A 51,908-nucleotide genomic window follows, 5' to 3' on the forward strand; every position below is an offset into this window, starting at 1 on the left:
CTTGTGCTCTGCATGGGGTTCATACTGACTGCCGTGCTTGCGCCAGCACTCTTGGCGGTTCCTTTGAGCAGCAAGGGCACGTTGACCAGCGGTCTGCTGTGCGCAACCGGTCTGATCCTGTTGTCGTGGCTCCTGACGGGCGCCTACATCCATATCGCCAACACCCAGTTCGACAAGATGTGCGAACGCCTGATCTCAATGGTGCGCACATGAACACGGAAGCCATCCTGATTTTCGGCGGCTTCGTCGCCGTCACGCTCGGCATAACGTACTGGGCGTCGCACAAGACACGATCGACTTCGGACTTCTACACCGCCGGTGGCGGTATCACCGGGACGCAGAATGGGCTGGCCATTGTGGGCGACTACATGTCTGCCGCAACGCTGCTGGGGATATCCAGCCTGGCCTTTTCCAACGGGTTCGACTCGCTGATCTATGCGGTGTGCGCATTCATGGGCTGGCCCATCATCATGTTCCTGGTCGCCGAGCGCCTGAGAAACCTGGGCCGCTACACCTTGAGCGACATCGTTTCCTTCCGTCTCGACGAACGCAGCACGCGGATCTTCAGTGCCATCAGTTCGTTGACCGTGGTGCTGTTCTATCTCATTGTCCAAATGGTCGGCGCGGGTCAACTAGTGCAGTTGCTGTTCGGAATCGACTACACCTATGCCGTTATCAGCGTTGGCATCCTGATGATGGTCTATGTCGTCGTCGGGGGCATGGTTGCCACGACCTGGGTGCAGATCATCAAGGCCATCCTGATGCTCGGCAACGGCGTCCTCCTGACGGCGCTGGCGCTGAACTACTTCGACTTCGACTTCTCCGCGCTTGTCGCAACTGCGGCGAATAACCACCAGGCCGGCGAGGCGATAAAGGGTCCCTGGAAGCTGATGGGCAATCCGGTCTCCGGCCTGTCGCTGGCGCTCTCCCTGGTCTTCGGGATCGCCGGGCTGCCCCACATCATGATGCGCTTCTTCACTGTGCCGGACGCGCGTGCCGCCCGCAAGTCGGTATTCGTGGCCACGGGATTGATGGGGGTGTTCTTTGTCATCATCTGTTTCCTCGGCCTGACCGCCATGGCGATCCTGCCGAACTATCCGTCGTTCTATATCGATGGCAAGGTCGGTGGCCCGGTGCTGGGCGGCTCAAACATGCCGATCATGCACCTGGCCACGGCGCTAGGAGGCAATCTTCTGTTCGGACTGCTCGCCGCCGTGTCGTTCGCCACCATTCTCGCCGTGGTCAGTGGCCTGACGCTGGCGGGAGCGTCCGCCATAGCACACGACCTGTACGCCAAAGTGCTGCGCTGCGATGATGTTTCACCATCCGAGGCGATGCGGGTGAACCGTATGGCGTCGATAGGCATCGGCGTCGTCGCCATCGTCCTGGGCCTGCTCTTTCGCGATCAGAACGTTGCATTCCTGGTGGCCTTGGCCTTCAGTATCGCAGCATCCGCCAACTTCCCCGTATTGCTCATGTCGATGTACTGGCGCGGCCTGACCACCCGGGGGGCGCTGGCCGGAGGCATCGTTGGCCTGGGCGTGGCCTTGACCCTGGTTGTGCTGTCGCCGGCGGTGTGGGTGCGCATCTTCGGGTTCGCCACGCCGCTTTTCCCATATGACTATCCCACGCTGTTCTCGATGCCGCTGGCTTTCCTGATGATCGTTGTCGTGTCCCTGACGGATCGCACCAGGCGGGCCTCACTTGACCGAGCAGGATTCCCGGCGCAAGAGGTGCGCGCCGAGACGGCGGTGGGGATTTCGGCAGTGTCCCACTAAACCCGGCATCGGCGACTGCCCACCTTGCTGAGGCACACCAGGATGTGCCTCCTTCCTGCCCACGGGTCAGGCGCCGACCATGATGCCCGAGATCGCGCCTGTTCCCTTGTGTGGACGCGCCAAGGCGCAGGGCCTGCCCAATTCAAGGATTTATTCTTTCTCCAGCGAGAACTTCATCATGACAGAGACCAGAAACAACAGCGAAATCACCCATTACATCGGAGGCGCGCTCACTGCGGGTGGTGGCACCCGGACTCAACCCATCTACAATCCCGCGACCGGCGCTGTCAGTCGTCACGTGCGCCTTGGCAATCAGCAGGATTTGGAGGCTGCAGTTGCTTCCGCCCGGATGGCATTTCCATCTTGGGCAGATACCCCGCCAATTCGGCGCACCCGGGTGCTGTTCAAGTTTCTGGAACTGCTGGGCCGAAACAAAGATGCACTTGCTGCACTCATCACGGCCGAGCATGGAAAGGTCTTCACCGATGCCCAGGGTGAAGTGGCGCGTGGTATCGACATTGTCGAGTTCTCGTGCGGCATCCCCCAGCTTCTCAAGGGAGATTTCACCGATCAGGTCAGCACCGGCATSGACAACTGGACGTTTCGACAACCGTTGGGTGTCGTCGCCGGGGTTACGCCATTCAACTTTCCGGTCATGGTGCCAATGTGGATGTTCCCAGTAGCCATCGCGGCGGGCAACTGCTTCGTGCTCAAGCCCAGCCCCATCGACCCCAGCCCGAGTCTGTTCATCGCAGATTTGTTGAAGCAGGCCGGCCTGCCTGACGGCGTGTTCAATGTGGTGCAGGGGGACAAGGAGGTCGTGGATGCGCTACTGGTGCACCCGGATGTGAAGGCGGTGTCTTTCGTCGGCTCTACGCCGATCGCGAATTACATCTACGAGACGGGCGCACGCCACGGCAAGCGGGTACAGGCGCTCGGCGGGGCCAAGAACCATATGGTGGTGATGCCCGATGCCGATGTCGATCAGGCGGTGGATGCCCTGATCGGAGCGGGCTATGGTTCAGCCGGCGAGCGTTGCATGGCGATTTCGGTGGCGGTACTCGTGGGGGATGTGGCTGACAAGATCATGCCGAAGCTGGTGGAGCGCACCAAAGCACTGAAGGTGCTCGACGGTACCAACCTGGAAGCTGAAATGGGGCCCATCGTGACCCCCGCGGCGCATGCGCGCATCACTGGCTACATTGAGCAAGGAGTCAAGGAGGGAGCGCAGTTGCTGGCCGATGGCCGGACGTTCAAATACTCGACCGCCGGCATGGGCTGCGATGGGGGGTTCTGGCTTGGAGGAACCCTCTTCGATCATGTCACGCCCGAAATGAGCATCTACCGGGAAGAGATCTTCGGTCCGGTGTTGTCGTGCGTTCGCGTGACCGATCTTGCTGCTGCAGTGCAACTCATCAACGACCATGAGTTTGGCAACGGCGTTGCGTGCTTTACCCGTGATGGCAATGTGGCCCGCGAATTTTCTCGGCGCATTCAAGTCGGGATGGTGGGCATCAACGTGCCTATTCCAGTGCCGATGGCCTGGCACGGGTTCGGTGGGTGGAAGAAGAGCCTGTTTGGCGATATGCACGCCTACGGCGAGGAAGGGGTTCGTTTCTACACCAAGCAGAAGTCCATCATGCAACGCTGGCCCGAAAGTATTAGCAAAGGCGCAGAGTTTGTCATGCCGACATCCAAGTAGGTTGAACCCTCTTTTCCGCTCTTTTTGCCCGCCGACGAGGCGCCCCATGCGGCCTGGTACACCTTGACGGCTCGCTTCGCATCGCGCCGGGGTGTGGCCCGTCCTTGGGGGCGCGCCACACGGCTGCATCGAGTCGTGATCTGGCGCCATCGCTCTTCTTTGCTCCGGCTGCCTGCCTACCCCAACAGCAGCACTGCGCCGCAGCCCGTCAGCGCCAGCGTCCATACGCGGTCGAGGTTGATCCATCCCGTGCGCAGGAAGGCTATGCCGACGCGGTCGTAGACCAGCAACGCTACGGTGCCGATAGCGAGGAGCATGGTCAGCGTATGCAATCCCAGCGCCAGCAGCGCCGGCATCAGCGGGCCACTGGCGGCCGGCCCGCCGGCCACGGCGCTGCACACCGGCAGCAGCGCCGGCACCAGCATCAAGCCCGCCCCATGCGTGCCGGCCATCAGGAATGACCACAGCGCCAGCCCGGCCATGCCGGCCTGCATGCCCACGCGCGGATGCTGGCGGTGGCCGCGCAGGGCGTGCCAGCCGGCCCAGGCGATCAGCACCGCGCCACCGGCGCGCGCCAGCCATTGGGGATCGAGCAGGCTGCCGAGCGTGAGCGTGGCGGCCAGTACCAGGGCTACCGCCAGCGCATGGCCAAGCGCGATCGGCAGCAGTGCCAGCAGCACTACCTTGCGCCGTCCGCGATGCAGCCCGAGCGCTACCGCGAACAGCCAGCCCATCGCGGGATTGATGCCGTGGAACAGACCCAGCGCGGCGATGGCCAGCCAGGGCCACCAGAGTGGCCACAGCGTGGCGAAGTGCGTGCCCAGCGGCACGCCCGAGGTGGCGGGCATGGCGGGGCCGCTATGGGTAGCAGTACGAATCCGACGAGCAGTCGCCGCCTTGCAGCCTGACCTGGTGCGGACGATGGCCCGCCGGCCAGCGCAGGAAGAAGCGCGGGTCGAACGCGATGCCGCCTTCGGGCGCGGCGTCCAGCTTGACCATCCAGCCGTCGATCCCCTCCGGGTAGAACTGCGGATCGACCGCGCCGTAGAGCGAGTTGGTGAAGTAGACGCGGCGCCCGTCGCGGCTGACTTCCACCATCTGCGGGCCGCCGTTGAGCGCGGCGCCGCCGGCGCCGGGATGCGTGGCGCGCGAGACGATACCGCCAATGCGCACACGCCCCCTCTGCTTCGGTGCGAACGGGTCGGAGACGTCGTACTGCAGCAGGTCGCCGGTGCCCCAGCACGCGACATAGAGGAAGCGGTCGTCCATCGACAGGTCGATGTCGCTGACCAGCGGCGGCACCGCCTTGAAGCCCTTGAGGATGGGCGGCAGCAGATCCGGGTCCGCCGGCTCGGCGGGAATATCGATCACCTTGCGCACTGCCCACTTGCCGCTGTCCCGGTACCAGACCCAGATCGATGAAGACAGGTCCTTCAGGCTGATCACGCAATTGACGAAGCCGTACGCCTTGGTGGGGTCGTGCGCGGGGCGCAGCTCGAACACGAGCTGGTACTCCTCGCCGAAGTCGATCTCCTGCAAGTGCTTGCGTCTGGTGAGATCCCAGAAATGCAGGCGGCGGCCGTAGCGCGAGCCAAGCAGGATCTCGGGCACCAGGCCGTCCTCGATCATGTCGGGCGTGCCCCATTCGCTGGTGACCAGCGTGTCGTAGCCGAGGTGCCACCAGCCGTCATAGGCAAAATACTGCGGGCCGCGTTCCACCTCCCACCGCCCGAGCGGCTCGAAGCCCTGCTGGTCCAGCAGCAGGATGCCGCCCGGCCCCTTGCCCTCGGCATTGCCCAGCGCCGTCACGTAGATACCGGCGGGGCCGCAGTGCACGGTGTGCGGGCGCGTATAGCCGGTGCGTTCGGCCAGATCGGCGGGCTCGATGATCTTGGCGATGGCCGGCCGCCGCGGGTCGGGCTGGGTGTCGATGATGTAAATGCGCGACGAACGCAGGCCCGGCACCACGAGGTAGCGCCGTTCCATATGCGGGTGCGGGGCATTCGGGCAGAGGCAGGAAGAGCAGGCGTTCCAGCCGAAGTGATGCAATTCGTCGCCCGCATACGGCATGGGCAACTGCCCGACGATGGTGGCATAGGTCCCGGATGCGGGATCGACGTCGACCACGGCAATGCCGTCGGGCTGGGTACGCGTGGGATCGAACATCGCCACATAGGCGAGTGCCTCGGGCGGCGCCTTTGCTGCCAGGCGGGGCGATGGGTAAAAGCTGGGGTCGGGCTTCCAGGTTGCCATGATGCGCCTCCTCGTACCTAGCCGTGAACCTTGCTGGATAACACTGGCTTAGAACTATAGGACACATCGCGGCAGGCTGAGCCACGCCAGGCACGGGGGATGGACGCCGCCGGTGCAGCGTCAATAAAAAAAGCCAGGCGACGGGCCTGGCTCGGAGTCCAACGGTATCCATGCGCAGCGCCTTAGCGCTCTCGCGATGCAGCGCTCGAAGGCGGTATCGAATTCCCGATCCTTGCTCCGCAAGCGCCCCGAGCCTCGATGGTAGACGTGGTACGAATCGGCGGAAGACTTTTGCGCCGGTACCTCTCCCTCGTCGGTCCGCTGCATCGCGCGGATCTCCATCATCCCGATAATGACGGTAAAGCCCTTGGAAATGGCCATGGCACCTCCGGGAGAACGCCCGATGGCGTTCAAATTGCTGGGCGGGAGAGGGGAGTCGGGCGGCTGTCCGACGCAGCCGTCTTATTGAACCCAGCATGTGCCATGGCCGCAGGAGGAGCAAGCTCCTCATGTTATCTGGCGCACATATGACGGCCAATGCCGGAACGGATGGGCATGGAAGCGATTGCCGTGCCAGGTCAGAAGGCCGGAATCAGCGATCCCTTGAACTCGGTCTCGATAAACCTGCGTACTTCATCGGACTGGTAGGCCTTCACCAGTTTCTTCACCCACGGTTTGTCCTTGTCCTCCACGCGGGTAGCGATCAGGTTGGCGTAAGGCCCGCGCGCGTCTTCCACGGCGATGGTGTCGCGCTGCAGCGAAAGGCCGGCACGGTAGGCGTAGTCGTTGTTGATCGACGCGGCGGCGAGGTCGTCCAGGGCGCGCGGCAACTGGGCCGCGTCGAGCTCGATGAGCCTGAGCTTCTTCGGGTTCTCCACCACGTCCAGCGGGGTGGCGTTGACGCCGTTCTCGCCCACGCCGGGCTTGAGCTTGATCAGCCCGGCCTTTTGCAACAGCAGCAGCGCGCGGTTGCCGTTGGAGGGATCGTTCTGGATGCCAATGCGGGCGCCTTGCGGCAACTGGTCGGGCGACCCGAACTTCCTGGAGTAGATGCCGAGCGGGGCGGTCAGGGTCAGGCCCACCGGCACGATCTTGTAGCCGCGCGCCTTGATCTGGCTGTCCAGGAAAGGCTTGTGCTGGAAGGCGTTGGCATCCAGGTCGCCCGCGGCCAGCGCCTCATTGGGCTGCAGGTAGTCGCTGAAGGTGATCAACTGGATTTCCAGCCCGTCGCGCGCCGCCACTTTCCGCACCACTTCGAAGGTCTGCTCGGCATTGCCCACCGACACGCCGACCTTGATCCTGCTTTTTTCCTGCGCGTGGCCAACGCCGGCGCCCGTTACCATCAGTAGCGCCGCCATCGCGGCGGCTTGCCATCGCTTCATTCTCTGCTTCCTCGCTAGGTTGGGAGGCCGCGTGGCGGCCGACCGCCGAGTATAGAAAGCGCGCGCTGCGCCGCGAACTGATGGTTTCGTCTTAGCTTAGAAGGCGGGTGCGCAAGGCAGGGACGCTAGGACTGCCTCTCGGCCGTGGCCGGGTTCGGCCCAGTGCCGGCGGCCGGCGCCGTCTGCGTGGACCGGTAGCTGTACGCGAGCGCCAGCAGGATGACGATGGGTACCGCCAGGCACCAGAAGGATGCAAACACGTAGGCATAGGCCCCGGACACGGCCCCGGCGGCGAACGCGCCGATGGCGGGGACCATCTTGCGCAGCCGGTTCTTCGCGGGCGCGATCTTGTCGGCCGGACCGCGGGCCAGTTCTACCAGGTCGATGATGACCTGCGTGCTGTTGCCCGTCATGATGGTGGTCGGCACATGGTCGGTCAGCACGATGCGCGACTGCGCGTTCTGGACCGCCATCGCGGCCACGCCCAGCATGCCGGTCGCGATGGCGGATGGCATGTCGGGTGAGGTGACGGGCGAAGCCAGGCAGCCGGCCAGCATGAAACAGGCCAGCAGCACCCCTTGCGCGACCAGCAGCGGCGGAAGCGGCGGCTTGCCGCGCGCCTGCATGGCATCGATCGCGATCTTGGTAGCCGCCACCGACAGGGCGAACACGGGCAACGCCAGCATCTTGGCCGCCACGCCGGTGGTCGAGTGCGCCAGCTCCACGCCGACCATGACAAAGTTGCCGGTCACGTGCGCGGTGAACAGCCCGAACAGCGCGATAAAGCCGACCACGTCGACATAGCCCGCCACCAGGCTAAGCCAGGCGGCCTTGAGCACGTTGCCGGCGGTTGCCTGGGTTTGCGACGGCGATTGCGGCGTGGTTTGCATGGCGGGATCATGTTTGTGAAGTGGCGGGCGCTTGCCTGTACTACAGCATAGAACGGAACCATGGGTGCGAGAGTCTCAATGCCTGCATCGCTCCCTCCGGACAGGAGCCGCACCCGCCGCTCAGGGCAGCGTGGTGCCTTGATCCGCCTGCCAGATCGCATTGCAAATTCCCTTGATTTTTTCAAAAGCTGGCCCATAATCCGGATGTCATGCAAACGTTTGCAAAACAAAAGTAGCGAGAGAGAGGCATATGGAGACGATACTTGCCCCGAGGCATGGCCAGGGCCTTGCCGTGGTGGACGATGAACACACGCTCAGCCAGCTGGTGAAGCGGGCCATGCACGATACCGCCGACCCGCGCCTGCGCCAGGTCGTCGACGCGCTGGTCGATCATTTGCATGCCTTCCTGAGGGAGGTACGCCCGAGTGACGAGGAGTTCGAGTCCGGGCTGCGCTACCTCGCAGCGCTTGGCCACGCCACCAACGCCACCAACAATGAGGTAGTGCTGGCGGCGGATGTGCTGGGGTTGTCGACGCTGGTCACGCTGATGAACAACGGCACCACCGGCGGCCGCACGCCGGGCGCGCTGCTCGGGCCGTTCTATCGCGGCGGCGCGCCGTCCTACGACTGCGGGGATTGCGTGGTGCTAGGCGAGACGCCGGGCCTGCCGCTGTTCGTGACGGGGCAGGTGCGCAACACCGCGGGCGAGCCGCTGGCTGGCGCGCTGGTGGAGGCCTGGCAGGCATCGCCGGTCGGTCTCTACGACAACCAGGATCCGTCGCAGCCCGACAAGAACCTGCGCGGTGCCTTTCGCACCGATGCGAACGGCCGTTTCCATTTCCGTTCCGTGCGCCCGGCAGGCTATCCCGTGCCCACCGATGGTCCCGTCGGCAAGCTGCTGGCCGAACAGAACCGCCATCCGTACCGCCCCGCGCATATTCATTTCATCGCGGCCGCGCCAGGCTATCGCACGCTGGTGACGCAGGTGTTCGCGGATGACTCCGAACACCTGGAATCGGACGTGACCTTCGGCGTGCACCGCGAACTGGTCGGGCACTTCCGCCGCGTGGACGACGGCGCCAGCCCGTGGGGCGGATTCTCCGCGCCGTTCTACACGCTCGACTTCAACTTCGTGCTGGAGCCCGGCGAGCAGACCTTCCCGACGCCTCCCATCGACTGATTACCTACGACAGAAGAACTCAATATGGCAATTTCAGATCAAGCGGTGATGCCGCAGCTTGCCGGCAAGGTCGCCGTCATCCTTGGCGGTACGGGCGGCATCGGCATGGCCACGGCGCACAAGCTGGCAAGCCTCGGTGCCAGTGTCGTGCTGGTCAGCCGCAAGCCGGAGACCGCCGCGCACGCCGTGGCCGGACTGCCGGCGGGCAATCACCATGCTGGCGTGGCGGAGGTCAGCGACACGGCCTCGCTCACGCGCCTTGCCGATGAAGTCCAGCGCAAGTACGGCCGCATCGACATGCTGGTCAACAGCGCCGGCTTCACCAGGGCGATCCCGCACGGTGACCTGGACATGCTGGACGACGCGCTCATCGACCAGATGTTCGCCGTCAACTGGCGCGGGCAGTTCGCCGCGATCCGCGCGATGGCCCCGCACCTGAAGGCCACCGGGGAAGGGCTGGTGGTCAACGTGGGATCGATCGCCGGGCGCACCGGCATGGGCAGCAATGTCGCGTACTGCGCCGTGAAGGCGGGGCTCGACATGATGGCCGTCTCGCTGGGCCGCGCGCTGGCGCCGGAGATCCGCGTGCTCAACGTATCGCCCGGCGTGGTGGATACGGATTTCGTGCCGGGGCGCGACAGCGCCTTCAACGAGCGGGCGGCGAAGACCACGCCGCTCAAGCGCATCGGCAGGCCGGACGATGTGGCCGATGCCATTGTTGCCTGCGCGACTTCGCTGCGATTTGCCACCGGCACCACCATCGTGGTCGACGGCGGGCGCCAGCTTGGGTGATTCGGCTGCGCTCGCCCGCACCGAAGCGCAAAGAACCCGTTTTCGAGACATCAACCCGTCCGCCATGCACAGCAGAAATACCATCATCACCTGCGCCGTCACCGGCAACATCGTCACCCCCGAGCAACATCCCGGCTTACCCGTGACGCCCGCGCAGATCGCCACCGCGGCACTGGAAGCAGCCGAGGCCGGCGCCGCCGTCGCCCATATCCATGTACGCGATCCCGCGACCGGCCGGCCATCGATGGCGCTCGAGTACTACGCCGAGGTCATCGAAGAGATCCGCAAGCGCAACAAGGCGCTGATCATCAACCTCACCACCGGCCCTGGCGGACGCTTCGTACCGGACGACGACGAGCCTCGCCGGGCCGCCGCCGGCACCACGCTGGTTCGTCCGGAGGTGCGCGTGGCGCATATTGCCGCGTTGCGCCCCGACGTGTGTTCGCTGGACCTCAACACCATGAACTCCGGCCCCGACGTGGTCATCAACACGCCGAAGAACGTACGCAAGATGGCGGCCGTCATCCGCAGCGCGGGGGTCATGCCTGAGCTTGAGATCTTCGACTCCGGCGACCTCCACATGGCGCGCGACTTCATCAAGGACGGCGTGCTGGACGGTCCCGGCCTCTGGACCTTCGTGCTCGGCGTGAAATACGGTTTCGCGGCCACGCCGGAAACCCTGTTCTATGCCCGCAACATGCTGCCGCCGGGCGCGCACTGGTCGGCCTTCGGCATCGGGCGCGCGGAGTTTCCGATCGTGGCGCAGTCGTGGCTGGCGGGAGGGCATGTCCGGGTCGGCCTGGAAGACAACATCTACCTGGAGAAGGGCGTGCTCGCGCCGGACAACGCCGCGCTGGTCGCCAAGGCGCGGGACATCATCGCGTCGCTGGGCGGCGCAATCGCGTCGCCGCGCGAGGCCCGGGCCACGCTCGGCCTGCGGGCGGCATGAGCGCGAAGGCAATCCTGCCAGCGGCGCTCCTTCATATTGACAACACAACTACCTACAAACGTAACCAGGTGCACGACAAGATGAACACTATCCGCGTTTCCCGCAAGGCCGCGAACATCGACGAGCTGCGGCTCGAATTCGTCGGCATTCCCAAGCCAGCCGCCGCTGCCGGCCAGTGCGTCATCGAGGTGGCCAGTGCCGGCGTCAACCCGAGCGACGTCAAGGCCACGCTGGGACTGATGCCGCACGCCGTGTGGCCGCGCGTGCCTGGCCGCGACTACGCCGGCGTGGTGGTGGACGGTCCCGCGCACCTGCTGGGCAAGGAAGTCTGGGGCAGCGGCGGCGAGCTTGGCATTCGCCGCGACGGCACGCATAGCCGTTACCTGACGCTGGACGCCGCCGCGGTGCGCGAGAAGCCTGCCAACGTCACGCTGCGGGAAGCCGGCGCGGTCGGCGTCCCGTTCGTGACCGCCTACGAAGGCCTGCGGCGCGCCGGCTTGCCGAAGGCGGGCAGCGTGGTGCTGGTCTGCGGCGGCAACGGCAAGGTTGGCCAGGCCACCATCCAGATTGCCACCGCGCTGGGCGCTCATGTATTCGCCGTGGAGCGAGAGGCCGGCCCGTATCGTGGCCACGCAAGCAGCACGGTGCGCATAATGGATGCCAGCCGCGACAACATCGCCGAGCTGGTGCGGGAAGAAACCGACGGCCACGGGGCCGATATCGTCTACAACACGGTCGGCAGCCCATACTTCGAGCAGGCCAACAAGGCCATGGCGACCGGCGCCGCGCAGATCTTCATCTCGACCATCGACCGCGCCGTGCCGTTCGACATCTTTGCCTTCTACCGCGGCCAGCATACCTATGTGGGCATCGATACGCTGGCGATGGACAGCATCGCATGCGCGGCGGTCTTCGATCAGCTCGCCCCGATGTTCGCGGAAGAGCAGCTCAAGCCCTTCCCGGTGCGCGCCGACTACACCTTTCCGCTGGCCAGTGCTGCCGACGCGTATCGCGCCGTGTTGCAGGGCGCCCGGGAACGCGTGGTGCTGACGCCGTGAACACGACGCGTTTCGCCACGGCGCCGGCGTATTTTCCGCCCCGGCATGAGGGCATGCGCTGCCTGCGCCTGCAGGGCCACGAGGCAGGGCCGTCCGAGTCGCTCTGGTTAGGCGTCTCGGTCATCCTGCCGGGCGGCCATACCGGGCTGGATGCTTCGCCCCTGGAAAAACACTACGTGGTGCTGGAGGGAGAGGTGACCATCAGCAGCGGGACGGAGGTTGTGCGACTGGCGCAATACGACTCGGTGCGGCTTGCGCCGGGCGAAGCCCGCAAGGTGGAGAATCCGGGCAACCGTCCTGCCATGCTGCTGCTGGCCATGCCCTGTCCGCCATGATCCCGCAGATTTTTTAGTTTGAATGCAAACGTTTGCACATGCTTCAAATTGACGTGGTGAATCGAGCGTTGCGATCCCGTACCAAGGGGAGGGAACATGGAAGAAGCCTGGAGGCGTGGGTGGGAGGATGCAGGCAAGGGTTGTGGCACAGGCGCTGCCGGGCACCGGTGGCTGGCGCTGGTTGCGGTGGCATGCGCTCCGGTGTACGCGCAATCCTCGGTGACGATCTATGGGCGTCTGAATACCAGCATCGAGTATTCGCGTGCCAGCACCGCTATGGACGGTACTTCGCTGGGCGGCGTGGGACGGCTGACCAATAACCGGTCGGTCTTCGGCCTGCGGGGAGAGGAAGGACTCGGCGGAACACTAAAGGCAATCTGGCAGATCGAAAGCAACCTGTCGCTTGACAACGGGACCGGGCAGATTGCGGGACGGAACTCGCGCATTGGCCTGACCGGCAGCTACGGGACCTTCTTCATGGGGCACTGGACCACGCCGTACACCGAAGCCACCATGGAATACGATCCCTATTACCCGACCACGGCCGGGTATATGGCCCTGATCAGCAACGGCGCGGCATCGACCACGAACAACATCCAGAACACCAGCTCCTTCGACCGCCGGCAGCAGAACATCGTGCAGTACCGCAGCGCCGAATGGAACGGCTTGCGCGGAGGGGTGGGCTGGGGCGTGCCCGAGGAAAAGCTCACGACGCCGCGTAACCCGGCGCTGTATTCGTTCGCCGCGACCTATGACCGCGGGCCGCTCAATGTGGCGCTGGCCTACGAACTGCACCAGCATTACCAGACTGCCGGCCGCAACGACGACGCCATCAAGGTCGGGGTGTCGTACCAGTTCCCGACCACCAGGATCGCGGCGGTCTACGAACGGCTGCACTACCGCACCGCCACGGGCGACCTGACGCGCAACGGCTACTACACCTCGGTGGTGCAAAAGCTCGGGCCGGGCAGCATAAGACTGGGCTTCACCTTGGCAAGCAACGGTGCTGGCAACGCCACCGAGACGGTGGGGTCCATCAGCAGCGGCGCGGATACCGGCGCAACACAGATCACGATCGGCTACGACTATCCGCTGTCCAAACGCACCGCGCTCTTTACCTACTACAGCCGCATCAATAACAAGAAAAACGCCATCTACGATTTCGCCATCAACGGTCTAGGGGTGTCCGCGGGGGCCGATCCGCAAACTTTCGCGCTTGGCATGCGCCATTACTTCTAACCCTCGAACCTGACCATCGCACCGCCCAACCGCGGCCGGATTGCGATCCGGCCGGCCAAGAGGCGGTGGAGGAGACAAACGTGATTCGAAAGAGCTTGATACGCGCCGCCGCCGCGGCCGGCGTGGCGGGTGCGTTCGCCCTGCCGGGCGCTTCCGGGCAGGCACATGCCCAGCCGGCCAGGTACCCCACCAAACCCATCCGGCTGGTGGTGCCATTCTCATCGGGCAGCGCCACCGATATCCTCGCCCGCATCGTCAGCACCAGGCTGGGCGAATCCGGCGGTTACCAGATGATTGTGGAGAACCGGCCCGGTGCCGGCGGCACGCTTGGCGCCGCGCTGGTCGCCAAGGCGGCGCCCGATGGCTACACCCTGATCCTGGTGTCGGTCGGGCATGCCATCAACGCCACGCTGTATCCCAGGCTGCCCTACGACACCGTCAAGGACTTCGCCCCGGTGACGCTGGTGGCGACGGTGCCCAACGTGCTGGTGGTCAACGGCGCCAGCAAGCTGGGCTCGGTCAAGGACGTGGTGGCGGCCGCCAAGGCGAAGCCGGGCGCCATGAACTTCGACTCGGCCGGCTCCGGCAGTTCGACCCACCTGAGCGGCGAGCTGTTCAAGATGGAGGCTGGTGTGGACATCGCGCACATCCCTTACAAGGGCACGGGCGAGGCGCTGACCGATGTCATGGCGGGCCGCGTCGACCTGATGTTCGCGCCCACGGTCTCGGCGATGCCGTTCGTGCGCCAGGGCAAGCTCAAGGCGCTGGCGGTCACCACGCCCCGGCGGGCAACCTCGCTGCCGGACATCCCGACCGTGGCGGAGTCGGGCCTGCCCGGCTATGCATTCGAGTCCTGGTTCGGCGTGCTGGCGCCTGCCGGTACGCCGAAGGAAATCGTCACGGCGCTGAATGGCGAAATCGCGAAAGCGCTAGGCACGCCGGCGGTGCGCGAGCGCCTGCTGGTGCAAGGGGCGGAGCCGCGTACGTCCACGCCGCAGGAGTTCGAGCGCTACATCAAGGCGGAGATCGCCAAGCTGGCGCCGGTGGTCAGGCAGTCGGGCGTGCAGGCTGGCCAGTAGGGCGCCGGCAAGCTGAGGTGGCCACGCGCAAGCGCGCGTGGCCACGGCGGCCTGGGATGGAGGGCGGTTCGGCCGTCTTCGCATAAAATGGCATGTTCTCATTCACCGCACCCCCCAGCCTGCCGTCATGGACCAGCGTAAGCGCATTACCCTCAAGGACCTGGCGGCGAAGGCGGATGTCCATTACTCCACTGTCTCCCGGGTGATGAATGCGTCCACCCGGCACCTGGTCGCGGACGAGGTGGCGGAGCGCATCCTGCGCATGGCGGATGAGCTTGGCTTCCGGCCGAACCGCATCGCCGCCGGCTTGCGCACCAAGCGCTCCGGACTGATCGGCGTGGTGCTGCCGGATATTGCCAATCCGGTATTTCCGCCCATCCTCGCCGGGCTCGAAGGCGTGCTGGCCTCCCAAGGCTATGTGCCCATCGTGGTCAATGTCGGCGCCGACAAGGCGCGGCAGCGCTTCGTCATCGACCAGATGCTCGGGCGCCAGGTCGATGGCCTGATCCTCGCCACCGCCGAGCGCGAGGATCCCGTCCTGGATTACTGCGTCAAGCAGAACATCCCCGTAGTCATGGTCAATCGCGGGGAGGATCTCGGCAGGGTGCCCTGCGTGGTCAGCGACAACATGGTGGGGATGCGGCTGGCGGTGGATCACCTCCTTGCGCTGGGCCATCGCCGTATCGGCCATATCGCCGGTCCGGACTCGTTGTCCACCGGGCACCAGCGCAAGCTGGGCTTTATCGAAGCGGTGCGCAAGCACAAGCTGCGCAAGAGCGAATGGATGATCGTGGAAGCGGCGAACTACGGCCGCGAAGCGGGCCGCGAGGCATGCCAGGCGCTGCTCGCGCAGTTTCCCGCCCTGACTGCGATCGCCGCCGGCAACGACCTGGTGGCGCTGGGATGCTACGACTATTTCCGCGAAGCGGGGATCGCCTGCCCTGGCCGGGTCTCGGTGGTTGGCCACAACGATATGCCGTTCGTGGATGCACTCACGCCGCCGCTCACCACGATCCGCATCGCGGTGCACGAAATGGGGGCGAAGGCTGCCACCTTGCTGCTGGCGCGCATCAAAGGCGCAGGCGCCGAGGCGGCCAGCGTGGTGCTGTGCCCGGAGCTGATCGTTCGCGGCTCGACGGCGCCGCCGGCGGCCTGACCGCAGTCAGTCAGGTTTACTCGCCCAGCGGCGCCATGGCAACCTGCCAGCGTGGCCGGCAATCAGGGCGTCAGCGCGGCCACCCGTTGCCCGACGTAACCACCGATGGCCAGCGATGCGCTCAGCCCCGGCGACTCGATGCCAAACAGGTTGAGCAGGCCCGGAATGCCATGCTCGCGCTCGTCTTGCACGATGAAGTCGGTGGCGCTGTTGTGCATTGACGACCCCGGGCCGGCCAGGCGGGGGCGGATGCCCGTATAGCCGGGTTGCAGGTCGCCATCGCGCAGGCCGGGGTAGTAGCGGCGCACGGCGTGGTAGAACGCGGCTTCGCGCGAGGCGTCGAAGCGGTAGTCCACGCCGTCGCGCCAGTCCAGGTCCGGGCCGAATTTGCACTGCCCGCCCAGGTCCAGCGTTACGTGCGCGCGCAGCGCGCCTGCGCGGCCGGCGGGATAGACCAGGCGCTGGAAGGGCGATGGGCGGCCCAGCGTGAAGTAGTGGCCGATGGCGTGATAGAGCGGCGGGATCTTGTCGGCCGGCATGCCCGCGATGGCCGTTGCCACTCGCTGCGCGCCAAGGCCAGCCGCGTTGATGACGGTGCCGCACAGCAATTCCGTTGGTTCGGCGCCGCCCACCTTCAGAACGATGCCATCCGGGGTTGGCTGTCCTGCCAGCACCGGACTACTCAGTGCCAGCGCAGCGCCATGGCGTTCTGCGTCGCCCAGGTAGGCCAGCATCAGGCCGTGGCTGTCGACGATGCCGGTCGACGGTGACAGCAAGGCCCCCGCGCAAGCCACTTCCGGCTCCAGGGCGCGCGCCTCGGCGGCGCCGATGATGCGCAGGTCGGTGACACCCTGGGCCGCGCCTAGCTCCACGTAGTTGTGCAGTTCGGGAAGGTCGGCTTCCTGTACCGCGACGATCAGCTTGCCAATGCGCTGGTAACCGATCCCGCGCTCGGCGCAGTAGTCGTACAGCGCCGCCTTGCCGGCCACGCAAAGCCTGCCCTTGAGCGAGCCCGGCGCATACGAGATGCCCGCATGAATGACTTCCGAATTGCGCGCGCTGGTGTGGGTGCCGAAGGCGTTCTCCGCCTCCAGGATGACCACTTCGCGGCCGGCGGCGGACAGGGTGCGGGCGATGGCGAGTCCCACCACGCCAGCGCCGATGACGGCGCAGTCAACGCTTTCCATTTTGCAGAAACTCCGGTTGAAGAAGGTTGGGCTTGCTTTCCGTCTGGCGTCTCAGGTCAGCCTGATCTGCGCTTCGCGGATCAGCGCGCCCCATTTGGCGTGCTCGGCACGAATGTGCGCGGCGAACTGCGCCGCGGTCTGCGGCGTCGGCACGCTGCCTTCCTGCGCCAGCTTCTGTTGCACGTCCGGGCGCGCCAGCACCCTGATGGTCGCCGCGCCCAGCCGCTCGGTGACATTGGCGGGCAAGCCGGCGGGGCCGACCAGGCCCAGCCACGTGGTGGCCTCGAAGCCTGCGAATCCTTGTTCGGCCACCGTCGGCACTGCGGGCAGGGAAGGCAGGCGCTTCGCCGAGGTCACAGCCAGCGCGCGGATCTTGCCGGCCGACAACTGCGGCATCACGGAAACGGTGTTGCCAAAGTAAGTGTCCACCTGGCCGCCGAGCAGGTCGGTCATGGCCGGGCCGGCGCCCTTGTACGGCACCTGCAGCACACGCACGCCGGCGCGCCGCGCCAGCATCTCGCCGGCCAGGTGGCCCACGGTGCCGTTGCCGGCCTGGGCGATGCCCATATCGCCGTTGCGCGCCCTGGCCGCCTTGACGAAGTCGGCCAGCGTGCGCAGCGGCGAGTCTTGGCGCACCACCAGCACCACGGGCTGTTCCGCCACGCCGGCGACCGGCGTGAAATCCTTCAGGGGATCGAACGGCATCTTCGGGTACAGCGCGGGGTTGATCGCCAGGTTGGCGGCCTGGCCCATGCCAATGGTGTAGCCGTCCGGCGCCGATCTGGCCACCGCGTCCAGGCCGATATTGCCGCCCGCGCCGGGTTTGTTGTCCACCACCAGCGTCCAGTGGTCGGTCAGGGTCAGCTTCTCGGCGACCAGCCGCGAGGTGGTGTCGGTGCCGCCGCCGGGCGGGAACGGCACCACCAGCCGGATGGGTTTCTGTGGCCACGTGCCTTGCGCACGGGCGATGCCGGCGGTGGCCAGCGCCATGGCGGCGGTGGCCTGGAGGAAATGGCGTCGTTGCATGTTTTGTCTCCTGTTTTTCTTGGCACCCGCGCGGGCGGTGCCGCGCCGGATTCAGACCGGCAGTCCCTTGGCGCGCAGCGCCGCGTCGAACCGTTCGGGGTCCGAGGTGCCGGCGGCGTTGTCGGCGCGAATCCGCGCTTCCTTCTGCAGGTGGGCGCCGGTGCGCTGCAGGATCTCGGCGGCCTCCGCGGCGGGCACGGCGATCACGCCGTCCGCGTCGCCCACGATCAGGTCGCCCGGCAGCACGGCCATGCCCGCGCACGAGACCGGCACGTTGATCTCGCCGGGGCCGTCCTTGCTCGGGCCGCGGTGGGTGTTGCCGCGCGCGAAGATGGGCATGCCGTCTTCCGCCCATTCGAGTACGTCGCGCACCGCGCCATCGATCACCAGCCCGCCGAGCTGTCTGGCCAGGCAAGTGGTGCGCATCAGGCCGCCGACCAGCGCCTGTGTGACGTCGCCTCCGCCGTCGATCACCAGCACATCGCCGGGGCGGACCATCATCAGCGCCTTGTGGATCATCAGGTTGTCGCCGGGGCGCACGCGCACGGTGACGGCCGGCCCGCACAGGACGGTGTCCGGCCGGCTGTGATAGGGGCGCAGGCCGATGGTGCCGATATTGCGGCTCATGGCATCGCCGATCGCCGCCACCGGCATTTCGCGGAAGGCGGCGACGAGATCCGGCGCGGGGCCGGCGGCGCAGGGGTTGATGCGGTAGCCCGCGGGCCATGCCTTGTTGCCGGCTTCGGTGCTGCTTGCTTCGTTGCTCATCCAGGTCTCCTTCGTGTCTTGCTGTCGGTTGGGGGCGCGCTGTCACGCGCTGAGGGCATCCGGGGCGCCGTCCAGCACCTGCGGATTGACGCAGGCGGTGGCCGCGGGCGGCGTGCCCTGCAGGAAGCCGAGCACATTGCGCGCGGCGCCGCTTGCCATCGCGGCCAGGGCGGCCGGCGTGGAGCCGCCCACATGGGGCGTGAGGACGATGTTGTCCAGGCCGCGCAACGGGCTGTCGGCGGGCAGGGGCTCGACCGCCATGGTGTCCAGTCCGGCTGCGTAGAGCTGGCCGCTTTGCAGCGCCTGCACCAGCGCCGGCTCGTCGACCACTTCGCCGCGCGCCGTATTGAGCAGGATGGCGCCGTGCCGCATGCGCGCGAACTGCGGCGCGCCGATCATGTTGCGGGTGTGGCTGTTCAGCGGTACGTGCAGGCTCAGCACGTCGCTGGCTTCGAGGAGCGCATCGAGCGTGCCGACAAGGGCCACGCCCTCCACGGGGCTGGCGTGCCCGGCCAGGGCCGGGTCGAAGGCAAGCACCGGCATGCCGAGCGCCAGGCATACGCCGGCGACCCGTTGCGCGACCTGCCCGAAGCCGACCAGGCCCAGCGTGCGGCCATGCAGCTCGATGCCGTCCTGCGCGCGCGACCACCGGCCGGCCTGGATCTCCCGGTCCATCCACGCCACGCGCCGCGCCGCCGCGAACATCAGGCCGAGCGTGAGTTCGGCCACCGACGGGGCATTGGCACCGGGCGTGACGTAGACGGGAATGCCGCGCGCGGTTGCGGCTTCCACATCGATGTTGCTGACGCCTACGCCGTGCTTGGAGATCACCTTCAGCGTGGGGCATGCCGCGATGGCCGCACCGCTCAGTGCGACGGTGCGGGAGATGACGGCGTCCACCGGTTCGGTGGCGAGGATGCGCGCCACCTCGCCAGCGTCATCCGCATTGGCAAGATAGAGAATCCGCGAACCGGCCGCTTGCAGCAGGCGGGCGCCGGCCGGGGCCAGGCGAGGAGCGGTGACGAAAACGGTATATGGCATGGAGATGGTCAGCTGGCGATTGGACAATCGGCGTGCGGCCGATGCGGTGCTGAATTCTTGTCCTCACGACAGATTCCGTCCAGCTTATAATTTTTGGAATTCGTTAAATATTAGTAATCAATCAAGGCTGCCCCCGGCAGCGCACTCCACAGACCCCACAGACTCCAGGCACTCCATGGACCTCCGCGATCTCAAGTACTTCCTTGCCGTGGCCAGCGCGGGTAACTTCCGGCGCGCGGCAGAACTGGTGCACCGCAGCCAGCCGACGCTCACCAAGGCCATCGACCGGCTGGAGGCGTCGCTCGGCGCCGGGTTGTTCGAGCGCGATGGCAGGGGACAGAAGCTCAGCGCGGCCGGTATCGCGCTGCGGGCGCGCGCAACCTTGCTGCTGCAGGAAGCCGACCTGTTGCGCGACGAGGTAAGCGCGATAGCGCGCGGGGTAGCCGGCACGGTACGGCTGGGCAGCGGCCCGCTTGGGGCGGAATACCTGCTGCCCCGCATCTGCAGCATGCTGCTGCGGCAGGCCGCCGACGTGATGCTGCAGCTCACGATCCGCAACAACTACGAACTACGCGACGAATTGCGCGAGGGGCGTCTGGACGTTGTGCTGGGCTTCGTGCCGGAAGAGGAGGAGGAATTCCGCTGCGAGACGCTGCTCAAGGACACCGTGGTCGTCGCGGCAGCGAAGGGCCATCCGATCCTCAAGACGCGGCGCGCCACGCTGGAGTCGCTCGCGGCTTGCCAATGGGCCCTGCCCAACCGCGCGGTGGCAAGCCGGACCTGGCTGGACCATGCCTTCGAGTCGCGCGACCTGCCCCGGCCCGTGGTGCAGATCGAGACCAATTCGATCCCGCTGATTCCCCGCGTGGTGGCGGACACAGAATTGCTGACCTTCGTCTCGCGGCGCACCTTGCGCGCAAGCGGCGGACAACTGCAAGAGGTGCCCCTGGCGGCGGCCACGCTGGTGCGCAATTTTGGTGTGACGTATCGCAAGGACGTGCCGCTATCGCCGGTGGCGGATCGCCTGATCGGCTTGCTGCATGACCATGGGAGCAGCTTGTTCAACAAGGTGGATTAGAACGGCGGCGCGGGCGCGGGAGGAAAGTGGAACATACTGCGGCTTTCGCCCGGCTGCGCTATCCGGACCATTATTTCCCGCGCATCGCGCATCGCGGCGAGCGATGTCCGATGCGCGGCTGGAATTCCGAGGGAGAGGTTGTGAGCGATCAGCCCTTGTCGTCCTGGCAGTACATGCCGGGCCCGCCCCTTGCGCGCTTGCGCTCCTGGGGCTGCACGCTGTCCGGTTTCAGCGAAGACCTGGGGCGAACCGTGCGGCGCGTGGAAGTGGTCAGTCCGCGCATCAAAGTGGTGATCGGCTTTGGCGCCGGTTACCTGCTTGGCGCGGGAAAGAACCAGCGCCGCCACCAGGCGTTCGTTGTCGGCAACCCAGCCGGGCCCACCACGGTGGAGCACGATGACGCGCAGTCCTGCGTCGAAGTCGAGTTGCCGCCGTGGGCGGCTTACAGCCTGTTTGACGGCGCGTCGGATGTCCTTGCCGGCGGAGTTGTCGATCTCGCGGACATCTGGGGCAGCGAGGCGGGCCTGCTGGCCGAGGCGCTGCATGGGGCGCCCGCATGGGAACGGCGTTTCGAGATCGTCGAGCAGGTCCTGGCGCGGCGCCTGGGGGCGCCCCGCAGGGCCGTGCCCGCGGCGCTTCGCTGGGCATGGGAAGAACTCGAGCGCGAGCAAGGGAGCGTCCCGGTCCGGCAACTGTGCGACAGGATCGGATGGAGCGGACGACACTTCGCGGCATGCTTCAAGTGGCACCTGGGCGTGGGTCCGAAGGCCGCGGCGCGGTGCATTCGTTTTGGCAGCGCCCACGGCCTGATGTCCTCGGCGCCGGGCATGGCGCTTAGCCAGGTTGCCGCGGCATGCGGCTATAGCGACCAGAGTCATTTCACCAGGGAATTCCAGGCGTTTGCCGGATGCTCGCCAGCCGCTTATGCGCAGGCCGGGTTCCCGGATGCGCCGGGGAAGCCCGCATCATTGCTGGATGCATAGATAGTCCATGCGGACGCAGGTCATTTTTATTCAAGACCGCATCCGCCGCCAGGCCAGATACTCCGGATTCAACTTCAGCGATCAAGGAGTGCCATATGACTGGCAGCGTGTCTTATCTTGAGATCGGCGGGCAGGATGCCCGCGTCTCGCAGGACTTTTTTCGCCAATTATTCGATTGGCCCTTCCAGCCCACCGAGCTTGCCGGTGAAGGCTGGTTTCGGGCACCGTCGATCCGCGTCGGCTTGCATGGCAATGATCCGGAGCCACAGGTGCTGGTCTTTTTCCGGGTGACGGACATGCTTGCCGCTGTGTCCAGGGTGAAAGCCCTGGGCGGTCACGCCGATGACGCCGGGCCCGGTGAACCCGGGTTCGGTCTGTTCCGCATGTGCCGCGATCCGCAAGGGGTGAAATTCGGCTTGCACCAGTCCGTGGCCGCGTAGGAGCGCGCGGCTGGCGCACCTGGATTTGCATGCGGCGCAGCTACGGGACCGGAACGTCAGGTGCCGGCTGCCGTTTGCCGCCCGCTCGCGCTTGCGCGGCGCTGAACCACGGCCCCGGCCGACGCCTCGTTCTGGAAAAATGGCGGCAGCGTTCGATATCCCGGCTGCCGGGTTGTTCATTCTTTTGGCTGAGGGGCGTGCATACATCGACCTCCTATAATCCCCTGGCGCAATCGCCGCGGAAATGATAGACGAAGTATGTGGTTCAACCATCAGACGTTCTACACAGCCTATGAGCAGGCGTTCGCGCCGCTCTCCGCGCCGAAGCTGTCGGGCCTGGACAGGCTCCTCGGTTTCGTGCAGCTCGATCCGGACGTCGTGGACGTTCGCTGGGTCGCCTACATGCTGGCAACCGTGAAGCACGAGTGCGCGGATAGCTGGCAGCCCATCACGGAGTTCGGAAAGGACTCGTATTTTCTCCAGTACGAGCGTCCGCCGAAGGCCGGACCACTTGGAAATACGCAGGCCGGCGACGGATTGCGGTTCAAGGGCCGCGGTTACGTGCAAATCACCGGGCGCGGGAACTACGGAAAGCTGAGCAAGCGTCTGGGACTGGGCACCTCGCTTGTCGATGACCCGGAGCGGGTCCTGGATCCTCTGACTGCCTATCGGATCATGTCCATCGGGATGCGCGAAGGTGTATTCACCGGGAAAACGCTATCCGCCTACCTCACGGGTGACAAGACGGACTACGTGAATGCGCGGCGGATCATCAACAGGCTCGATCAGGCCGACAAGATCGCTGGCCATGCGGAGCGCTTGCAGGATTGCCTGGAGGGAGCGCTTCAGAGTTGACACGAGTTAAGGCCGGCAAGGCTTGGCAGGTATCGGCAGGAAGCGGGCGTGCCGTCTGGATGGGGGCGGATTGGCAAAATCGCATAGAATCCGCCGGAACCTGTTACCGGATGCCTGCAATGCGCCATCGTCCTGCCGCAAGACTTCTCGTCCTCAGCCCGGCGCGAAGACTGCTGCTGTTTCGTTTCACCCACCGGCAGGGGGCGCTGGCTGGCCAGGACTATTGGGCTACGCCCGGAGGAGGCCTGGAAGCCGGCGAGACTTTCGAAGCGGCGGCGATTCGCGAACTGCGCGAAGAGACGGGGATCCGGGTCGACGCGGTCGATGCGCCGGTGAGCACGCGTGAGGTCTCGCTGCAATTGCCTGACGGAGAACATGTCCTGGCGGTCGAGCGGTATTTTGTCGTGGCGGCAAATGGCGAGGCGCTGTCGCGTGACGACTGGACCGACAATGAAAGGAGCGTGATCGCGGACCACAAGTGGTGGTCGCAGGCGGAGTTGGCCTCGACCACCGAGACCGTATGGCCGGAAGGGCTGGTTGGCATCCTGAAGGCCGCGGGAAGGTTCTAGCCGCCATGCGTATCGGGGGTGCGGCAGCGGCGYCCCCCGATACCTCTTCTTCCCTCAGAACAAGGTATAGCCACCATCGATGACCAGCGTATCGCCCGTGTGATAGCGGGATGCCGCGCTCATCAGATAGATGGCGATCCCGCCGAAGTCGGCCGGCTCCCCCCAGCGGCGCATCGGCACGCGCTTGCCTACCATTTCCTGGAACGCCGGATCCGCCTGCCCCCTGGCGGTCATGTCGGTGGCGATCCAGCCCGGCAGGATGGAATGCGCGCGGATGCCGTGGCGCGCGTACTCCACGGCCAGCGCACGCATCATCGATATCAACCCGCCCTTGGTGGCGGCATAGTGCTGGTTGCGCGCGGCCCCTTCGATGGCCGCCACCGACGCGGTGCCAACCAGCACGCCGCCGTCGCCTTGTTCCAGCATGTGCCGCGCGGCGGCGCGCAGTGTAAAGAAGGCCCCGTCGAGGTTGACCCGCAGCACGCGATGCCAGTCTTCCGTGCCGAGCGTCTCGAAGCGGGCGCCGCGCGCGCCGATTCCCGCGTTGGCAAAGCAGCCGTCTACGCGGCCCAGGGTCGCGACCGTTTCGGCGAAGGCGGCTTGCACCGCGGCCTCGTCGCCCACATCGCAAACTGCCGTGTGCACCCTGCGGCCGTGCGCGGCCAGGCGCGCGGCCGCGTCGGCATTTTTCCGGGCGTTGGTGCCCCAGATCGAGATATCGGCACCGGCCGCCGCCATGGCATCGGCCATGCCGAGTCCGATTCCACTATTGCCGCCCGTGACGAGGGCAACCTTTCCGGTCAGGTCAAAAGCTGTGTAGGTCACGACGCTTCCTTAGCCAGGATCAGGGTTCCTCCCTGCGGCGATCCGGCAGGGAACCTGCAGCAGTGTCGCGAGCGCGGTGCGCCCGTGCGTCGTCCAAAGAGACGAATCTGCGCGCCGGGCGCCTTTCCACGGCTTTACCGACATCGAGGGCTGCCGGCCTGACGCCTGGCGCAATAAAAAAAGCCATTCCGAAGAATGGCCTTTTACACCCCGCGACATCCACACCTCGTAGATCCTGCCCCGTTGGCTCTCTGGCCTGTGTAGGCATGCCGGATCACGCTGCGAAGATCGGCAAACAAGTCGTTCCAGGCGGCAATACCGCTCATGGTCCAGTTGTCAGATCTATTAACTTATGCACTGCGACTTGTCACGCGACGGATCATACGTATTCTTGTTGATACAACGTATAGAGAATAGCCCCCATTTTTCCTCTCTGTTCTCGGGTTCGTCCTCGTTCGCTTGTGCCTTGCCCCCTCCGGGGCAGCGCGGCAGATGCATGGCGTTAGCCAAAGATGCGCGTGTCGGCCGCTGCGTCGTCCCGCTTTGGCAGGCGCTCGCGGAGTAGCCGTTCCAGGTCGCAGATGCGGTGATCGACGCGGGTCTGTTTCCGGGCACGCCGGATCGCGAGTGCTGTACAGAGCACGGCGGCAAAGGTGCAGCATAGCGCGGCGAGGCAGATTGTCTTGCATAGGGATACTCGGACTTCTGTGGGCGCCATGGCGCTGTCGGGCGCGGGCAGCGCCAACATGCGGCGTGGCGCAGCCCGCCGCTCAGGGAATAACGGCAGCGGCACGCAAATTTTTAGTTCGGTGGCGGCGCATCTCCGGGTCTGTTTTGCCTATGATTTTTCCATAAGCGTTGCGCAGGCCATGCATCCGGAGCGGCCACAAAGCCGTGCGCACGCGGGTCTGGCGTTGCTTCGTGGCAACGAGCCCGCGCCCGCCGGCTTGCGCCGCCGCCCCCGATAGCCAGCTTGCCGGCCGTGCGGGCAAGGCCATTGCCATCCTCAGTGACATCGCCGCAGCAATGCCTGGTGCGCTAGCCCACGTTCTATTCGCACGGCCGCGGGTAGGCTCCATACGTCGCGGGCAGGTCTGACCCACCTGTTCGCGCTTTGCGCCTCGCCTATCCCCCGGTGGGCGAGGCGTCTTTCTGCACCGGCAGCGTCGCGCCGACAGCTTTCGGGCTTGTTCCGCGGCGGAACAGCATGTTGCCTGTCGATTTCGGAGCCGATCCCAATGCTCGTCGGAAAGGATTTTTTCTTCGTGGTGCGCCATGCACCGCTGGTCTCGATCGACCTGCTCGTCACCGATGCGCACGGCCGTGTGCTGCTTGGCCGGCGCCGTAACCGGCCGGCGCAAGGTGTGTGGTTCGTGCCGGGCGGGCGCATCCGCAAGGACGAAGGCCTGGACGCCGCCTTCCGCCGCATCGTGGCGGACGAACTGGGCGTCGCCGGGGCCAGGCGTGGCGATGCAGTCCCGCGCGGCGTGTTCGAACATCACTATGCGGACAACTTTGCCGGCGAACCCGGCGTTACCACGCACTATGTGGTGCTTGCCTATGCCTGGACCCTGCCGGGTGGCGAGCCGGACGGGAAGCCGCCAGGGCAGCCCGATCAGCACAGCGCGTACTGCTGGATGGCGCCGGCCGAGCTGCTTGCCCGCGACGATGTGCACGAATATACCAAGGCCTATTTCCGCTGACAGGCCCGGCAAGCGGCGTGGCCGGGGAGAACCGTCCTACCAGGTACAGATGCCCCAGTCCGTGAAAAGCGGCATCTCCAGTCCGAGCGCCGCATCGGTCACCGCATGGACCTGCACGAAGGGCCGCTCGGATTCCACCTTGCCGAAAATCGCCGCGAAAGGAATCTCTCCCGCGTCCCGGCCCGTGCCGATGCGCAGCAGGCCGGTGGGAATGGACGTGCCGGAGGGATCGGCCAGGTACCATCTTCCCGACAGGAAGACTTCGACAAAGGCATGGAAATCCGGCGGCCCGAGAGCGGGATCGGCGCCGTAGTCCAGGCTGCTGGAAATGCGCGCGGGAATGCTCAGGGCCCGGCAGATCGCAATCATCAGGTGCGCAAAGTCCCGGCACACACCGGTGCGTTCGACAATCGTATCCACGGCCGAGGTGCGCTCGTTGGTGGACTTTGACAGGAAACGCACGTGGTTGCGCACCCATTCCCGGATCGCGACGATACGGGTGTATCCCCACGGAATGGCGCCGAACTCCCGCAGGGCAAATTCCATCAGCCGGTCGGATTCGCAGTATCGGCTCGGCGCCAGGTAAGGCAGCACCTCGAACGGCAGTAGCGCGACCGGGACCTCCGACAAGGTCGATGGCTCGTCGAGGCGATGGTCGATATCGACCACGGCTTCATAGTGAATGGCCAGATGTCCCTTCGGCGCGCGCAGCCGGATCAGCCGGTTGCATAGCATCGGGTCGTTGTAGTGATCCATGCGCAGCACGGGCGGTAGCGTCAGGCGCTCGGAAACGACCGTCTGGCGGGCGGTACGGGCGGCTTCGATGTTGAAGAGGAAGTCCGCCTCGGCATCCAGGACTTCGTAGGACAGGTCGACCGAGTATCGAAGACGGTTCATTTGATGTCCCTCCTTTTTTTCCGCGCTTTCCGCGCGGCACAACCGGCGCTTGGCTTGAAGAATAGTTTGTGACAAGTTCAACGGATCGCCACTTCCTGCCGTTAAGCGGTGTATCGTGCCCGACCATGGTCACCGGCACTCAGGGGAAAGTCCAGTGAATCCGTTGAAAGCGCTTTGGTGGTGTCCGCTGTCCTTGCTGAGCACCATCACGGTGCCGTCTCCCGAGCCGGGGTTCGAGATGCATGCGGCGGCGGCCGCGTCGGCGGAGCCGAAGGACCGGTTGGACCGGAACCGCGGTGCCGACGGTGCCGACGGTGCCGACGGTGGCGCGGCGCTTCGCGTCCCGGCGAACTAGCCCGGGCGTCGCGTTCGCCACCGGGCAGGGCTTCGAGGCGTTCGCGCGCGTTTGGAGGCGGGGTATCGGCGGGGCAGGGCGCTCGCCTGCATCATTGCGCGCCGTTATTCCCGGGTTGTGGCGTTCAGGCGGCGCGCGTGGTGCTGCCCGAGCAGGCCGATGGAAGCGGCGTAGTTATAGAGTTCCAGGTCGCCACGTAGCCCGAGCCGGCGCATGGCCGACATTTTTTGCGTACTGATGGTCTTGATGCTGCGCCCGAGGCTGACCGCGATCTGGCTGACGGACATGCCGGACAGGTAAAGCCGGATCACCTCGACCTCGCGCGGGCTGAGCGGCCCGAACCGGGCTCGCAGGTCAGCGGGCGGGCCGATGCTGTCCAGCAGCCGCTGTATCGCCGGCGACAGGTAGCGCACGCCGGCGAGCAGGTGTGCCAGCGCCTTCGGGATATGGGATGCGTCGTCGAGCTTGCTGACCACGGACAAGTGGTCGAAGCCGACCAGCTCGCTGATCTGCTCGGGGTTGTGCAGCATGGTGAATACCAGGATCGCCAGTTCCGGGTAGCGGCGGCGCACGAACTCGATCATGTGCAGGCCATCGCCATGGGCGCCGCCTGGCATCGCATAGTCGGTCAGCAGGATCTCGCAGGGCTGCCGGCTGAGCAACGCGAGGATCTCGGTGGAGTTCCGGGCAATGCCGGCGATTTCGACGCTTTCAAACTGCGCGAGCAAGCCGCGCAGGCCCACCAGCATGACGGGATGATCGTCGGCGATGACGATGCGGGATTTGGAGAGCGAGACGTCGGCCAGCATGGGCTCATATCCATGAGTACGTCGGACGGGATGGCTTGCGCCGCGCGAGCCGTTCCAGCTGCGCGGGTGGCTCCGGCGCCCCGGTTGCGCAAATTGGGGTGATATCGCTCATGGCTTGCTTCCGTGTTCTCCCGCCCAGGCCGCGTTACGCCAATGGCAGTGCGGCTGACGGTGGTCAATGGCGGCGCGGGGCGCCGGCGAAAGTACTGTTTTGTGACTGCAGACTGTATCGCCGACGGCACGGTGCTGGTTTGCGAAATTTCCGCATTTTGCGTCCCGCCATGTCAGTGATCCATGTCATTGGTCGCTTTCAGGCGTGCCGCTGCGGAATATGCCGTGGCGGTCGGCCTCGGGCGACGGTCAAGGGGATAGTGGGGATATTGTGTCTTTTGCGGAATTTTCAGCAGCTTGATTCGGAGCATTCGGCGGTCCGGGCAAGACCCGGGTTTCGTGCCGACCACGCAAAAGCGGGACCGGGCTCCGGGGTGCTCGTGGAGAAGAGGGGGAGTGACCAAGGAAAGCAGAACATACTTCGACGATGGACTCAGCGCGGAAGTAGTCGGCGAGATCCTTTTTGGCATCGCGGTCTGCCTGCGTCCAGCGCAGGATTTTCTCTCCTTAAACGCAATTCACGATTCATTTTTATCAGTGAACGTCCAGCCTGAGCCCTGGCTGTGAAGGCGCGATTCGAGGTTGCGGGAGCCCTTCTTTAGGAAATTTCCGATAACTTGCTCGGAAATTTCTGGCCGGCTGTAGCGTAAATTCGCCACATAATCCGCGCTCCACCTTTTGATTATCGGTGTGTCCCGGCGCAGGTGAGTTCCTTGTTGGCTTTTTTTGGGGAGAATGCGAGTGGCAACTATCTTGGTCGTCGACGATCACCCGGCACTCCGCCTGGTGATCAAGGCCCAGTTGTCGCAAGTGCTGGGGGTCAGCCATATTCTGGAAGCGGACAATGGCCAGGCTGCAATCGAAGCCGCCAGGCAGTTCCAGCCGGATCTCGCCGTCCTGGACCTGGATATTCCCCGGATCAGCGGCCTTGACGTGATTCCACGCCTGAAGCTGATCTACCCGCCGATCCGTATCCTGGTGATTTCCGGACAAGACCAGGCCACGTTCGCTCCTCGGGTGAGGCACGCTGGTGCCCAGGGCTTCGTCAGCAAGATGCAGGACATGAAGGAAATCGTGCGCTGCGTCGAAGCGGTGATGGCCGGCTATACGGTGTTTCCGGAGATGCGCTACGAGCGCGAACTGCCGAAGGTTGCACAGCTGGCGGACGAAGAGCGGCTCGCTCGGCTGTCGGACAAGGAAATCGTCATCCTGCAGTTGCTGGCCAGGGGCTTTTCCAATAAAGCAATAGGCGAACTGCTATTTATCAGCAACAAGACGGTGAGCAGCCACAAGACCCGCATCATGGGCAAGCTGCAGGTCAGCTCGCTGGTGGACCTGGTCGATTTCGCCCGGCGATATCGCCTCACACCGGCGCAATGACGCCAGCTTGTGGCCACTTGCTGACAGTGGCTCAACAAAATGCAAATGTTCCCGAAGGTAATTTCATGATCCGCGCGCTATTACTCAGCACTACCGAGAGTGGCGTGCAAGCGTTGCAAATCAGCGGACTCGCGACCGTGCTCGCGGGCCTGGGGTTTTCCGTCGAGCACAGGGATGCGGCCGAGCCGGATGCCGGTCCCGCGCAAACCGAGCGTATCCGGCTGGCGCTTGTCTGGCTTGCGCATGACCATGAGGGCGAACCGGCTCGCAGTGACTTCGGCCTGTCGCCGGATAGCCTGCTGTTTGCGGTGGTGCCGGCCGATGCCGGCAAGCGCGTAACCCATGCGGCCCACGGCGCGGCCTTCGATGCCACGCTCACCGCGCCGGTCAATGCCAGTTCACTGGCGCGCGCGCTGGCTGAACACGGGTTTGTCGCGGTGTCGCCGGACGAATGCGCGGCCGTCGGCGCCTTGCTCGATACCCTGGCCGGCGGCGACGCGGATATCGTCAGGGATCTGGTGGACAGCCTGGTCGACACCAACCGCATCGATCTCGCCATGATGCACGCCGCGCTGACGGACGGCGCGTGGCAGCGGTTCGACAGTGGTGCTCATCGGATCAAAGGCTCGGCCCGGATTCTGGAGTGCGCGGCGCTGGTGACACTATGCGGACGGCTGGAAGCCGTTGCGCAGTTCGGTGATCTGGCCGCGGCGCGGGCGTTGTTGCCGATTCTCGCCGCGACGGTGGAGCATCTTGAGGCTTCGCTGCTGGCAATGCGGCCGCCGCCCCGGGCGGCGTGAGGGTTTGGGTGTAGGGGTTGGAGTCAACTTCGACGTCAACTTCAACCCCAACTTCAACCCCAACTTCAACCCCAACTTCAACTTCAAGGTGCGCTTCCGGCGCGCAATCAGGCCGGTGTGGCATCGCCTTGCCCGGCACCATGGCTTGCGCGCAGATGGCGGCGCAGGGCGCGTTCCAGTGCGACCAGCCCCATTGGCTTGACCAGTACCTCGCTCATTCCCGCCGCCAGCGCATGCTGATGATCTTCGCTCTGGGCACTGGCTGTGCACCCGATGATCGGTATCTTGCCCAGGGAGTCCTTGCGCGCGCGAATTGCACGGGCCAGGCTGAAGCCGTCCATCACCGGCATCATGCAGTCGCAGATGATCAGGTCTGGCGGGTGGCGCAACAGGGCTTCCAGGGCAAGGGCGCCGTTTTCCGCCGTATCTACCGCAATGCCTAGCCGCTCCAACTGACGCTCCAGCAACAGCCGGTTAGGCGCATGGTCATCCACGATCAGCACGCGCATGCCGGCGGGGAACACGGAGATGTCGGGCGTGCCGGCAATCGAAGCGCTTTCCTGGGGCGGGGATGCCGAAACTTCGAGGTTCAGGCGCACCACCACCTTCGTGCCGAGGCCGGGCTCGCTCTCAAGCGAGATCTCGCCTCCCATCCTTCGCACCAGGTTTTGCGCGATCGAGAGGCCCAGGCCGGTGCCGCCGGTATTCGCGCGCTCGGGCGATTCCACCTGGGAGAAGGGGCGGAACAGTTTGCCGATTGCTCCGGGGGGAATGCCGATGCCGGTGTCCTGGATGACGATGTGGAGCGCTTGCCAGGCGTCTCGCACAGTGGATCCGTCGAGCCGGATATCCACGCTGCCCTGCTCGGTAAAGCGGATGCTGTTGGAGACAAAGTTGCTGATGACCTGCTTGATGCGCAGGATATCCACCTTGTGCGCTTGCGCCACCGTATCGCCAACGCTGATGCTCAGGGCCAGGCCTTTCTGCGAGGCTACCGGCCCGAACATCCGGGCGAGCTCGTGCAGGGCCTGGCGCAGGCTGGCGGCGCGCGGCTGCAGCGTGAACTTGCCGGCTTCCATCTTGGAGAGGTCCAGGATGTCATCCAGCAGCGACAGCAGCGACGTGGCCGCGCCGTGCGCGGCGCCCAACTGCTCCCGATCCGCGTGCGAGGCATGCTGGCGCGCCAGCACCAGCTCCAGCATCCCCAGGATGGCGTTCATGGGGGTGCGTATCTCGTGGCTGATCGAGGCGAGGAAGGTGGACTTGGCGCGGTTGGCCGCTTCGGCGCGGTTCTTGGCCGCGGCCAGTTCGGCCAGCATCTGCTGGCGCTCCGTCACATCGATCCAGCCACCGACGATGCCGGCCGTGCCGCCATTGGCGCGGCGCAGCGGCACGACCCAGCTGATGACGCTGCGTTGCTCGTTGCCAATGGTCAGGCGGCGGTCGGCACTGGACGGCAGGCCGGTCTGCAGTACGTCCCGGTAGACGTCCATCAGCTCGTCGTGGCGGATGTCGGGACTGATGGCGGCGGTGGCGAACGCCAGCTCCGTGCCGGCCAGCGCGCGCCGCGTCGTGCCAAGTACCGCTTCGTAAGCGGTATTGCAGGTGATCATGCGCAACTGGCTGTCGCGCAGGTAGATCGGCTGCGGAATCCCGTCGAGCACCGCGGTCTGGAATGCCACCTGGTCCTGCAAGGCGTGTTCGGCCGCGGTGCGTTGCGTCACCTGGCGCCGCAGCGAGGTCACCCACGCCAGAAAGAGCAGGCTGACCAGCAGCAGGGCAGCCGCGGCCCCCATCAGCCACGGCAGGAACTGGCGCCAGGCAAGGGGCGAAGGCCTGACTTCCGTCCAGTGCGCGCGCATGGCGCCGAGCTCGTGGGGGGGAATGCTCAGGATGGCCTTGTTGATGATGCCGAGCAATTCAGGATGCCGGTTGCTGACGCCCAGACCGACTTCCAGCGGAACCCCGCCAGTCGCGGCTGCGACCTTGAGGCGGCCAGCGTAGGTCTGCCTGAGCATGTGGCCGGCCATGAAGGCGTTGGCGATGGTGGCATCGGCACGGCCGGTGGCGACCAAGCGGAATGCCTCCTCGTAGGAGTCGGTCTCGCGCTGGCTCACCGCATAGCGGGTGTGTACGAGGTCTTGGATGCCATTGAACGGCGGCCCCGCAATGATCTTGTTGGCGAGGTCGGGCAGGCTCTTGATGCTGTCGTCACCGGCGCGCGTGACGACGACCCAGTTGCCGGAGAAGTAGGGCGCGCTAACCGAGAGACGGGCGGAGCTGGCCTGATGCTGGTTCACCGGCAGGATCGGCACGATGTCCAGGGTGCCATTCTCGACGGCGGTGGCAATGTCCGCGCCGCTGGCTGGCCAGTAAGGCAAGAAGCGTAGCCCGGTGCGTTGCGCGATCAGTTGCAGCACCTGTTCGGTGAGTCCGCCGAGGCGCCCCCTGGCTTCGACAAACTGGAACGGGACGAAGTCGCGCGACACCAGGTAGCGCACCTCCGGGTGGCCGGCGATCCAGGCGCGTTCGGCGCCGGAGAGATTGAGCTTGTCGGTGATATCGAACTCGAGCGAGCTGGCGATCCAGGCGGTTTCGATCTCGCGCTTGAGCGAGGCGGGCATGGCCGCCAGCGTCCGGTCGACGATCCGGCCCAGGGAGGGATCCGCCACGGCGAACGTGACGCCCGCCTGCGCCAGTGGCGCGAAGTTGCGCGCGGTGAGTTCCTCGTACCGGTATTGCTCGACAAGATAGCCTGCGGCGGTAGCGTTGGTGACCACCACGAAGTCGGCATCGCGGGAGAGCTGGTCGAGCGCGCCCAGCAGGTTCTCGAAGGGTTGCAACTGCGCGCCCGGGTAGGCCCGGTGAAGCGCGGCGGGCGAGACTTCGCCCGCCAGGTAGCCAATGGTGCGGTTGGCCTGGTTACGCGCCTTGTCCCTGCGAGACACCACCTCGATCAGGCGATGGTCATGGTAGGGCGCGGTACGCAGGCCGGCGCCGGGGTCGTCCAGCGAGGTGGTGATCAGGTCGACGGCGCCGTTGGCCAGCTGGCTGCGCGCCAGTTCGTGCGAGGGATAGCGAAGGATTTGCGCCGGTATGCCAAGGCGCGCGACCAGCACGGCGAGGTAATCCGCGGAGATCCCGCGGTAGTCCCCTTTCAGGTCGACGAGGTCGAAAGGCGGCAGGTAGTTGCCCACCACGGCTACCCGCAGGACCTTGTGCTTGCGGCGCCATTCGGCCAGCTCCGCATCGTCGCCACGCCCTGCACCGGCCCGACCGGTGGGGGCGCCCGTACCGGGCGCATAGGACGAAGCCAGCCGCAGCTGGGGGCTCGGTTGCGGCGCGCGGGGCGGCTCGGCCGGCAGGGCCGGCAAGCCGTGGCAAAGCGACAGCAATAGTACAAACACTTGGCGGTGCCACCAGCGGGCGCACACGCGCCGGATCCGGGTAGCCGAGCGGTCCGCCGGGTTCGGGGAGGTGCAGATGCACATATGGGAGTTCTCACGGAAGGGGGGCGTGCCGCCGCCTGCCGGTCCGCCCACGCGAGCGTTCGCTGCCTTGGGAGACGGCACGCGCCACAACGGACGCGCATGCGGGATGCCTTGCCCGAATGTAAGCGTCGTGATGGCGGGCAACGTTCGGAAATGTCTGAAGAGACCTGTGGGAATTTCCGAATCCGCGCCAGCCTCGACCGCAGCGTCTTTGTTCCCGGCTGCCATGGGCAGGATTAGCGTACATAAGTGATGTTTAAATCTCATTTAAAGGCATGTGTGGAGTCTCTTAGGGCGAAGTTATCCATGTTCGATAGCAAAAGACAATGATTGTGTTTGTAATGATGAATTGTACAAATCACGCTGCGGCGCGGAAAATCGGGTCTTCGCTGCAACACGCGGCCATCCACCCCCAGTCATCCAGGAGCTCATCCATGCTGCAATCCCGTGAAGGTCAACGCGTTCCCAATGTCACGTTCCGCGTCCGCGAGAACAATGAATGGAAGACCGTGACCACGGCCGACCTGTTCGAAGGCAAGACCGTCGCGCTGTTCTCGCTGCCCGGCGCATTCACCCCGACCTGCTCGTCCACCCACCTGCCGCGCTACAACGAACTGGCGCCGGTGTTTGCCAAGCATGGCGTGGACGCGATCCTGTGCGTCTCGGTCAATGACACCTTCGTGATGAACGAATGGGCCAAGGACCAGGAATCGGAAAACATCGTGATGATTCCCGACGGCAACGGCGAATTCACCGAAGGCATGGGCATGCTGGTCGACAAGACCGACCTGGGCTTCGGCAAGCGCAGCTGGCGCTATTCGATGCTGGTCAAGGATGGCGTGGTCGACAAGATGTTCATCGAGCCGGAAGAGCCGGGCGACCCGTTCAAGGTATCGGACGCGGACACCATGCTGAACTACATCGCCCCGAATGCCAGGAAGCCTGACCAGGTAGTCGTGTTCTCCAAGGTTGGCTGCTCCTTCTGCGCCAAGGCCAAGCAGATGCTGTCGGACAACGGTTTCGACTACATCGACGTGCCGCTGGAGAACAAGATCCGCGGCAAGGTGCTGGGCGCGGTGTCCGGCAACATGACCGCGCCGCAGATCTTCATCAACGGCAAGCTGATTGGCGGGGCCGAAGCGCTTGAGACCTACCTTGTGCGCTAAGCCTGTCCAGACGCAATAACCGCTTCACCGCCGCAAGGCGCGGCGCCGGCATGGCCGGCAGCCGCGTCCCAGTCGGCGGACCGGATGGCAGTGCCGCGCGGTGCCATCCGGTCCGCTGATTGAAGCCGACTTCACCAGGAAACTCGACATGACCGCCATGCAGACCACGCAGACCATGCAGACCACGCAGAAGCAGCAGACCGCTCAAACCATTCAGACCGACGTCGCCGTGATCGGCGCCGGCACCGCCGGCCTGGCCGCCTATCGCGCCGCCAGGGCGGCCGGCAAGCGCGCCGTCATCATCGAAGGCGGCCCTTATGGCACCACCTGCGCCCGCGTGGGTTGCATGCCTTCCAAGCTGCTGATCGCCGCGGCCGAGGCCGCCCACGAACTGCGTCACACGGCGCCCTTCGGCGTGCATGTGGATGGCGAAATCCGCATCGACGGGCGCGAAGTCATGGCCAGGGTCAGGCGCGAGCGCGACCGCTTTGTCGGTTTCGTGGTGCGGGGCGTGGACGGCATTCCCGCCGAGGACAAGGTGAGCGGCTATGCCCGCTTTATCGACAACACGGTGCTGCAGGTCGGCGAGCACACCACGGTGCGCGCCAGCCGCGTAGTGATCGCCACCGGCTCCAGCCCCATGATTCCGCCGCCCTTCAAGGTGTTTGGCGATCGGCTGGTGGTCAACGACGATGTGTTCGCCTGGGACGACCTGCCGCGCCGCGTGGCCGTGTTCGGGCCCGGCGTGATCGGGCTCGAACTTGGCCAGGCGCTGTCCCGCCTGGGCGTGCAGGTGCGCGTGTTCGGCCTGCGCGGCGGCGTGGGGCCGCTGACCGACCCGGCCATCAAGGCCAACGCCGTTGCCACCTTCCGCGAGGAGTTCTACCTTGACCCGGACGCGAAGCTCGGCGAGATGCGGCGCGAGGGCGACGAAGCCGTGATCTCCTTCACGGATCTCGCGGGGAACACGGTGACCGAACGCTTCGACTACGTGCTTGCCGCCACCGGCCGCCAGCCTAATGTGCGTGGCCTGGGCCTGGAGCATACCGGGCTGGAACTGGATGCGCGCGGCGTGCCGGTATTCGATCCGGCCACCCTGCAATGCGGCACGGCGCCGATCTTTATCGCCGGCGACGCCAACGACATCCTGCCGCTGCTGCACGAAGCAGCCGACGAGGGCAAGGCCGCCGGCGAGAATGCGGCAGCTTATCCCGCGGTGCGTCCGCTGGCGCGCCGCGCGCCGATCGGCGTGGTGTTCAGCGATCCGCAGATCGCCATGGTGGGCCAGCGATATGCCGACCTGGCGCGGGACAGCTTCGTGGTGGGCGAGGTGAGCTTTGAAGACCAGGGGCGCAGCCGCGTGATGCTGAAGAACCGCGGCCTGATGCACGTCTATGCCGACAAGCAAAGCGGGCGCTTCCTTGGCGCGGAATGGACCGGCCCGCGCGCCGAGAACATCGCGCATTTGCTGGCCTGGGCTTATCAGCAATCGCTCACTATCGAGCAGATGCTGGCCATGCCGTACTACCACCCGGTGGTGGAGGAGGGCCTGCGCACCGCGCTGCGCGACGCGGCGGCAAAGCTGGCTGGCTGAACCGTAGCCCGCACTCACTTCGGTGCGGCGACGCCCCGTGGGACACCTTTCGGTGCCCGGTGCGGCGCCGTTGTTGCCATGCCTTCGCTGCGCTACCCCTGGAGCCCTTGTCCGCCGGCCTCGCCCCCATTCCCCCATTGACTGCGAGATTTTTCCGAGGTGATCCGCGCCAGCTAATGGCCCGGCCCGGTCGGGGCTGCGTAGCTGCCCGTTTTGTGGGCAGTCCGATAGGGTCCGCGTGCCAGAGCCATTTGCGGAGCTTGTCGACAGTGTTATCCACATAAAGTGTGGATAACACTGCGAGGCCAGGGGAGGCGAGGCGCAAAATCCAGGCGTTTTGTCAAGCCCGGATTGCGGGTTTCTCAAGCTTCACGGGAGCGCGCTGGCGATGGCCGCCGATGGTTCCCCGGTGGCTTGCGCGGCTTGCGCGAAAATCGGCGAAACTCTCCTCCGGGCCTTGCCGGCATGACGCCGGCGGCGCTTCTGGCTATCCCGCCCAACCCAAACGCCTCTTCAAGGACAACCACGCCATGCCATTCCTCATCGAAACCTGGGACAAGCCGCAGCACCAGCAAGTCCGACAGGCAGCCCGAGCCGGGCACCTGGCCTTCCTGGACGCCCAAAGGGCGTTGCTACTGGCGTGCGGGGCCAAGCTTAACGACGACGGCAGCGACGCGGGCGGCGGTTTCTATATCGTGGATGTCGACACCCGCGATGCGGCGCAGCAATTCATCGATGCCGATCCGTTCACGCAGGCCGGGCTCTTTGCCGAGGTGCGCATTACCCGCTGGCGCAAGGCCTATCTGGCAGGGGAGTGCTGCCTCTGACAGCCAGGCCCCCGCCGGACAAGTGGCGCGGGGCCGCGCTCAGCCACCCCCCGCCATCCCCGGAGAATCCGGCGCACGCCGTTCCAGGTTGGTATAGGCATCGGCCGCGATCAGTCCGAACAGGATGTGCGCGAACACGCTTTCCCACCCTCGCGCTTCGTCGAACCAGTTGAAGTAGCGGCCCAGGACATAGAAGTTCACCAGGTAGGCCAGCAGTCCGAACATCGCGCCGACCATGGTTGCCATGCCGATGCTGGAGTCAAAGCGGAACGACGCAATGATCATGGCCAGGATCGTGGCCAGCACCACCGACAAGGCGAAGTGAACCGCGCCCGCAGCCAGCACGATGGTCCAGCTGAACGCATCCGCCGATGCCAGCGCCTCCCGGCCGAGCATGATGGCCGCCACCATCTTCACCGTGCCCCATGCCCCCTGGTACAGCACGAAGCGCGCCGTCAACAACTCCAGCACGACATACAGGGTACCTGCGATCAGGCCGGCAATCGCGGCCGCACGCCAGTCCGGCGCGCGGCGCGCAAAATGGTGCGACTGCATATGCAAATGGAGTTCCATGAGAGGCTCCCGTTCACAAGCGACCTGAAAATCAGGCCCTTGTGATAGTTCTAGCCCATGGACGGGAAATACCAAGCCCGGGCGCGCGGCGAGTCGCGCCGGCGCGGCATCGCAATATGATGCGTCGGGCATCCCTTCGCCGGCGTCAGGAGTGCTTCTGGTACGTCCCCACCAGTTCCGCCTGCGCCAGCACGTGGCCATGCATGGCTTTCTCAAGCGTGGCCTTGGAGGCCTTGCCCAGATCGGGCAGTACCACGTCCAGCGCATATAGCTTGAAGAAGTAGCGATGCCGCCCGATTGGCGGGCAGGGGCCACCGTAGCCCGTGCGGTGCCAGTCGTTCGCGCCTTCGCGGGTGTCCGCGGGCAAGCCGGCCGGCGCAATGCCGCCGGGAAGGCCGGCGCTGGCGGGCGGGATGTTGTACAGCACCCAGTGCACCCAGGTCATCCGGGGCGCGGCCGGGTCGGGCGCATCCGGGTCATCCACGATCAGGGCAAGGCTCACGGCGCCAGGGGGGATACCCGTCCAGGCGAGCGGCGGCGAAGTATCGGCACCTTCACACGTGTGGATGGCGGGGATCCCGCCGCCGTGCGGGAAGGCTTCGGATGTCAGCGTGAGGGACATGGCGCTCTCCTTGCGGGCCGCATGGAGCCCGGCTTGCGGTACGCACAGCAGCACAATGGACAGAACGGCAGTGCGTCTTCGCATTCTGGGCTCCTTCTCTCTAGCCGTCACCCGCTGGTGGCCAGGATCCATGCCGGACCGGGCCGAAGCTGCCTCAGGAGACGGCGCGCGGTGCGAGTTGCAGCGTCAGTTCCCCGCCGTCATAGGTGGCCCGGACAGTACGTGCGCCATCCGCGACGGATACGTCGAACGGGCGGGTCAGGGTGCCCGTGGTGACCACGGTGCCCTTGCGCAGGGTGACGCCGCGCTCCGCGGCGTGCGCCAGCAAGGCTTGCAGCGCTTCGAGCGGATAGATGGCATCATCGCCGGCCAGCGGCAGCGCGCAACGCTCGCCGTCGAGCGCTACTTCGGCGCCATCGCGGACGTCTTCCACGCTGGCGGGGTCGATCTTCCCGCCCAGCACCAGTGCGTGGAAGCCCACGTTATCGGCGGCAAACGCGGGCATGCCAACCGCGACGCGGTCTTCGTACCGGGACAGGACCACTTCGACGGCGACCTGCGCGCTCTCGATGAGCCCGGCCAGGTCGGCCGGCGCGAGCTCGGCCTGCAAGGGGGCCACATCGCGCGCCAGCCGCACCGCGATCTCGAATTCGATGGTGACCACCGCGCCCGCCGGGACGGGTACGGTATCCCCCGCGGCGAAGCAGCGCGATGCGCCAACCTGGCCCACCAGCGGACGCGCCAGCTTTGCACGCCGCATGGCATTGGCGCTACCGACCCCCAGCTTCCATCCCACTAGCGGATCGCCCAGGGCCGCCATGAACTGGTCCTGCACGTCATACCCGCTGGCCAGCGTGGCCGGCTTGGCCTCGGCGGGCAGGTCGCGGAATTGCACGCCGCTGCGCAAGGCGTCGGTCAGCAGCGTCGCCGCGGCGCCGGGATTGAAGGTTGCGCTCACAAGTTCTCCTGGATTCTGGTGATGGATTCGATCGGGCAAAGCATGGGCGGCCGACCACCCATGCAGCGGGGCCGACAGCTTAACCCGGCGCGGGCCGCTTCAGAAGCGATGACGCTCCGAGGTGCGCCCCACGATCGACGCGCCCGCGATCAGCTCCTTGAGCAGCGCCTGCGATGCCAGGCCGCTGGTGCGGTACGGATCGAGTTCGCCGTGGGCGGAGTACTTCAGGATGGTGGCCATATTGACCTTGCCGGTATTGACCAGTCCCATCGCCCAGCCCGCGAATTCGCGTTCGAGTATTTCCTCGTAATGCAGCAGCACGACGTCTTCGTGGCGCGCGTCCCGGACGAGTTGCTGGTACAGGCGCGAGACTTCGTTGCGGCCGCCTTCCAGCGCCTGCATGAAGATACCGTTGCCGTAGCACAGCACCCCGGTGACGCCGTGCTTGGGGTTGTTCGCGATGCTGGTAGCGACGATGGCGTCTACCAGCCCGGGATCGGCCGGCTTGCATGCGCGGCTGGCATAGAGCAGGCGTACGAGCATGATGTCTCCACGGGATAGGCGGGGTTTGCGTGCGGGGCGCGGCGGCTTAGTCGCGCTGCCGGTTCAGCAAGGTCAGGAACTCGCGGCGCAGGCTGTCGTCCTTGAGGAAGGAGCCGCGCATCACGCTGTTGGTCATCTTGGCATCGGTATCGCGCACGCCGCGCCAGTGCATGCAGAAATGCTCGGCTTCCATGACGATGGCCAGCCCGTCCGGGCTCATCTTTTCCTGCAGGAGGTCGGCCACCTGGGTCACGGCTTCTTCCTGGATCTGCGGGCGGCACATGATCCATTCGGCCAGGCGCGCGTACTTCGACAAGCCGATCAGGTTGGAATGCTGGTTGGGCATCACGCCCACCCACAGCTTGCCGATGATCGGGCACAGGTGATGCGAGCAGGCGCTGCGCACGCGCAAAGGGCCCACGATCATCAGTTCGTTGATCCGCTCGGCGTTCGGGAATTCGGTCACGTTGGGCGGGTTGACGTAGCGGCCCGCGAAGATTTCCTTCAGGTACATCTTGGCCACGCGGCGCGCGGTCTCGCGGGTGTTGTGGTCCTGGTCGATATCGATCACCAGGCTGCGCAGCACCGCCTCCATGCGCGACTGCACTTCATCGAGCAATTCGTCCATCTCGCCGGGTTCGACGTAGGCGGAGATATTGTCGTTGGCGTGGAAGCGCTCCTGCGCGGCCTGCAAACGCGATYGTATGCGGGACGACACACTTCCCGCCGCCTGGTCCAGGTCCGGGTGGGGTGCTTGGTGGTCGGATTCCATATCGTGCGGTTCGTGGCTGTCGTTGAGGGATCGTTGCAGGATTGGCGAATGGTCCGGCATGGCCCGGCAGGGAGGATTCCTCATGTCCCGGGTTACCCGGGGCCTGCCATTCGCTTTTTCGCTACAACCATATCCTACGCCAGCACCGGCTAACCTGGGTGCATTGCACGCAACAGCGGGATGGATACGCAGGAGCGGGACACACGAACAATCGCCGCGCACCGATCTTGCGGGAGCCGGGGGTGCAGGCCCCGGCGCGGCGGCAAAGCTACAGCGCGGCCTGCATCACCGTGGCGGATGCCGGGCAGGTTTCGCGGGACAATGCCGTGTCCAGCAATTCAGGCGGCATGCAGGCGCGTTCCACGCGCTCGAAACCCAGGCGAGCAAAATAACCGGCCGCCGTAGTGGTTTGCAGCACCACCGACTGCACGCCGCGCGTGCGTGCCTCGGCCAGCATCGCCGCCACCAGCAATTCTCCAAGGCCGGCCGAACGGGCGCGTTCGGCGACCGCCACCGAGCGCAGCACGGCCACCTGCCCGTAGTTCTCCACGCCGGCACAGCCGAGCAGGCCCGCGTTGTCGCGCACAACCAGGAAATTGCCGATCTGCTCGGCTACGCCATCAACCGGCAAGTCGCAAGCCTGGAGCAGATCCTGTACTTCCTTACTGTCTTTTTCGTTTGCATAGTGCGGGCGCATGATGCCCTCCTGCCCTTCGGGCTGTTCTTCGTATCTTAAGTTCTGACTGGCTTTACGGTGCCTAGGGATACTTCTTAAGTAGATTCGCGTACTGGACGTTCCGCGGCCTAGGTTTCATGCGGAAAAGCGACATCCGGCCCATCCGGGTTCAGGGATTACACTGATGCGCTATCGCGGTGATGTCGCGATAGCAGTTGAATCATTTTCCATCGGGCCAGTGGCTGGTGCATTCGATCCGTCACGTACGTTCACGCGCGGAAATCCACTACCATTCCCAGCAGGCAACGACACCCTCGCACGCCGGGCGAGCTCGCATTCACTCCGGCAACCACTCTCCGTTTCAAGAGCGACATGTCATGGCCGAGATACCCGCTCCACCTTCCGCTTCACTGTTGCGCGCACGCAGCGCGGGCATCCTGAAAACCGATGAGCTTGGCAACCGGGCCGGCCGCTCTCCGGACTATGGCGCCGAATGCGTGGCCTTGCGCCGGCTGGCACGGGCGCTGGTGGCGTCCGACCTTGCTCTGCTGCAATCGTTGGCGGATTCGGCGCTGAAGCTTTGCCGCGCGGGCAGCGCGGGCATCAGCCTGCCCGAAGACGGTGGCGACGATAGGGGGAGCTTGTACTGGACCGCCACGGCCGGCCTGTGCGACAAGCTGGTCGGGCACGCCGTGCCTTGCGAAGATAGTCCGTCCGGCATTGCGCTGGAACTTGGCGGCCCGCAATTGCTTGCCTATCCGCAGCGCCATTTCGCCTGCTTGCCGGCACTGGAGCCGGAGGTGGTCGAGGAACTGGTGGTGCCGATTCCCGGCGATGGCGAACTCTGGGGCACCATCTGGGTGATGTCGCATGAGCACGGGCGCGTGTTTGACGACGAAGATGCGCGCCTGCTCGAAAGCCTGGCCAGTTTTGCCGGCGCGGTGCTCAGCATGTCGCGCAGCAAGGATGCCGCCATCGCGGAAGCGGCGCAGGCCAGGGCCGCGCGCGAAGCGCTGCAATTGTCGGACACGCGCAAGGACGAGTTCCTCGCCATGCTGGGGCATGAACTACGCAATCCGATTGCCGCCATCGACAGCGCGATCAAAGTGGCGCGGCGGATCGCACAAGTGCAGCAGGGCGCCTCCGGCATGCTCGATATCGCCGAGCGCCAGATGCGCCAGCTCAAGCGGCTGACCGACGATCTGCTCGATGCGTCCCGTATCAAGCAAGGCAAGGTGCCGATCGTGCGCACCCATGGCAATGTGCAGGATATCGTGGGCGATGCCTTGTCGTCGGTGGCATCGGATATCGAATGGCACGGCAATACGCTGACCACGGACCTGCCCGCGGCACCGGTGACGGTCTATGCCGATACGGCGCGGCTCACGCAGGTGGTCACCAACCTGCTGTCCAATGCGATCAAGTACACGCCGCGCGGCGGTACCATTGCCTTGTCGGTCCAGGCCGAAGCGTCGCCCCCCGGCGACGCGCCGGTAGCCGTTGCCGGCCAAGATTGTTTCGATACGCTGGTGATCACGGTCAAGGATGACGGCATCGGCATCGATCCGGACTTCCTGCCAAACGTGCTGGACATGTTCAGCCAGTACGCAGCAGATGCCCAAGGTGGCGGACTCGGCGTCGGGCTGGCCATCGTCAGGCGCATGGTTGAACTGCACAATGGCACGGTGACGGTGCACAGCGATGGCAAGGGCCTCGGCACCCTGGTGCAGGCGCGGCTGCCCGTGGTCTGCGCCGGTCCGGTAGAGGCCGGCGCCGCGCAGCCCGGCACCCTTCCGGCGCTGCGTATCCTGCTGGTTGACGACAACACCGAAGCCCTGCGCGCGCTGGGCATGTTGCTCGAACTCGACGGCCACGAAGTCAGGCTGGCGGCCAGCGGCGAGGACGCGCTGGATATCGCCGGCGGCTTTACGCCCGACGTGGCGCTGATCGATATCGGCCTGCCGGGTATCGACGGTTTCCAGCTGGCGCAAAGCCTGCGCGCGCTTCCCGCGTTCGCGGGCACCCGCCTGGTGGCGCTGAGCGGCTACGCCTCCGAAGCCGACAAGGCGCGAGGCGCGGCGGCCGGCTTCGATTTCCACCTGGCCAAGCCGCTGGCGATGGACGCCCTGGCGAGTATCCTGTCACGTGGCCGATGAAGGGTCGCCGATGTTTTTCGGGACCTTATTCGTCACAAATCTGTAGGACGGCACACCCGCCAAATCAGAGATCTCCCGACGGCAGTGTTGTGCCGGCCACGCCATACTTGGGAGACGCCAACACCAGTTGCCGTCGATGCTTGCCTTCCTCTTGCTAACCCTCGCAGGCCTCGGGGTGTTCGTTATCGTCATCTACCTGGCCATGTAAGCCCGCAACCCCGGCCGTCCCGGCCTGGCCAGGAAAACGCCGGCCGCCGTGGCCCACGGCCGATCCGGCCTGAGGCGAGGCATTGGTTAGTGTGCGCATTCGAGCGAGCGCCGGGGACAGGGCGGTCAGAGCAGCAATGCCGCCAGCGCCGGCACCAGCGCCAGCGGCATCACCACCGCGCCGATACGCAGGAACTGCACCGCGCCGACCATCTGGCCCTCGCGCCGCAGCGCCGTCAGCCATAGCAGGGTCGCCAGCGAGCCGGTGACGGACAGATTGGGGCCAAGGTCGATGCCAATCAGCACCGCGTCAGTGACTTGCGCGGAGGCATGGCTGGCCGCCAGTGCCGACGAGGCGAACAGCCCGGCCGGCAGGTTGTTGACCACGTTGGACACCAGGGCCACCGTGCCCCCGGTCACCCATATGCTGGCCGCCGGAGACTGTTGCGACAGCGCCTGCACCAGCTGGGCGAGTTTCCCGATCAGACCGGTCTGCTCCAGGCTGGCCACCAGTACGAACAGGCCCGCCACCAGCGGCAGCACGCCCCAGGAAATCTCGCGAAGCGCCGGCAGGCACAGGCCGGGGCGGCGCGCGCAGACCAGCAGCAGCGTCGCCACGCCGGCCACGCAGGTCGGCCAGCCCAGGTCGGCGCCCAGCAACGATGCCACCAGCAGCACAAGTCCCATCGCCACGATGCCGACGGCGGTCAGTTTGGCCTCGATCGTCAGGGGCGGCACCGCCACGTCGGTCGCGATGCGCTCCTTCAGGGCGTGGCGCTGGGTCCAGTAAAGCGCGGCAAAGGTCGCGGCGATGGCGACGGCCGACGGCAAGGCAAAGCGCGCCAGCCAGCCCGGCAGCGTGGGCATGTGCGCACCGAAGATGACGAGGTTGGCGGGATTCGAGATCGGCAGCACGAAGCTCGCTGCGTTGGCAATGAAGGCGCAACTGTAGAGATAGGGCAGGGGATGCCTGACCCTGGCGGCGCGGGTGGCGGCGAGGACAGCCGGCGTCAGCACCACCGCGGTGGCATCGTTGGACATGAACACGGTGACCAGCGTGCCGAAACCATACACCAGCACGAACAGCCGCCGCGCCGATCCCCCGGCCTGGCGCACCGCCACCGCCGCTACGTGGTCGAACAGCCCGGTCTTGCGCGCCAGTTCGGACGCCAGCATCATGCCGCCGAGAAACAGGTACACATCGTAGCCGCGTGCCACGGCGGCCAGCGCATCGGGCACCGCAAGCAGGCCTGTCACGCACAGCAACAGTGCGCCCGCGACGGCCCAGACGGCCTCGGGCAGCCGGAAGGGCCGCATGATGACGCCCATAGTGGTGGCCGCTGCCACCGCCCAGATCAGTGGGCCGCTGTAGGGGGAGATGTTCATCGGGTGCGCTCAGGCAGCAGGTGATCGTTCATGTTGTGGGCTGTTTTYGTGCGCGGGGGCAGCGCCCGCGCTCGTCAGGTGCTGGGCAGCGACGGACGGGGCGTGGTCCCTGGCGGGACGGGGGACGTGGATGCCCTGACAGGTTCCGCTGGTCCGGCGGCCGCGGGCGGGGCGGCCATCCCGACGGGCTCGGTTGCGGGATCGGGCTGTGCCGGCGGCGGGAAACCAAGCGCTGCGATGCCGTGGCTGCCATCCGCATACTCCGGATAAATCCAGTCGTCGCCACTGCGCACCAGGTTTTTCGGCACCACGTATTCCGCCTCGGGCTGGCCGGCCAGCCGGCCTTCCATGTAGTTCGCCCAGATCGGCAGGGCCGTGGTGGCGCCGAATTCGTGTCGGCCCAGGCTGCGGTTGTCGTCGAAACCCATCCACGCCACCGTGACGATGCCAGAGGCATAGCCGGCAAACCAGCCGTCGACCGAATCGTTGGTGGTGCCGGTCTTGCCGGCCACATCCGCGCGCCGCAGGTAGCGCTGCAGCCCGGCGCCGGTGCCGCTGGTCACCACACTGTGCAGCAGGCTGTTCATCACATAGGCGTTGCGCTCGGGGATGACGCGGCGCGGCTGGGGCTCGCTGTCCGCGGTGAACAGCACATTGCCCGCGCCGTCGCTGATGCGCTCGATCAGGTAAGGCTCGGTGCGGTAGCCCTCGTTGGCGAAGACGCCATAGGCGGCGGCGAGCCGCAGCGGCGTGGTGGTGCCGGTGCCCAGCGCCATCGGCAGGTAGCGCGGCAGGCGTTGCTCGGAGAAGCCGAATTTGCCGGCGTAGTCCACCGCGTAGGGAATGCCGATGGCCTGCAGGGTGCGGATGGCCGGCAGGTTGCGCGACTCGGCCAGCGCCTGGCGCACGCTGACGGCACCCAGGAAGCGGCCATCGTCGTTGCCCGGTTGCCACCGCGACGAGCCGTCCAGCGGCGCGTCGTTGATCATCGTGGTGGCCGATACACCGCGCTCCAGCGCGGCGGAGTAGATGAAGGGCTTGAAGGTCGAGCCCGGCTGGCGCAGCGCCTGCGTGGCATGGTTGAAGCGGCTGGTGGCAAAGTCCGCACCGCCGATCAGTGCCTCGATGGCGCCCGACCTGCTGTCCAGCGAAACCAGCGCGGCCTGCTGTCCGCGGGCGTCGCCGTGGCGCTTGCCGTACTGGTCGAGCCCTGCGTGCACGGCCTCGTAGGCCAGGCTTTGCCTGACCGACGATACCGTGGTGTAGACGTTCAGGCCGCGGGTATAGGCGGCTTCGCCGAAACGGTCGTAGGCAAGCTGGCGGGCCAGTTCCGCCACGTACTCGGCGTGGCCGCCGAAATGGCCGCCATTGGATCCCGCCACCTGCAGCCGTTCGGACCGCGCCGCCTGGTACTGATCGTGCGAGATCATGCCCAGCGCCTGCATCCGCCCCAGCACATATTGCTGGCGCAGCCTGGCGCGGGGAAAGTTGACTACCGGATTCATGGTCGACGGCGCCTTGGGCAAGCCCGCCAGCATCGCGGTTTCCGCCAGCGAGAGCGCTTCCAGCGGCTTGCCGAAATAGGTCTGGGCCGCGCTGCCGAAACCGTACGCATGTTCGCCCAGGTAGACTTGGTTCATGTACAGCTCGAGGATGCGGTCTTTCGGCAGGGAACGGTCGATCTTCCATGCCAGCAGGATTTCATACCACTTGCGCGCCAGCGTCTTCTCGCGCGACAGGTAGAAATTGCGCGCCACCTGCATGGTGATGGTGGAGGCGCCCTGGGCGTAGCCCTCGCCGATATTGGCGAGCGCGGCGCGGAAGATCCCGGGGACATCGACGCCGGCGTGCTGGTAGAACTGATCGTCTTCCGCCGCCAGCAAGGCATTGGACATCTGCCTGGGCATGCGATCCAGCGGCACGAATTCGCGGTGCTCGTTACCGAACTCGCCGATCAGCACGTTGTCGCTGGTAAAGATCCGCAGCGGTACGTCGGGGCGGTAATCCCGCAGCGCATCGACATCGGGGAGTTGGCGCAGGCTCACCACGGCGGCGAACCCAACTAGCAAGGTGGAGGCTGCAGCCAGCGCCAAAGCGGCGCTTGCTGCCTTTACAACGACTCTTTTCATTCGCGCATTCTACCTTTTGGCAAAAACCGGGTAGCCGGCCACGCCGTCCGGGGCTTCCGCCGCTGTCAGGCTGTCCCCGTTGTCTTGTGAATCTTCCGGTGCTGCCGGCCGGGTGCCGGGTTTGCCGACCTGCTGCGCGAATTGCGCCAGCGCGCGCCAGGTCTCGGCGCGCTCGATGATGGTGGAGTGGTCGGTGCCCGGCATCGTCTGCCGCGCCACTTGGCCGGGCCATGCCGCGATCAGGCGCTCCGAGCATTCGTGCGGTACCACCTCGTCGGTCTCGGCAAGCAGCACCTTGGTGCTCTGCACCACCTTCTTGCAGTGGGAAATCGAATCGAAGTGATGGCGCATCAACTGCCGCAGCGGTACCAGGGGGAAGCGCTTGCGCACGATTTCCAGCATCGAGTCATAGGGCGTGATCAGCTGCAAGCTCTCAAAATCCTGCAGGTCGGCCAGCTGGATGGCCACGCCCGTGCCGAGGCTGCGGCCGACCACATGCACGCGCGTGCCCGGAAACATGCGGCGCAGGTGCAGCAGGAACTGGCTGGCGTCCGCCACGGCGGCGGCTTCCGAGGGCTGGCCGTCCGAATGGCCCAGGCCGCGGTAGTCCATGGTGGCAAAGCCCACGCGCGGCGGCAGCCATTCCAGGTACTGCATGGTGTCCAGCACGTCCTCGCCGCGGCCGGGCAGGTAGAACAGGAGGTCGCGCGCCGTGTTCGTGTCCGGTACGGTTTCCCCTGTTTGCACGTCCAGCACGCCCTGCGTGCCATAGACGTAGCCGCGCAGCAAGCCGCCCGGCACTTCATGCGAATAGGCGGTAATGCCATCGGGCAGCTCACGCGGGGGGCGGCGGCGCGCGTCGAACAGCAGCCGGTCCTGGTTCAGCGCCAGGTATGTCCAGTAGCAGGTAAAGCCGCCTGCGGTCAGCAGTACGGCGGCGAGCGCCTTGCGTGTGTGGGATGGCATGCTGGATTCGGAGGGTTTGTTCTGCCTGACTTCTCTGCTTCGCTTGACAGCGCAATGCGGGGCGTTTCGTGGTGGATCCCTGGCGATTTTCCGGGGCCACGGCATTCGACCCGGCTTGGCCCCCGCAAGTTCTTGTACGATACGCTTCACATCAACGGCGGCCGGTGCGGCCGCGCACGGAGCCAGAGGCATGACCGACCAGAACAACCAGAACGACGAACAAAAGCGCGCCGAAGAAGCGCAGGCGATGGACCGCGTGGTCAACGCAACGCGGCAGGTGCAGGTGGCCTTTGCCGCGCTGCAGGGGCAGTTCGCGCCACAAGGCAGCGGCAAGCCGTCAAAGATGGCGCTGCAGACATTCGACGCCGCCTTGCAGGCGCTGGAAGATGCGCAAGCGGCATTCGACGAGGTCCTCAACGACCTGCTCGACGGCAAGCGGTGAGCCCGTCCGGCGCTCAGTGCGCCGGATAAGCCGCCACTTCGATCAGGTTTCCGTCCGGATCGCGGCAATACACCGAGGTCATCGGGCCGAGCGCGCCGGTGCGCTGCGCCGGCCCGGCCTCGATCGGCACGTGATGCGCCAGCCAGTGCGCGATCACGCTCTCCAGCGTGTTGTGGGTGATGAAGCAAAGGTCGTCGCTGCCGGCGGTGGGATGCGTGCCGGTGAACCAGGCCACCGTATCGGTGCCGATGGGGCGCAGGTTGATCTTCTGCTGGCCGAAGCGCACCGAGACCCGTTTGCCGGTGCGGGATTCGAAGTCCTCGCGCCGCATGCCGAGCACGCTCTCATACCACGCCGCGCTGGTCTCGACGTCCTTCACGTTGAGGACGATATGGTCGAAACGGTCTATCACAATACTCATCTTGCGCCTTTCGAGGAAGTGAAACGAGTCTGACGAGAAAGGGACGGGGCGCGATCGCGCGTGCCGGAAAACAGGTACTTTACACCCGACTTCCTGATCGCGCGTGCCCGTGGCGCCGGCGGCTTGTGATAAGGTTCCGCGGCAAGGTCGCCACGCCGCCCGCCAGGCCGGCGCAGAGACGGCCTGACCCGGCCCGGCCGGGATCCAGAACAGGAGACCTGCCGTCATGAGCAGCATGCTAGCCAACCACGCCGCGGCGTCGGACGACGATCCGGAGCGCCGCGCCCTGATTGCCCGCGCCCACGCGCGCTCCGCCGGCTTCGGCCTGGAAGCGGTGCATGCGGCGGACTACCACCCGCTAGGGGGGCGCGCACTGCATGAACTGGTCGACGCCAACCAACTCCTCTACAAGCATGCGCTGCCGGTCATGGAGACCCTGCACGCGCAGATCGCCAACACCGAAAGCATGGTGCTGCTGACCGATAGCGGCGGCGTGATCCTGCACAGCCTGGGCGATGGCGATTTCGCCGACAGGGCCAGGCGCGTGGCGCTGGCACCGGGCGTATCGTGGGCGGAGTCGAGCAAGGGCACCAACGCGATCGGCACGGCGCTGGCCGAGGCCCGTCCCACGGTGGTCCATGCCGATGAGCACTTCCTGCGCGCCAACCGCACGCTGACCTGTTCCTGCGCGCCGATCGCCGGGCCGTTCGGCCGGGTCCTGGGCGCGCTGGATGTCAGCGGCGATCATCGCGGCTTCCACAAGCACACCATGGCGCTGGTGCGGATGTCGGCACAGATGATCGAGAATCACCTGTTCGCCACCCATTTCACCGACGCCGCGCTGGTGCGCTTTCATGCGCGGCCCGAGTTCGTCGGCACGCTGTTCGAAGGCATGGCGGCATTCGCTGCCGACGGCACTTTCCTCGCGGCCAACCGCAGCGGCCTGTTCCAGCTGGGCTTGTCGCCCGATGCGCTGGAGCGCCACAGCTTCGCCGCCTTGTTCGGCTTGCCGCTGGGTGTCGCGCTCAAGCAGGGCGACGAGGCCCGCGGGCAGTTGCTGACGCTGACCTTGCCGAGTCGCGTGCTCGTGTTCGCGCGGATGGCATTGCTGGCGCCGGCCCGGCGCGTATCACACACAGCGCCCGCTGCGCCCGCGGCACGCACATCCGCCGCCGGGCCGGCCTCGGCGCTGGCTGCTCTCGATACCGGCGACGCCCGCATGGCGGCCGTGCTGCAGCGGGTCAACAAGGTACACGGGCGCGATATCCCGATCCTGGTGCTGGGGCGCACCGGCACCGGCAAGGAATGGCTGGCGCGGGCCATTCATCGCGACTCGCCGCGTGGCGCGGCGCCGTTCGTGGCTGTCAACTGCGCGTCCATCCCGGAATCCCTGATCGAGGCGGAACTGTTCGGCTACGAGGACGGCGCGTTCACCGGCGCCCGGCGGCGAGGCAGCCCGGGCAAGCTGGTGCAGGCGCATGGCGGCACCTTGTTCCTCGACGAGATCGGCGACATGCCGCTGGCACAGCAGGTAAGGCTGATGCGCGTGCTGCAGGAGCGCGCGGTGACGCCGCTGGGTGGCGCCCGCGCGATACCGGTGGATCTGCGCATCATCTGCGCCACCCACCGCGACCTGCGCGCGATGATCGCGGCCGGTACGTTCCGCGAGGATTTGTACTACCGGATCAATGCGCTGGCGGTCACGCTGCCCGCGCTGCGCGACCGCACCGACCTGCCGGTCCTGGTGGAACGCATCCTGACGCAACAGCTCGCGCAGGCGGACCATGCCGCGCATGCTGGTGCGCATCCAAGCCAGATCGCGGCGGACGTGCTGGCACGTTTCCAGCGGCATCCGTGGCCGGGCAACCTGCGCCAGATGGTCAACGTGCTGCGCACCGCGGCCATCATGGCCGAAGGCGAGGACGAGATCCGGGTGGAGCATTTGCCGGAGGATTTCGAGGACGACCTGGTACCGGATGCGTACGGGGACGCGCAGCGAGCGATGGACAGCGATGACAATTTGGCCAGCGTCGCACAGGTGCGGCCAACCGACGCCCCCGAGCGCCTGCGCGATCGCGAAGCCGCCATGATCCGCCAGGCGCTGGCACGCCACGGCGGCAACATCAGCCTGGCCGCGCGCGAGCTGGGCTTGTCGCGGAACACGATATACAGACGGCTGAAGCGTGGCAGTTGAATCGTGGCCCACCAGCCGCCCCCACGCGATGCGAAGCGAGCCGTCAAGGTGTACCAGGCCGTATGGGGCGCCTCGTCGTCAGGCAAAAAGAGCGGAAAAGAGGGGGCCATGTTTGAGTATCGCCTTAAGGCGATGCGAGTTTGGCCCCCGGCCGCTCTTTTTGCC

General features: G+C 65.9%; 50 protein-coding genes (1 of these 50 running past the window's edge). 27 read left to right on the forward strand and 23 right to left on the reverse strand.

Annotation, left to right across the window (positions count from 1 at the left end; genetic code table 11):
- From AC1DT6_RS19860 to AC1DT6_RS19870, 3 genes are all read left to right on the forward strand, one after another.
- Positions 1-213: the 3' portion of a DUF485 domain-containing protein gene (locus AC1DT6_RS19860; protein ID WP_441625209.1), read on the forward strand. The gene continues 105 nt to the left of window position 1, outside the view; 213 of the gene's 318 nt are visible here — the last part of the coding sequence; its start codon lies beyond the left edge, outside the window; the stop codon is at positions 211-213.
- A complete protein-coding gene (locus AC1DT6_RS19865) occupies positions 210-1,778 on the forward strand; it encodes a sodium:solute symporter family transporter (RefSeq protein ID WP_441625211.1) in 1,569 nt (522 codons plus the stop codon). Before AC1DT6_RS19860 ends, AC1DT6_RS19865 begins: the two co-directional genes overlap by 4 nt.
- 178 nt (positions 1,779-1,956) lie before the next feature.
- Positions 1,957-3,480, forward strand: coding sequence for a CoA-acylating methylmalonate-semialdehyde dehydrogenase (locus AC1DT6_RS19870; RefSeq protein WP_477114825.1), 1,524 nt, complete (start codon positions 1,957-1,959; stop codon positions 3,478-3,480).
- Between the two features lie 176 nt (positions 3,481-3,656).
- Here AC1DT6_RS19870 and AC1DT6_RS19875 read toward each other — a convergent pair whose 3' ends face one another.
- The 5 genes from AC1DT6_RS19875 to AC1DT6_RS19895 form a co-directional block, all read right to left on the reverse strand.
- On the reverse strand, positions 3,657-4,328 hold the full coding sequence (locus tag AC1DT6_RS19875; RefSeq protein ID WP_441625213.1) for a hypothetical protein: 672 nt from the start codon (positions 4,326-4,328) through the stop codon (positions 3,657-3,659).
- Positions 4,329-4,338: 10 nt separating this feature from the next.
- Positions 4,339-5,733: a selenium-binding protein SBP56-related protein gene (locus tag AC1DT6_RS19880; RefSeq protein ID WP_441625215.1), complete on the reverse strand. Its 1,395-nt coding sequence runs from the start codon at positions 5,731-5,733 to the stop codon at positions 4,339-4,341.
- A gap of 120 nt (positions 5,734-5,853) precedes the next feature.
- Entirely contained in the window at positions 5,854-6,114 is a 261-nt protein-coding gene (locus AC1DT6_RS19885; protein ID WP_276291170.1) for a hypothetical protein, read from the reverse strand.
- Between the two features lie 197 nt (positions 6,115-6,311).
- Complete coding sequence (locus tag AC1DT6_RS19890) at positions 6,312-7,115, reverse strand: MetQ/NlpA family ABC transporter substrate-binding protein (RefSeq protein ID WP_441625218.1); 804 nt, start codon at positions 7,113-7,115, stop codon at positions 6,312-6,314.
- Positions 7,116-7,240: 125 nt separating this feature from the next.
- A complete protein-coding gene (locus AC1DT6_RS19895; RefSeq protein WP_441625220.1) occupies positions 7,241-8,005 on the reverse strand; it encodes a YoaK family protein in 765 nt (254 codons plus the stop codon).
- A 250-nt stretch (positions 8,006-8,255) separates the two neighbouring features.
- Between AC1DT6_RS19895 and AC1DT6_RS19900 the strand changes: the two genes are divergently transcribed.
- The 8 genes from AC1DT6_RS19900 (at position 8,256) to AC1DT6_RS19935 (ending at position 15,793) form a co-directional block, all read left to right on the forward strand.
- Positions 8,256-9,185: a dioxygenase family protein gene (locus AC1DT6_RS19900; RefSeq protein ID WP_441625222.1), complete on the forward strand. Its 930-nt coding sequence runs from the start codon at positions 8,256-8,258 to the stop codon at positions 9,183-9,185.
- Between the two features lie 24 nt (positions 9,186-9,209).
- Positions 9,210-9,977 carry an SDR family NAD(P)-dependent oxidoreductase gene (locus tag AC1DT6_RS19905; protein WP_441625224.1) on the forward strand — a complete coding sequence of 256 codons (768 nt, stop codon included), beginning with the start codon at positions 9,210-9,212 and terminating at the stop codon, positions 9,975-9,977.
- Positions 9,978-10,041: 64 nt separating this feature from the next.
- Positions 10,042-10,926, forward strand: coding sequence for a beta-keto acid cleavage family enzyme (locus AC1DT6_RS19910; protein ID WP_441625226.1), 885 nt, complete (start codon positions 10,042-10,044; stop codon positions 10,924-10,926).
- An 80-nt stretch (positions 10,927-11,006) separates the two neighbouring features.
- Positions 11,007-11,984 carry a quinone oxidoreductase family protein gene (locus tag AC1DT6_RS19915; protein ID WP_441625228.1) on the forward strand — a complete coding sequence of 326 codons (978 nt, stop codon included), beginning with the start codon at positions 11,007-11,009 and terminating at the stop codon, positions 11,982-11,984.
- The gene (locus AC1DT6_RS19920) at positions 11,981-12,319 is read left to right on the forward strand and encodes a cupin domain-containing protein (RefSeq protein WP_441625230.1); all 339 of its coding nucleotides are present in this window, start codon (positions 11,981-11,983) and stop codon (positions 12,317-12,319) included. Before AC1DT6_RS19915 ends, AC1DT6_RS19920 begins: the two co-directional genes overlap by 4 nt.
- A gap of 96 nt (positions 12,320-12,415) precedes the next feature.
- On the forward strand, positions 12,416-13,558 hold the full coding sequence (locus tag AC1DT6_RS19925; RefSeq protein ID WP_441625232.1) for a porin: 1,143 nt from the start codon (positions 12,416-12,418) through the stop codon (positions 13,556-13,558).
- 95 nt (positions 13,559-13,653) lie between these two features.
- A complete protein-coding gene (locus AC1DT6_RS19930) occupies positions 13,654-14,637 on the forward strand; it encodes a tripartite tricarboxylate transporter substrate binding protein (protein WP_441625312.1) in 984 nt (327 codons plus the stop codon).
- Between the two features lie 127 nt (positions 14,638-14,764).
- A complete protein-coding gene (locus AC1DT6_RS19935; RefSeq protein WP_441625234.1) occupies positions 14,765-15,793 on the forward strand; it encodes a LacI family DNA-binding transcriptional regulator in 1,029 nt (342 codons plus the stop codon).
- 62 nt (positions 15,794-15,855) lie between these two features.
- Here the strand turns inward: AC1DT6_RS19935 and AC1DT6_RS19940 are convergent, their stop codons facing one another.
- Genes AC1DT6_RS19940 through AC1DT6_RS19955 form a run of 4 tightly spaced genes read right to left on the reverse strand, consistent with a single transcriptional unit; the run spans position 15,856 to position 19,815 of the window.
- On the reverse strand, positions 15,856-16,980 hold the full coding sequence (locus tag AC1DT6_RS19940) for an NAD(P)/FAD-dependent oxidoreductase (protein WP_441625236.1): 1,125 nt from the start codon (positions 16,978-16,980) through the stop codon (positions 15,856-15,858).
- A 51-nt stretch (positions 16,981-17,031) separates the two neighbouring features.
- The gene (locus AC1DT6_RS19945; protein ID WP_441625238.1) at positions 17,032-18,006 is read right to left on the reverse strand and encodes a Bug family tripartite tricarboxylate transporter substrate binding protein; all 975 of its coding nucleotides are present in this window, start codon (positions 18,004-18,006) and stop codon (positions 17,032-17,034) included.
- 51 nt (positions 18,007-18,057) lie between these two features.
- Positions 18,058-18,774: an RraA family protein gene (locus AC1DT6_RS19950; protein WP_441625240.1), complete on the reverse strand. Its 717-nt coding sequence runs from the start codon at positions 18,772-18,774 to the stop codon at positions 18,058-18,060.
- Positions 18,775-18,816: 42 nt separating this feature from the next.
- Positions 18,817-19,815 (reverse strand): hydroxyacid dehydrogenase, encoded by a 999-nt coding sequence (locus AC1DT6_RS19955; protein ID WP_441625242.1) that lies wholly within the window; start codon positions 19,813-19,815, stop codon positions 18,817-18,819.
- A 175-nt stretch (positions 19,816-19,990) separates the two neighbouring features.
- On the opposite strand from AC1DT6_RS19955, the gene AC1DT6_RS19960 reads away from it, so the two are divergent.
- From AC1DT6_RS19960 to AC1DT6_RS19980, 5 genes are all read left to right on the forward strand, one after another.
- Positions 19,991-20,893, forward strand: a complete 903-nt coding sequence (locus tag AC1DT6_RS19960; protein WP_441625244.1) for a LysR family transcriptional regulator — start codon at positions 19,991-19,993, stop codon at positions 20,891-20,893.
- Between the two features lie 26 nt (positions 20,894-20,919).
- Positions 20,920-21,876: an AraC family transcriptional regulator gene (locus AC1DT6_RS19965; RefSeq protein ID WP_441625246.1), complete on the forward strand. Its 957-nt coding sequence runs from the start codon at positions 20,920-20,922 to the stop codon at positions 21,874-21,876.
- 95 nt (positions 21,877-21,971) lie between these two features.
- On the forward strand, positions 21,972-22,316 hold the full coding sequence (locus AC1DT6_RS19970) for a VOC family protein (RefSeq protein ID WP_441625248.1): 345 nt from the start codon (positions 21,972-21,974) through the stop codon (positions 22,314-22,316).
- Between the two features lie 258 nt (positions 22,317-22,574).
- Positions 22,575-23,171 (forward strand): hypothetical protein, encoded by a 597-nt coding sequence (locus tag AC1DT6_RS19975; RefSeq protein WP_441625250.1) that lies wholly within the window; start codon positions 22,575-22,577, stop codon positions 23,169-23,171.
- A gap of 119 nt (positions 23,172-23,290) precedes the next feature.
- Positions 23,291-23,740 (forward strand): NUDIX hydrolase, encoded by a 450-nt coding sequence (locus tag AC1DT6_RS19980; protein WP_441625252.1) that lies wholly within the window; start codon positions 23,291-23,293, stop codon positions 23,738-23,740.
- Between the two features lie 54 nt (positions 23,741-23,794).
- Here AC1DT6_RS19980 and AC1DT6_RS19985 read toward each other — a convergent pair whose 3' ends face one another.
- Positions 23,795-24,565, reverse strand: coding sequence for an SDR family NAD(P)-dependent oxidoreductase (locus AC1DT6_RS19985; RefSeq protein ID WP_441625254.1), 771 nt, complete (start codon positions 24,563-24,565; stop codon positions 23,795-23,797).
- 1,238 nt (positions 24,566-25,803) lie between these two features.
- On the opposite strand from AC1DT6_RS19985, the gene AC1DT6_RS19990 reads away from it, so the two are divergent.
- Positions 25,804-26,268 (forward strand): GDP-mannose mannosyl hydrolase, encoded by a 465-nt coding sequence (locus AC1DT6_RS19990; RefSeq protein WP_441625258.1) that lies wholly within the window; start codon positions 25,804-25,806, stop codon positions 26,266-26,268.
- Between the two features lie 36 nt (positions 26,269-26,304).
- On the opposite strand, the gene AC1DT6_RS19995 is transcribed toward AC1DT6_RS19990, so the two are convergent.
- Positions 26,305-27,165, reverse strand: a complete 861-nt coding sequence (locus AC1DT6_RS19995; RefSeq protein ID WP_441625260.1) for a transglutaminase-like domain-containing protein — start codon at positions 27,163-27,165, stop codon at positions 26,305-26,307.
- Between the two features lie 154 nt (positions 27,166-27,319).
- Between AC1DT6_RS19995 and AC1DT6_RS20000 the strand changes: the two genes are divergently transcribed.
- Positions 27,320-27,520 (forward strand): hypothetical protein, encoded by a 201-nt coding sequence (locus AC1DT6_RS20000; RefSeq protein WP_441625262.1) that lies wholly within the window; start codon positions 27,320-27,322, stop codon positions 27,518-27,520.
- A 104-nt stretch (positions 27,521-27,624) separates the two neighbouring features.
- On the opposite strand, the gene AC1DT6_RS20005 is transcribed toward AC1DT6_RS20000, so the two are convergent.
- On the reverse strand, positions 27,625-28,329 hold the full coding sequence (locus AC1DT6_RS20005; RefSeq protein WP_441625264.1) for a response regulator: 705 nt from the start codon (positions 28,327-28,329) through the stop codon (positions 27,625-27,627).
- Between the two features lie 507 nt (positions 28,330-28,836).
- Between AC1DT6_RS20005 and AC1DT6_RS20010 the strand changes: the two genes are divergently transcribed.
- From AC1DT6_RS20010 to AC1DT6_RS20020, 3 genes are all read left to right on the forward strand, one after another.
- On the forward strand, positions 28,837-29,007 hold the full coding sequence (locus AC1DT6_RS20010) for a hypothetical protein (protein ID WP_441625266.1): 171 nt from the start codon (positions 28,837-28,839) through the stop codon (positions 29,005-29,007).
- A gap of 174 nt (positions 29,008-29,181) precedes the next feature.
- Positions 29,182-29,820: a response regulator gene (locus AC1DT6_RS20015; RefSeq protein ID WP_441625268.1), complete on the forward strand. Its 639-nt coding sequence runs from the start codon at positions 29,182-29,184 to the stop codon at positions 29,818-29,820.
- Between the two features lie 104 nt (positions 29,821-29,924).
- Entirely contained in the window at positions 29,925-30,620 is a 696-nt protein-coding gene (locus tag AC1DT6_RS20020; protein WP_441625270.1) for an Hpt domain-containing protein, read from the forward strand.
- A gap of 107 nt (positions 30,621-30,727) precedes the next feature.
- On the opposite strand, the gene AC1DT6_RS20025 is transcribed toward AC1DT6_RS20020, so the two are convergent.
- Positions 30,728-34,027, reverse strand: coding sequence for an ATP-binding protein (locus AC1DT6_RS20025; RefSeq protein WP_441625272.1), 3,300 nt, complete (start codon positions 34,025-34,027; stop codon positions 30,728-30,730).
- A 518-nt stretch (positions 34,028-34,545) separates the two neighbouring features.
- Here AC1DT6_RS20025 and AC1DT6_RS20030 point away from each other — a divergent pair.
- The 3 genes from AC1DT6_RS20030 to AC1DT6_RS20040 all read left to right on the forward strand — a co-directional run bounded on the left by AC1DT6_RS20030 (position 34,546) and on the right by AC1DT6_RS20040 (position 37,698).
- Positions 34,546-35,277, forward strand: a complete 732-nt coding sequence (locus AC1DT6_RS20030) for a glutathione peroxidase (protein ID WP_035870843.1) — start codon at positions 34,546-34,548, stop codon at positions 35,275-35,277.
- 148 nt (positions 35,278-35,425) lie between these two features.
- Complete coding sequence (locus tag AC1DT6_RS20035; protein ID WP_441625274.1) at positions 35,426-36,871, forward strand: dihydrolipoyl dehydrogenase; 1,446 nt, start codon at positions 35,426-35,428, stop codon at positions 36,869-36,871.
- 530 nt (positions 36,872-37,401) lie between these two features.
- Positions 37,402-37,698: a YciI family protein gene (locus AC1DT6_RS20040; RefSeq protein WP_441625276.1), complete on the forward strand. Its 297-nt coding sequence runs from the start codon at positions 37,402-37,404 to the stop codon at positions 37,696-37,698.
- A 39-nt stretch (positions 37,699-37,737) separates the two neighbouring features.
- On the opposite strand, the gene AC1DT6_RS20045 is transcribed toward AC1DT6_RS20040, so the two are convergent.
- The 6 genes from AC1DT6_RS20045 to arsN2 form a co-directional block, all read right to left on the reverse strand.
- Positions 37,738-38,271: a hypothetical protein gene (locus AC1DT6_RS20045; protein WP_441625278.1), complete on the reverse strand. Its 534-nt coding sequence runs from the start codon at positions 38,269-38,271 to the stop codon at positions 37,738-37,740.
- Positions 38,272-38,416: 145 nt separating this feature from the next.
- Entirely contained in the window at positions 38,417-38,893 is a 477-nt protein-coding gene (locus AC1DT6_RS20050) for a YbhB/YbcL family Raf kinase inhibitor-like protein (RefSeq protein ID WP_441625314.1), read from the reverse strand.
- Positions 38,894-39,047: 154 nt separating this feature from the next.
- Positions 39,048-39,851: a fumarylacetoacetate hydrolase family protein gene (locus AC1DT6_RS20055; RefSeq protein ID WP_441625280.1), complete on the reverse strand. Its 804-nt coding sequence runs from the start codon at positions 39,849-39,851 to the stop codon at positions 39,048-39,050.
- A 99-nt stretch (positions 39,852-39,950) separates the two neighbouring features.
- Positions 39,951-40,394 carry a BLUF domain-containing protein gene (locus AC1DT6_RS20060; RefSeq protein WP_441625282.1) on the reverse strand — a complete coding sequence of 148 codons (444 nt, stop codon included), beginning with the start codon at positions 40,392-40,394 and terminating at the stop codon, positions 39,951-39,953.
- Positions 40,395-40,440: 46 nt separating this feature from the next.
- Entirely contained in the window at positions 40,441-41,166 is a 726-nt protein-coding gene (gene folE, locus AC1DT6_RS20065; protein ID WP_477114824.1) for a GTP cyclohydrolase I, read from the reverse strand.
- Positions 41,167-41,434: 268 nt separating this feature from the next.
- Positions 41,435-41,863, reverse strand: a complete 429-nt coding sequence (gene arsN2 / locus AC1DT6_RS20070; protein ID WP_045235845.1) for an arsenic resistance N-acetyltransferase ArsN2 — start codon at positions 41,861-41,863, stop codon at positions 41,435-41,437.
- A gap of 356 nt (positions 41,864-42,219) precedes the next feature.
- Here arsN2 and AC1DT6_RS20075 point away from each other — a divergent pair, with 356 nt between their 5' ends.
- Entirely contained in the window at positions 42,220-43,998 is a 1,779-nt protein-coding gene (locus tag AC1DT6_RS20075; protein ID WP_441625287.1) for a hybrid sensor histidine kinase/response regulator, read from the forward strand.
- 333 nt (positions 43,999-44,331) lie between these two features.
- On the opposite strand, the gene AC1DT6_RS20080 is transcribed toward AC1DT6_RS20075, so the two are convergent.
- The 3 genes from AC1DT6_RS20080 to AC1DT6_RS20090 form a co-directional block, all read right to left on the reverse strand.
- A complete protein-coding gene (locus tag AC1DT6_RS20080; protein WP_441625289.1) occupies positions 44,332-45,591 on the reverse strand; it encodes an arsenic transporter in 1,260 nt (419 codons plus the stop codon).
- 74 nt (positions 45,592-45,665) lie between these two features.
- Positions 45,666-47,720 carry a penicillin-binding protein 1A gene (locus AC1DT6_RS20085; RefSeq protein ID WP_441625291.1) on the reverse strand — a complete coding sequence of 685 codons (2,055 nt, stop codon included), beginning with the start codon at positions 47,718-47,720 and terminating at the stop codon, positions 45,666-45,668.
- 9 nt (positions 47,721-47,729) lie between these two features.
- On the reverse strand, positions 47,730-48,686 hold the full coding sequence (locus AC1DT6_RS20090; protein ID WP_441625293.1) for an alpha/beta hydrolase: 957 nt from the start codon (positions 48,684-48,686) through the stop codon (positions 47,730-47,732).
- Between the two features lie 190 nt (positions 48,687-48,876).
- Between AC1DT6_RS20090 and AC1DT6_RS20095 the strand changes: the two genes are divergently transcribed.
- A complete protein-coding gene (locus AC1DT6_RS20095) occupies positions 48,877-49,128 on the forward strand; it encodes a hypothetical protein (RefSeq protein ID WP_441625295.1) in 252 nt (83 codons plus the stop codon).
- A gap of 13 nt (positions 49,129-49,141) precedes the next feature.
- Here AC1DT6_RS20095 and AC1DT6_RS20100 read toward each other — a convergent pair whose 3' ends face one another.
- The gene (locus AC1DT6_RS20100; RefSeq protein ID WP_441625297.1) at positions 49,142-49,549 is read right to left on the reverse strand and encodes a VOC family protein; all 408 of its coding nucleotides are present in this window, start codon (positions 49,547-49,549) and stop codon (positions 49,142-49,144) included.
- 226 nt (positions 49,550-49,775) lie between these two features.
- On the opposite strand from AC1DT6_RS20100, the gene AC1DT6_RS20105 reads away from it, so the two are divergent.
- Positions 49,776-51,743 (forward strand): sigma-54-dependent Fis family transcriptional regulator, encoded by a 1,968-nt coding sequence (locus tag AC1DT6_RS20105; RefSeq protein ID WP_441625299.1) that lies wholly within the window; start codon positions 49,776-49,778, stop codon positions 51,741-51,743.
- Positions 51,744-51,908: the final 165 nt, after the last annotated feature.

The organism is Cupriavidus sp. 01L45 (genome assembly GCF_056399885.1).

Bases quoted from the DNA above. Each gene is read 5' to 3' on its own strand.
- AC1DT6_RS19865 (WP_441625211.1), top strand. From the start codon at position 210: ATGAACACGGAAGCCATCCTGATTTTCGGCGGCTTCGTCGCCGTCACG.
- AC1DT6_RS19875 (WP_441625213.1), bottom strand. From the start codon at position 4,328: ATGCCCGCCACCTCGGGCGTGCCGCTGGGCACGCACTTCGCCACGCTG.
- AC1DT6_RS19880 (WP_441625215.1), bottom strand. From the start codon at position 5,733: ATGGCAACCTGGAAGCCCGACCCCAGCTTTTACCCATCGCCCCGCCTG.
- AC1DT6_RS19885 (WP_276291170.1), bottom strand. From the start codon at position 6,114: ATGGCCATTTCCAAGGGCTTTACCGTCATTATCGGGATGATGGAGATC.
- AC1DT6_RS19890 (WP_441625218.1), bottom strand. From the start codon at position 7,115: ATGAAGCGATGGCAAGCCGCCGCGATGGCGGCGCTACTGATGGTAACG.
- AC1DT6_RS19895 (WP_441625220.1), bottom strand. From the start codon at position 8,005: ATGCAAACCACGCCGCAATCGCCGTCGCAAACCCAGGCAACCGCCGGC.
- AC1DT6_RS19900 (WP_441625222.1), top strand. From the start codon at position 8,256: ATGGAGACGATACTTGCCCCGAGGCATGGCCAGGGCCTTGCCGTGGTG.
- AC1DT6_RS19905 (WP_441625224.1), top strand. From the start codon at position 9,210: ATGGCAATTTCAGATCAAGCGGTGATGCCGCAGCTTGCCGGCAAGGTC.
- AC1DT6_RS19910 (WP_441625226.1), top strand. From the start codon at position 10,042: ATGCACAGCAGAAATACCATCATCACCTGCGCCGTCACCGGCAACATC.
- AC1DT6_RS19915 (WP_441625228.1), top strand. From the start codon at position 11,007: ATGAACACTATCCGCGTTTCCCGCAAGGCCGCGAACATCGACGAGCTG.
- AC1DT6_RS19925 (WP_441625232.1), top strand. From the start codon at position 12,416: ATGGAAGAAGCCTGGAGGCGTGGGTGGGAGGATGCAGGCAAGGGTTGT.
- AC1DT6_RS19935 (WP_441625234.1), top strand. From the start codon at position 14,765: ATGGACCAGCGTAAGCGCATTACCCTCAAGGACCTGGCGGCGAAGGCG.
- AC1DT6_RS19940 (WP_441625236.1), bottom strand. From the start codon at position 16,980: ATGGAAAGCGTTGACTGCGCCGTCATCGGCGCTGGCGTGGTGGGACTC.
- AC1DT6_RS19945 (WP_441625238.1), bottom strand. From the start codon at position 18,006: ATGCAACGACGCCATTTCCTCCAGGCCACCGCCGCCATGGCGCTGGCC.
- AC1DT6_RS19950 (WP_441625240.1), bottom strand. From the start codon at position 18,774: ATGAGCAACGAAGCAAGCAGCACCGAAGCCGGCAACAAGGCATGGCCC.
- AC1DT6_RS19955 (WP_441625242.1), bottom strand. From the start codon at position 19,815: ATGCCATATACCGTTTTCGTCACCGCTCCTCGCCTGGCCCCGGCCGGC.
- AC1DT6_RS19960 (WP_441625244.1), top strand. From the start codon at position 19,991: ATGGACCTCCGCGATCTCAAGTACTTCCTTGCCGTGGCCAGCGCGGGT.
- AC1DT6_RS19970 (WP_441625248.1), top strand. From the start codon at position 21,972: ATGACTGGCAGCGTGTCTTATCTTGAGATCGGCGGGCAGGATGCCCGC.
- AC1DT6_RS19975 (WP_441625250.1), top strand. From the start codon at position 22,575: ATGTGGTTCAACCATCAGACGTTCTACACAGCCTATGAGCAGGCGTTC.
- AC1DT6_RS19980 (WP_441625252.1), top strand. From the start codon at position 23,291: ATGCGCCATCGTCCTGCCGCAAGACTTCTCGTCCTCAGCCCGGCGCGA.
- AC1DT6_RS19990 (WP_441625258.1), top strand. From the start codon at position 25,804: ATGCTCGTCGGAAAGGATTTTTTCTTCGTGGTGCGCCATGCACCGCTG.
- AC1DT6_RS19995 (WP_441625260.1), bottom strand. From the start codon at position 27,165: ATGAACCGTCTTCGATACTCGGTCGACCTGTCCTACGAAGTCCTGGAT.
- AC1DT6_RS20005 (WP_441625264.1), bottom strand. From the start codon at position 28,329: ATGCTGGCCGACGTCTCGCTCTCCAAATCCCGCATCGTCATCGCCGAC.
- AC1DT6_RS20030 (WP_035870843.1), top strand. From the start codon at position 34,546: ATGCTGCAATCCCGTGAAGGTCAACGCGTTCCCAATGTCACGTTCCGC.
- AC1DT6_RS20035 (WP_441625274.1), top strand. From the start codon at position 35,426: ATGACCGCCATGCAGACCACGCAGACCATGCAGACCACGCAGAAGCAG.
- AC1DT6_RS20040 (WP_441625276.1), top strand. From the start codon at position 37,402: ATGCCATTCCTCATCGAAACCTGGGACAAGCCGCAGCACCAGCAAGTC.
- AC1DT6_RS20045 (WP_441625278.1), bottom strand. From the start codon at position 38,271: ATGGAACTCCATTTGCATATGCAGTCGCACCATTTTGCGCGCCGCGCG.
- AC1DT6_RS20050 (WP_441625314.1), bottom strand. From the start codon at position 38,893: ATGTCCCTCACGCTGACATCCGAAGCCTTCCCGCACGGCGGCGGGATC.
- AC1DT6_RS20060 (WP_441625282.1), bottom strand. From the start codon at position 40,394: ATGCTCGTACGCCTGCTCTATGCCAGCCGCGCATGCAAGCCGGCCGAT.
- arsN2 (WP_045235845.1), bottom strand. From the start codon at position 41,863: ATGCGCCCGCACTATGCAAACGAAAAAGACAGTAAGGAAGTACAGGAT.
- AC1DT6_RS20075 (WP_441625287.1), top strand. From the start codon at position 42,220: ATGGCCGAGATACCCGCTCCACCTTCCGCTTCACTGTTGCGCGCACGC.
- AC1DT6_RS20080 (WP_441625289.1), bottom strand. From the start codon at position 45,591: ATGAACATCTCCCCCTACAGCGGCCCACTGATCTGGGCGGTGGCAGCG.
- AC1DT6_RS20085 (WP_441625291.1), bottom strand. From the start codon at position 47,720: ATGAAAAGAGTCGTTGTAAAGGCAGCAAGCGCCGCTTTGGCGCTGGCT.
- AC1DT6_RS20090 (WP_441625293.1), bottom strand. From the start codon at position 48,686: ATGCCATCCCACACACGCAAGGCGCTCGCCGCCGTACTGCTGACCGCA.
- AC1DT6_RS20095 (WP_441625295.1), top strand. From the start codon at position 48,877: ATGACCGACCAGAACAACCAGAACGACGAACAAAAGCGCGCCGAAGAA.
- AC1DT6_RS20100 (WP_441625297.1), bottom strand. From the start codon at position 49,549: ATGAGTATTGTGATAGACCGTTTCGACCATATCGTCCTCAACGTGAAG.
- AC1DT6_RS20105 (WP_441625299.1), top strand. From the start codon at position 49,776: ATGAGCAGCATGCTAGCCAACCACGCCGCGGCGTCGGACGACGATCCG.